This is a genomic window from Pseudomonas sp. gcc21, from assembly GCF_012844345.1.
Lineage (GTDB): Bacteria > Pseudomonadota > Gammaproteobacteria > Pseudomonadales > Pseudomonadaceae > Halopseudomonas.
Genome location: NZ_CP051625.1, coordinates 1 through 56,744, shown reverse-complemented (window position 1 = coordinate 56,744; position 56,744 = coordinate 1). Strand labels below are relative to the sequence as shown.

55 protein-coding genes, 4 pseudogenes and 1 other annotated feature (1 of these 60 running past the window's edge) are annotated in these 56,744 nt (G+C 60.3%); of the genes and pseudogenes, 33 read left to right on the top strand and 26 right to left on the bottom strand.

What is annotated here, in order from left to right; all coding sequences use genetic code 11:
* On the top strand, positions 1 to 353 hold the 3' portion of the coding sequence (locus HG264_RS00290) for an ABC transporter permease (RefSeq protein ID WP_169405790.1). 469 nt of this gene lie to the left of the window's left edge; the window shows 353 of its 822 coding nt (coding positions 470-822); the start codon falls outside the window, past its left edge; its stop codon occupies positions 351 to 353.
* A 114-nt stretch (positions 354 to 467) separates the two neighbouring features.
* Positions 468 to 701 carry a malate:quinone oxidoreductase gene (locus tag HG264_RS18735; protein WP_372240250.1) on the top strand — a complete coding sequence of 78 codons (234 nt, stop codon included), beginning with the start codon at positions 468 to 470 and terminating at the stop codon, positions 699 to 701.
* 174 nt (positions 702 to 875) lie between these two features.
* Here the strand turns inward: HG264_RS18735 and HG264_RS00280 are convergent, their stop codons facing one another.
* Complete coding sequence (locus HG264_RS00280; RefSeq protein WP_169405788.1) at positions 876 to 1,865, bottom strand: bile acid:sodium symporter family protein; 990 nt, start codon at positions 1,863 to 1,865, stop codon at positions 876 to 878.
* A 93-nt stretch (positions 1,866 to 1,958) separates the two neighbouring features.
* Between HG264_RS00280 and HG264_RS00275 the strand changes: the two genes are divergently transcribed.
* A complete protein-coding gene (locus tag HG264_RS00275) occupies positions 1,959 to 2,813 on the top strand; it encodes a helix-turn-helix transcriptional regulator (RefSeq protein ID WP_169405787.1) in 855 nt (284 codons plus the stop codon).
* 83 nt (positions 2,814 to 2,896) lie between these two features.
* Here the strand turns inward: HG264_RS00275 and HG264_RS00270 are convergent, their stop codons facing one another.
* The gene (locus HG264_RS00270; protein ID WP_169405786.1) at positions 2,897 to 4,468 is read right to left on the bottom strand and encodes a gamma-glutamyltransferase family protein; all 1,572 of its coding nucleotides are present in this window, start codon (positions 4,466 to 4,468) and stop codon (positions 2,897 to 2,899) included.
* A 137-nt stretch (positions 4,469 to 4,605) separates the two neighbouring features.
* Here HG264_RS00270 and HG264_RS00265 point away from each other — a divergent pair, with 137 nt between their 5' ends.
* The 14 genes from HG264_RS00265 (at position 4,606) to HG264_RS00200 (ending at position 17,301) form a co-directional block, all read left to right on the top strand.
* The gene (locus tag HG264_RS00265) at positions 4,606 to 5,511 is read left to right on the top strand and encodes a LysR family transcriptional regulator (protein WP_169405785.1); all 906 of its coding nucleotides are present in this window, start codon (positions 4,606 to 4,608) and stop codon (positions 5,509 to 5,511) included.
* A gap of 76 nt (positions 5,512 to 5,587) precedes the next feature.
* On the top strand, positions 5,588 to 6,730 hold the full coding sequence (locus tag HG264_RS00260; protein ID WP_169405784.1) for a ring-opening amidohydrolase: 1,143 nt from the start codon (positions 5,588 to 5,590) through the stop codon (positions 6,728 to 6,730).
* 95 nt (positions 6,731 to 6,825) lie between these two features.
* The gene (locus HG264_RS00255) at positions 6,826 to 8,121 is read left to right on the top strand and encodes an amidase (protein ID WP_218573024.1); all 1,296 of its coding nucleotides are present in this window, start codon (positions 6,826 to 6,828) and stop codon (positions 8,119 to 8,121) included.
* A 25-nt stretch (positions 8,122 to 8,146) separates the two neighbouring features.
* Complete coding sequence (locus HG264_RS00250; RefSeq protein WP_169405782.1) at positions 8,147 to 9,370, top strand: FAD-dependent monooxygenase; 1,224 nt, start codon at positions 8,147 to 8,149, stop codon at positions 9,368 to 9,370.
* On the top strand, positions 9,367 to 9,915 hold the full coding sequence (locus HG264_RS00245; RefSeq protein ID WP_169405781.1) for a VOC family protein: 549 nt from the start codon (positions 9,367 to 9,369) through the stop codon (positions 9,913 to 9,915). Before HG264_RS00250 ends, HG264_RS00245 begins: the two co-directional genes overlap by 4 nt.
* Entirely contained in the window at positions 9,912 to 10,904 is a 993-nt protein-coding gene (locus HG264_RS00240; RefSeq protein ID WP_169405780.1) for an ABC transporter substrate-binding protein, read from the top strand. Before HG264_RS00245 ends, HG264_RS00240 begins: the two co-directional genes overlap by 4 nt.
* A gap of 19 nt (positions 10,905 to 10,923) precedes the next feature.
* Positions 10,924 to 11,763 (top strand): ABC transporter ATP-binding protein, encoded by an 840-nt coding sequence (locus tag HG264_RS00235; RefSeq protein ID WP_178102796.1) that lies wholly within the window; start codon positions 10,924 to 10,926, stop codon positions 11,761 to 11,763.
* Positions 11,760 to 12,524: an ABC transporter permease gene (locus tag HG264_RS00230; RefSeq protein WP_169405779.1), complete on the top strand. Its 765-nt coding sequence runs from the start codon at positions 11,760 to 11,762 to the stop codon at positions 12,522 to 12,524. Before HG264_RS00235 ends, HG264_RS00230 begins: the two co-directional genes overlap by 4 nt.
* A gap of 25 nt (positions 12,525 to 12,549) precedes the next feature.
* Positions 12,550 to 12,924 (top strand): oxalurate catabolism protein HpxZ, encoded by a 375-nt coding sequence (gene hpxZ, locus HG264_RS00225; RefSeq protein ID WP_169405778.1) that lies wholly within the window; start codon positions 12,550 to 12,552, stop codon positions 12,922 to 12,924.
* A gap of 61 nt (positions 12,925 to 12,985) precedes the next feature.
* A complete protein-coding gene (locus HG264_RS00220; RefSeq protein ID WP_169405777.1) occupies positions 12,986 to 13,933 on the top strand; it encodes a DMT family transporter in 948 nt (315 codons plus the stop codon).
* 273 nt (positions 13,934 to 14,206) lie between these two features.
* Entirely contained in the window at positions 14,207 to 15,196 is a 990-nt protein-coding gene (locus HG264_RS00215; protein ID WP_169405776.1) for an ABC transporter substrate-binding protein, read from the top strand.
* 40 nt (positions 15,197 to 15,236) lie between these two features.
* Positions 15,237 to 15,989: an ABC transporter ATP-binding protein gene (locus tag HG264_RS00210; protein WP_306085237.1), complete on the top strand. Its 753-nt coding sequence runs from the start codon at positions 15,237 to 15,239 to the stop codon at positions 15,987 to 15,989.
* On the top strand, positions 15,970 to 16,761 hold the full coding sequence (locus tag HG264_RS00205; RefSeq protein WP_169405774.1) for an ABC transporter permease: 792 nt from the start codon (positions 15,970 to 15,972) through the stop codon (positions 16,759 to 16,761). The genes HG264_RS00210 and HG264_RS00205 overlap by 20 nt, the downstream gene beginning before the upstream one ends.
* Before the next feature lie 60 nt (positions 16,762 to 16,821).
* Positions 16,822 to 17,301, top strand: coding sequence for a nucleoside deaminase (locus HG264_RS00200; RefSeq protein ID WP_169405773.1), 480 nt, complete (start codon positions 16,822 to 16,824; stop codon positions 17,299 to 17,301).
* 72 nt (positions 17,302 to 17,373) lie between these two features.
* Here the strand turns inward: HG264_RS00200 and HG264_RS00195 are convergent, their stop codons facing one another.
* From HG264_RS00195 to HG264_RS00155, 9 genes are read right to left on the bottom strand one after another with little or no spacing between them, the layout of a single operon-like run.
* Complete coding sequence (locus tag HG264_RS00195) at positions 17,374 to 18,060, bottom strand: GntR family transcriptional regulator (protein WP_169408956.1); 687 nt, start codon at positions 18,058 to 18,060, stop codon at positions 17,374 to 17,376.
* 18 nt (positions 18,061 to 18,078) lie between these two features.
* A complete protein-coding gene (hpxZ, locus tag HG264_RS00190; RefSeq protein WP_169405772.1) occupies positions 18,079 to 18,474 on the bottom strand; it encodes an oxalurate catabolism protein HpxZ in 396 nt (131 codons plus the stop codon).
* Positions 18,471 to 19,145: a cysteine hydrolase family protein gene (locus tag HG264_RS00185; RefSeq protein ID WP_169405771.1), complete on the bottom strand. Its 675-nt coding sequence runs from the start codon at positions 19,143 to 19,145 to the stop codon at positions 18,471 to 18,473. Before HG264_RS00185 ends, hpxZ (HG264_RS00190) begins: the two co-directional genes overlap by 4 nt.
* Complete coding sequence (locus tag HG264_RS00180; protein WP_169405770.1) at positions 19,142 to 20,677, bottom strand: ABC transporter ATP-binding protein; 1,536 nt, start codon at positions 20,675 to 20,677, stop codon at positions 19,142 to 19,144. Before HG264_RS00180 ends, HG264_RS00185 begins: the two co-directional genes overlap by 4 nt.
* Positions 20,678 to 20,679: 2 nt before the next feature.
* A complete protein-coding gene (locus HG264_RS00175) occupies positions 20,680 to 21,369 on the bottom strand; it encodes a cysteine hydrolase family protein (RefSeq protein ID WP_169405769.1) in 690 nt (229 codons plus the stop codon).
* Positions 21,370 to 21,374: 5 nt separating this feature from the next.
* Complete coding sequence (locus tag HG264_RS00170) at positions 21,375 to 22,382, bottom strand: formamidase (protein ID WP_169405768.1); 1,008 nt, start codon at positions 22,380 to 22,382, stop codon at positions 21,375 to 21,377.
* An 11-nt stretch (positions 22,383 to 22,393) separates the two neighbouring features.
* Positions 22,394 to 23,314 (bottom strand): ABC transporter permease, encoded by a 921-nt coding sequence (locus HG264_RS00165; RefSeq protein ID WP_169405767.1) that lies wholly within the window; start codon positions 23,312 to 23,314, stop codon positions 22,394 to 22,396.
* The gene (locus tag HG264_RS00160; protein ID WP_169405766.1) at positions 23,307 to 24,419 is read right to left on the bottom strand and encodes an ABC transporter permease; all 1,113 of its coding nucleotides are present in this window, start codon (positions 24,417 to 24,419) and stop codon (positions 23,307 to 23,309) included. The genes HG264_RS00165 and HG264_RS00160 overlap by 8 nt, the downstream gene beginning before the upstream one ends.
* Positions 24,420 to 24,422: 3 nt before the next feature.
* Positions 24,423 to 25,532 (bottom strand): BMP family ABC transporter substrate-binding protein, encoded by a 1,110-nt coding sequence (locus tag HG264_RS00155; protein ID WP_169405765.1) that lies wholly within the window; start codon positions 25,530 to 25,532, stop codon positions 24,423 to 24,425.
* A gap of 511 nt (positions 25,533 to 26,043) precedes the next feature.
* On the opposite strand from HG264_RS00155, the gene HG264_RS00150 reads away from it, so the two are divergent.
* A complete protein-coding gene (locus tag HG264_RS00150) occupies positions 26,044 to 27,822 on the top strand; it encodes a mechanosensitive ion channel family protein (RefSeq protein WP_169405764.1) in 1,779 nt (592 codons plus the stop codon).
* A gap of 12 nt (positions 27,823 to 27,834) precedes the next feature.
* On the opposite strand, the pseudogene HG264_RS00145 reads toward HG264_RS00150, so the two are convergent.
* The 8 genes and pseudogenes from HG264_RS00145 to HG264_RS00110 all read right to left on the bottom strand — a co-directional run.
* Positions 27,835 to 28,800: pseudogene (locus tag HG264_RS00145) on the bottom strand (DUF4113 domain-containing protein); the annotation flags it as partial.
* A 301-nt stretch (positions 28,801 to 29,101) separates the two neighbouring features.
* On the bottom strand, positions 29,102 to 29,716 hold the full coding sequence (locus HG264_RS00140) for a tyrosine-type recombinase/integrase (protein WP_074779350.1): 615 nt from the start codon (positions 29,714 to 29,716) through the stop codon (positions 29,102 to 29,104).
* A gap of 62 nt (positions 29,717 to 29,778) precedes the next feature.
* Entirely contained in the window at positions 29,779 to 31,893 is a 2,115-nt protein-coding gene (locus HG264_RS00135; protein WP_372240186.1) for an LTA synthase family protein, read from the bottom strand.
* Between the two features lie 29 nt (positions 31,894 to 31,922).
* Positions 31,923 to 32,315: a diacylglycerol kinase gene (locus HG264_RS00130; RefSeq protein WP_074779346.1), complete on the bottom strand. Its 393-nt coding sequence runs from the start codon at positions 32,313 to 32,315 to the stop codon at positions 31,923 to 31,925.
* A complete protein-coding gene (locus HG264_RS00125) occupies positions 32,305 to 32,943 on the bottom strand; it encodes a lipopolysaccharide kinase InaA family protein (RefSeq protein WP_256663726.1) in 639 nt (212 codons plus the stop codon). Before HG264_RS00125 ends, HG264_RS00130 begins: the two co-directional genes overlap by 11 nt.
* Positions 32,940 to 33,632, bottom strand: a complete 693-nt coding sequence (locus HG264_RS00120; protein WP_169405761.1) for a class I SAM-dependent methyltransferase — start codon at positions 33,630 to 33,632, stop codon at positions 32,940 to 32,942. Before HG264_RS00120 ends, HG264_RS00125 begins: the two co-directional genes overlap by 4 nt.
* A gap of 92 nt (positions 33,633 to 33,724) precedes the next feature.
* Positions 33,725 to 34,987 carry a HAMP domain-containing sensor histidine kinase gene (locus HG264_RS00115; protein WP_169405760.1) on the bottom strand — a complete coding sequence of 421 codons (1,263 nt, stop codon included), beginning with the start codon at positions 34,985 to 34,987 and terminating at the stop codon, positions 33,725 to 33,727.
* The gene (locus tag HG264_RS00110; protein WP_036993156.1) at positions 34,977 to 35,660 is read right to left on the bottom strand and encodes a response regulator transcription factor; all 684 of its coding nucleotides are present in this window, start codon (positions 35,658 to 35,660) and stop codon (positions 34,977 to 34,979) included. Before HG264_RS00110 ends, HG264_RS00115 begins: the two co-directional genes overlap by 11 nt.
* Before the next feature lie 115 nt (positions 35,661 to 35,775).
* Between HG264_RS00110 and HG264_RS00105 the strand changes: the two genes are divergently transcribed.
* From HG264_RS00105 to HG264_RS00050, 13 genes and pseudogenes are all read left to right on the top strand, one after another.
* Positions 35,776 to 37,734 carry an LTA synthase family protein gene (locus HG264_RS00105; RefSeq protein WP_169405759.1) on the top strand — a complete coding sequence of 653 codons (1,959 nt, stop codon included), beginning with the start codon at positions 35,776 to 35,778 and terminating at the stop codon, positions 37,732 to 37,734.
* Entirely contained in the window at positions 37,731 to 38,471 is a 741-nt protein-coding gene (locus HG264_RS00100; RefSeq protein WP_256663725.1) for a phosphatase PAP2 family protein, read from the top strand. The genes HG264_RS00105 and HG264_RS00100 overlap by 4 nt, the downstream gene beginning before the upstream one ends.
* On the top strand, positions 38,459 to 39,142 hold the full coding sequence (locus HG264_RS00095; protein WP_169405758.1) for a dual specificity protein phosphatase family protein: 684 nt from the start codon (positions 38,459 to 38,461) through the stop codon (positions 39,140 to 39,142). The genes HG264_RS00100 and HG264_RS00095 overlap by 13 nt, the downstream gene beginning before the upstream one ends.
* A 174-nt stretch (positions 39,143 to 39,316) precedes the next feature.
* A complete protein-coding gene (locus tag HG264_RS00090; protein ID WP_169405757.1) occupies positions 39,317 to 40,660 on the top strand; it encodes a UDP-glucose/GDP-mannose dehydrogenase family protein in 1,344 nt (447 codons plus the stop codon).
* Positions 40,657 to 41,649 carry an NAD-dependent epimerase gene (locus HG264_RS00085; RefSeq protein WP_169405756.1) on the top strand — a complete coding sequence of 331 codons (993 nt, stop codon included), beginning with the start codon at positions 40,657 to 40,659 and terminating at the stop codon, positions 41,647 to 41,649. The genes HG264_RS00090 and HG264_RS00085 overlap by 4 nt, the downstream gene beginning before the upstream one ends.
* Positions 41,650 to 41,745: 96 nt before the next feature.
* Positions 41,746 to 42,408 (top strand): TVP38/TMEM64 family protein, encoded by a 663-nt coding sequence (locus HG264_RS00080; RefSeq protein ID WP_256663724.1) that lies wholly within the window; start codon positions 41,746 to 41,748, stop codon positions 42,406 to 42,408.
* A gap of 94 nt (positions 42,409 to 42,502) precedes the next feature.
* The gene (locus tag HG264_RS00075; RefSeq protein WP_169405755.1) at positions 42,503 to 43,243 is read left to right on the top strand and encodes a glycosyltransferase family 2 protein; all 741 of its coding nucleotides are present in this window, start codon (positions 42,503 to 42,505) and stop codon (positions 43,241 to 43,243) included.
* Positions 43,244 to 43,344: 101 nt separating this feature from the next.
* Positions 43,345 to 44,811 carry a glycosyltransferase family 39 protein gene (locus HG264_RS00070; protein ID WP_169408952.1) on the top strand — a complete coding sequence of 489 codons (1,467 nt, stop codon included), beginning with the start codon at positions 43,345 to 43,347 and terminating at the stop codon, positions 44,809 to 44,811.
* Positions 44,812 to 44,995: 184 nt separating this feature from the next.
* Entirely contained in the window at positions 44,996 to 45,232 is a 237-nt protein-coding gene (locus HG264_RS18730) for a YbfB/YjiJ family MFS transporter (RefSeq protein WP_218573022.1), read from the top strand.
* On the top strand, positions 45,211 to 45,411 hold the full coding sequence (locus HG264_RS18465) for a hypothetical protein (protein ID WP_218573021.1): 201 nt from the start codon (positions 45,211 to 45,213) through the stop codon (positions 45,409 to 45,411). The genes HG264_RS18730 and HG264_RS18465 overlap by 22 nt, the downstream gene beginning before the upstream one ends.
* Positions 45,412 to 45,652: 241 nt before the next feature.
* Positions 45,653 to 45,856, top strand: a pseudogene (locus HG264_RS00060) (integrase); the annotation flags it as partial.
* Positions 45,855 to 46,289: pseudogene (gene istB / locus HG264_RS00055) on the top strand (IS21-like element ISPst3 family helper ATPase IstB); the annotation flags it as partial. The pseudogenes HG264_RS00060 and istB (HG264_RS00055), both read left to right, overlap by 2 nt.
* A 35-nt stretch (positions 46,290 to 46,324) precedes the next feature.
* Entirely contained in the window at positions 46,325 to 47,209 is an 885-nt protein-coding gene (locus HG264_RS00050) for a hypothetical protein (protein ID WP_218573020.1), read from the top strand.
* A gap of 868 nt (positions 47,210 to 48,077) precedes the next feature.
* On the opposite strand, the gene HG264_RS00045 is transcribed toward HG264_RS00050, so the two are convergent.
* Both HG264_RS00045 and HG264_RS00040 read right to left on the bottom strand, forming a co-directional pair.
* A complete protein-coding gene (locus HG264_RS00045; RefSeq protein ID WP_045952930.1) occupies positions 48,078 to 48,947 on the bottom strand; it encodes a LysR family transcriptional regulator in 870 nt (289 codons plus the stop codon).
* A 4-nt stretch (positions 48,948 to 48,951) separates the two neighbouring features.
* Positions 48,952 to 49,953: a phosphonate dehydrogenase gene (locus HG264_RS00040; RefSeq protein WP_045952931.1), complete on the bottom strand. Its 1,002-nt coding sequence runs from the start codon at positions 49,951 to 49,953 to the stop codon at positions 48,952 to 48,954.
* Positions 49,954 to 50,075: 122 nt separating this feature from the next.
* Between HG264_RS00040 and HG264_RS00035 the strand changes: the two genes are divergently transcribed.
* Entirely contained in the window at positions 50,076 to 51,113 is a 1,038-nt protein-coding gene (locus HG264_RS00035) for an IS630 family transposase (RefSeq protein ID WP_169405754.1), read from the top strand.
* Between the two features lie 22 nt (positions 51,114 to 51,135).
* Here the strand turns inward: HG264_RS00035 and phnC are convergent, their stop codons facing one another.
* The 4 genes from phnC to HG264_RS00015 form a co-directional block, all read right to left on the bottom strand.
* On the bottom strand, positions 51,136 to 51,882 hold the full coding sequence (phnC, locus tag HG264_RS00030; protein WP_169405753.1) for a phosphonate ABC transporter ATP-binding protein: 747 nt from the start codon (positions 51,880 to 51,882) through the stop codon (positions 51,136 to 51,138).
* A 33-nt stretch (positions 51,883 to 51,915) separates the two neighbouring features.
* Complete coding sequence (gene phnE / locus HG264_RS00025; RefSeq protein WP_003118416.1) at positions 51,916 to 52,764, bottom strand: phosphonate ABC transporter, permease protein PhnE; 849 nt, start codon at positions 52,762 to 52,764, stop codon at positions 51,916 to 51,918.
* 123 nt (positions 52,765 to 52,887) lie between these two features.
* On the bottom strand, positions 52,888 to 53,784 hold the full coding sequence (locus HG264_RS00020; RefSeq protein WP_105028679.1) for a phosphate/phosphite/phosphonate ABC transporter substrate-binding protein: 897 nt from the start codon (positions 53,782 to 53,784) through the stop codon (positions 52,888 to 52,890).
* A gap of 24 nt (positions 53,785 to 53,808) precedes the next feature.
* The gene (locus HG264_RS00015) at positions 53,809 to 54,669 is read right to left on the bottom strand and encodes a phytanoyl-CoA dioxygenase family protein (RefSeq protein WP_045952932.1); all 861 of its coding nucleotides are present in this window, start codon (positions 54,667 to 54,669) and stop codon (positions 53,809 to 53,811) included.
* Between the two features lie 363 nt (positions 54,670 to 55,032).
* Between HG264_RS00015 and HG264_RS00010 the strand changes: the two are divergent.
* A pseudogene (locus tag HG264_RS00010) lies at positions 55,033 to 55,751 on the top strand (IS3 family transposase); the annotation flags it as partial.
* Positions 55,311 to 55,427: a sequence feature (AL1L pseudoknot), on the top strand. It overlaps the preceding pseudogene by 117 nt.
* A gap of 189 nt (positions 55,752 to 55,940) precedes the next feature.
* On the opposite strand, the gene istB (HG264_RS00005) reads toward HG264_RS00010, so the two are convergent.
* Positions 55,941 to 56,744 carry an IS21-like element ISPst3 family helper ATPase IstB gene (istB, locus tag HG264_RS00005; protein WP_169405752.1) on the bottom strand — a complete coding sequence of 268 codons (804 nt, stop codon included), beginning with the start codon at positions 56,742 to 56,744 and terminating at the stop codon, positions 55,941 to 55,943.

Below are 56,744 nucleotides of genomic sequence, written 5' to 3'. Positions count from 1 at the left end.
TCGATCCGAACCTGCTCAGCATGTTCCGCATGTACCGCACCAGCCGCTGGCAGGAACTGGTGAGGCTCCGCATACCGGGCGCGCTGCCCTACTTCTTCGGCGGCCTGCGGATCAGCAGCGGTCTGGCGCTGATCGGTGCGGTGGTGGCCGAATTCGTCGCCGGTACCGGCGGGGCCAAGGCAGGTCTGGCCTACATGATCCTGCAGTCCGGCTACAACCTGCAGATCCCGCGGATGTTCGCGGCACTGGTGCTGATTACCGTTACCGGGATCCTGCTGTTTGCCGTGATGGTCTGGCTATCGGACCAGGCGCTACGCAACTGGCATGAAAGTGCGCTGAAGGTCGAGCACTGAAGCGTTCCGGATCATTGCCCCGGCAGGGGTAGCGCCCAGCTACACCTGCCCTCCTGCCGCTCGCGCTATCAGTGCGGGAGCACATGCCCTGCCCCGTGGCCTTCTCGGGGCTAAATAGAACTCTTTTCTTCGAAGCACCGTAATTTCGTTCTCACTGGCGGCGGAACCATGAGCCTGACATTCGGCACCTGGCTTGCCGAACTGGAACCAGACTGGACAATTCGGCTGTACGAGTGCCTGGATACACAGTTGTCCATGTCGTATGCGGTGCAACTCAGAACGAATCGGTTTGCCCCGCAAGACAGGTTCTCAAGCGGTGCGCGTGATCTGAAAACTGAGACCTTTTAGTGAAGTGGCGCCCGGAGCACTGCCGATTGGCTGCAAGAAGCCGCGAAGCTGGCCTTGGAGTGAATATCGAAGAATACTGGTTCTTTGGTCAGTTTGTGTAAAGGATATCAAGAGGAGGCTGCCACGCTGCGCTGAAGCGCAGCGTGGCAATTTGAAGTAAAGGCAGTGGACGTTTCAGGGTTGCGCGACCAGCACGGAGTCTTCCGGCCGCTCAGCATAACGTTGCGCCAGCACGGCGCAGACCATCAGCTGGATCTGATGAAAGAGCATCAGCGGCAGGATCAGCGTGCCGATGGTGCCGCCGGTGAATAGCACCTGGGCCATGGGCACTCCCGTCGCCAGGCTCTTCTTCGAACCGGCAAACAGGATGGTGATGCGATCCTCCATGTTGAAACCCAGGCGTTGTCCCAGAAGATGGGTCATGCCCAGCACAAGCGCCAGCAACAGACAGCAGGCCACCACCAGACCCGCCAGCTGCGGCAGTGGCACCTGCTGCCAGATGCCCTCCACCACGGCATTGCTGAAGGCGCTGTAGACAACCAGCAGGATCGACCCCTGATCGACATACTTGAGCCAGCTCTTGTTGCGTCCTACCCAGTCGCCGATCCAGCGCCGCGCAATCTGCCCGGCGATGAAGGGCAACAATAGCTGCACGACGATCTTGCTGATCGAATCGAGGGTGCTCGACTCCTGCACCTGCGCGCCCATCAGCAGCATGACCAGCAGGGGCGTGAGAAAGATGCCCAGCAGGCTCGAGGTCGCGGCGCTGCATACCGCGGCAGGAATGTTGCCCCGCGCCAGGGAGGTAAAGGCGATCGCGGACTGAACCGTGGCGGGCAAGGCGCACAGAAACAGGATGCCCAGGTACAGCTCGGTACCGACCAGCGGGGACAGCACCGGTTTGAGCGCCAGTCCCAGCAGGGGGAACATCAGGAAGGTGCAGGCGAACACCAGCAGGTGCAGCCGCCAATGGGTGACCCCCGAGACGATGGCGCTGCTGGACAGCTTCGCGCCGTGAAGAAAGAACAGCAGGCCGATGGCCAGATTGGTGATCCAGCCGAAGGCCACGGCGGTCTGCCCTTCGGCAGGAAACAGGCTGGCGATCGCGACGACGGCAATCAGGCAGAGCGTCAGGTTATCAGGAAGAAAGCGGGGTCTGGCCATGGTGCGGTTCCAAGTGAATAAAGGGCTTGCGAACGAAGGTGGCGCCATTCTACTGTTTCGCTACCCTACGGACTAACGCGATAAGCCAGCATAATGTCGAGAAACGGACAATCCGGGTTGGCCCCCCGAGCCATTCCTGCCCTTACCACCCTGCCCAGGCCCCTGTTCGCCCGGGTCGAGTCCCTGAAAACGGGCACCACCACCGAGTGGCACAGCCATCCCTGGGCGCAGCTGACCTATGCCATCCGCGGGGTTCTGTCGGTGCATACCGAAACCGGGCGATTCCTCGCGCCGCCCCAGCGCGCAATACTCATACCGCCGGAGCTGCCCCACGCGGTCATAAGCTCGCCAGCCACCGAAATGCGCAGCCTGTACCTCGATGCCCTGGCGATCCCCTGGGCCCCGGCCCACTGCAAGGTGCTGGAGATCACGCCGCTTACCCGCGAACTGATCAGCCACTTCGGCCAGATTCCCGCCGAGTACGACGAGCAGGGCCCGCACGGGCGGATCGCCGGCGTGCTGCTCGATCAGCTCCAGGTCGCGCCCGAGACTCGGCTGTATCTGCCCTGGCCTGCGGACCGGCAGTTGCAGCGCGTATGTGAGGCGCTGTATGCAGCGCCCGATCTGCCGCATACGCTTGGGGAGTGGAGCGCAACCGTGGGGTTGTCGGAAAAGACGCTGACGCGGCGGTTCCTGCAGGAGACCGGCTTCAGCTTCAGAGCCTGGAGGCAACGGCTGCGCCTGCTTAGCGCCCTGCCCCTCCTTGAGCAGCGCCAGCGCATTACCGACGTCGCCCTGGCCTGTGGCTATGACTCGACCTCGGCGTTCATTGCCGCCTTTCGCAAGCAGACCGGCCTCACCCCCGGCGAGTTTCTCGGCACCGACCTTGCCAACCCGCCGCGCCCCGCCTTCGCGCTCGGCGCCGAAAAGGGATCTGCCTCTGACTGAGTGTCAGGGCCTGGCAATAACGGGCTCGAGAATCCATTCGGCGCTGTCGTTCCCACGTTGATGCCGCTGCCGTGCCCTCGCCGTCAGTCCGCTTGGCCCAGGCTGGTGCCCTGCCCCCGCGGATCATGCATGGCCCGACGGCTGCCATCCACCGCGATTTCAATGGCCCCGGCCTGCCCGGTAAAGGGACTGCGGGCGGGGATGGTTTCCACCTCGTGCCCCAGTCTGGCCAGTTCGGCGACCGTGTCCGGATCGATGTCCGCCTCCAACTTGAGATTATCGGTACTGTCGAAGAAGCTGCGTCCCAGCAGAAAGCGCGGCATGGCCAGCGCGCGGTCGATCGGCTGATTGAAATCCACCAGTTGCGTCGCCAGCACCATTTGCGTCTGGGGCTGGCCGTCACCGCCCTGGGTCCCGAAGAACAGCCGCCGCCCGTCATCTGCCAGATAGCAGGAGGGGTTCAAGGTGTGGGCCGGACGCTTGCCGGGCGCCCAGGCATTGGGATGGCGCGTGTCGGCGGCAAAACCTGCCGCCCGGTTCTGCCAGAGCACGCCGGTGTCTCCCATGATGCAGCCCGCGCCAAAGTCATGGAACAGGCTCTGGATCAGGCAGGCCGTACGTCCCTGGGCGTCGGTCGCCGCCATCCAGACCGTGTCGGCCGGCTGCCCGGGCTCCGCCCAGGGCGCAGCCCGGTCATCGTGGATGGCCGCCGCGTATGCTTCGCCCTGGGCGGGGGACAGCGTGGCCGCATACTGCCAGCCGCGAGCCCTGGGGTCGCACAGTTCAGCATTGCGGCGCAGCAGGCCCTGCTTGATCGCTTCGACAAGGTAATGGTAGTAGCGGGCGCTGCCGTTGCCGCAGGCCGCGACTGCCTTGTGTTCCAGCGCCAGCATGGCCTGCAGGGTATAGAGACCCTGGCAGGGCGGCGCGACGTTGAACAGGCGCCCCTGGCGATAGCGTATCGAAATCGGCTCCTGTTCCTCGGCGCGGGTGGCCTCGAGATCGGCCAGGGTCAGGCCGCAACCGAGCCTGTCAAAGGATTCGGCCAGCGCCCGGGCAAGCTCGCCCTGGTAGAAGTCAGCCATCCCATGTCTGGCCAGGTGCGACAGGGTATCGGCCAGCGCGGGCTGACGCAGTGTGTCGCCTACCTCAAGCCAGCGCTGATCGACCTTGCACAGGGCATGCAGGTCCGGCAGGCTGTCGATCATCGCCTCGCGCCGACCCTGCCAGAACAGCTGGGAAGCCGAGACCTCGACGCCGCGCTGAGCGGTCTGCGCTGCCTCGCCGAGCAGATCGCTCCAGCCCAGGCGGGAGCCCCACTGCTGCCGACTGATGTCGTGGGCGGTCTGCCAGCTGGCCAGGGCACCTGCGGTCGTCGCGACGGCTGCCGGGCCGCGCAAGGTGATGGCGCCACCTTCCGGAAGGCGCTGACCGGCCTGCCCGATCCCCATAATGGTGCGCACCCGGCCGTCGTGGATCAGCCATAGGGCATCGCCGCCCAACCCGGTCATGTGCGGGTAGACCGCGGCAAGCATGGCACTGGCCGCCAGCATGGCGTCAATCGCGCTGCCTCCGGCATCGAGAATGCGCATACCTGCAGCGCTTGCCTCGGAATGAGGCGTACAGATAACCCCCCGGCGGGATTCTGCCAACATGCTTTTACTCCCTTCTCTGCTAGCGATCGATCACGGTGTTGCTAACAAAGAGCAATATTCGTTCCGCCTGGCCCAGCCCACGCAGGTTGGCTGCAAACTTGCACCGTCTGCTCCCTCACGCCAACAAGGAGATTGAAGTGCTGCGACCTCCCAGAGCCTATGTTTACCTGGATGCCGTGGTCCGCGCCGGCTCCATCCGCAAGGCCGCGGAAAGCCTGAACGTGGCCTCGACAGCGGTGAACCGCAAGATTCTCGAGCTCGAGGAGCAGGTCGGCACGCCGCTGTTCGAGCGACTGCCGCGCGGGGTACGGCTGACTGCGGCGGGCGAGGTGCTGCTCGATACCGTGCGGCGCTCGCTCAGCGACCTGCGCTCGGCCACGTCGCAGATCGAGCAATTGCGCGGCCTGATCCGCGGCACCGTACGCTGGGGCTGCGCAGAATCTGTCGCCACCGACTTTGCCCCCACGCTGATCAACACCTATCAGCAAACCCACCCCGGCGTGCAGTTCCAGCTTGTGTCCGGTGTCACCAACATGCTGATCGAGGATCTGATGGACGACGCCGTCGATCTGGTTCTGGCCCATGATCCGCCCCACCTGGAGAATTTCAAGATCCTCACTGCTATCCCCCAGCCACTGTGCGCCATGCTCCGGCCGGACCATCCCCTGGCTGGAAAGACCAGCCTGCGGCTGTCGGACTGCCAGGCCTGGCCGCTCGCGCTGGGGCTGCCCTCCTTCGGCAGCCGGCGGCTGATCGATACGCTGGTGGCGCGCACACGCATGTCGCTCAAGGTGGTGCTCGAGGCCAGCACCATGCAGACCCTCAAGGAATTCACCCGTCAGACCGGCGCGATCAGCTTCCAATACCAGATCGGCACGCTCCAGGAGACCCGCCGCGGGGAACTGGTATCGATCCCGCTGACCGACCGCGAGCTTATCAACGGCCGGCTGGTGCTTGGCTGCCGGGAGGGCCGGATGCTGCCCATCGCGGCCATGTCGTTCATCGACATGCTGGTCGCCAAACTGCAGGAGGATCACGACTGAGCGCACACATTTTGTGCTCGCCTTGAGATAAATATTGAACTATTCGTGCTCGCTGGCTCTGGCAAATACTGAGCCCATGAAAAACGACATCCTTACCTACCAGACCCACCCCGAGCTGCGCGTATTCCGCCTGGACATGGCGCACCCCGGGGATCTATCACGGCTCGCCGCGCTACTCGATGCGGGCACCATCGAGGCGTCCGAGGTCGCCGCGGTCATCGGCAAGACCGAGGGCAATGGCGGCGTCAACGACTTCACCCGCGGCTACTTCACCCAGAGCCTGTTCCAGCTGCTTGCCAGGCATTCCGGGCAGTCCAGTCAGCAGTTGCAGGACAGCATTCCCTGCATCCTGTCTGGCGGTACCGAGGGCGTTCTGAGCCCCCATTACCTGGTGTTCGTACGCACCCGGGCCGCAGCCGGGGCCCCGGCGGGACCGGCGCTGGCACTCGGCAAGGCGCTGAGCCCGGTGGTCCCGGCGCAGGATATCGGGCGCTGGACGCACGTCAGATCGGTTGCCGCCGCCGTGCGTGCCGCGATGGACGATGCAATGATCGAGCATCCCGGTGATGTGGCCTTCGTGCAGGTCAAGTGCCCGTGCGTCACCTCGGCGCGGGCCGAATCCGCCGCCGCGTCAGGGCACACCGTGCTGACGGCGGATGCCAACCGATCCATGGCCTATGCCCGCGCCGCCGGCGCCTTCGGCGTGGCTCTGGCACTCGGCCAGATCGAGGATGATGCGCAGCAGGAAGCGCGCCTGCTGGCTGACTTTTCCCAGTTCTGTTCCCAAGCCAGCATTTCCTCGGGTGTTGAAGTCAGCGTCAACGAGGTCGTGGTGCTCGGCCACAGCCGCCACTGGCATGGCCCGCTGCGCATGGCCTGTGAACCCATGCGCGACGCCCTGGATCTCGGTGCGGTCATGACCGCCCTGCACCGTCTGGGACTCAACCCGGCGCCGCAGCTGTCGCCGGCGGCATGCGCCCGCGTAGCCGGCGTGCTGGTGAAATGCGAACCCGACCGGCGCGGGCATATCCGCGGCGTCCGCCACACCATGCTCGACGACATCGACATCAATGCCCAGCGTCACGTGCGTGGAGCGCTGGGCGGCATCGTCGCAAGCGTCATCGGCCACGGGCAGATTTTCGTCTCGGGCGGTGCCGAGCATCAGGGCCCGGACGGTGGCGGCCTTGTCGCCGTGATCGCCAGCGTGGAGAACTCCTGATGACCAGTTCGCAGCCGCTGTGGATGTACTCGGCAGGAGAGCTGCAGAGGCTGTTCGCCGCCGGCGAATGCGACCCCTGCGACGTGCTCGACAGCGTGCTCGCGCACATGGACCAGGTTCAGCCAGCGTGCAACATGATGTCCGCTGTGGATCGTGACGGGGCCATGCAGGCCGCCCGCGACAGCGCCGAACGCTGGAAGCTCAGGCAGACCCTGTCCGCGCTGGACGGCGTACCCGTTAGCGTAAAGGACAACATTCCCGCCGCGGGCCTGCCCTGCTGCTGGGGCAGTCATCTGTATGCGGACCATTGGCCACAGCGCGACGAGCTTCCCGTGGCCAGGCTCCGTGCCGCCGGGGCAGTCATTTTCGGGAAGACCAACGTTCCCGAGTTCACCCTGCACGGCTATACCAGCAACGCGCTGTTCGGCACCACCACCAACCCCTGGGACCAAAGCCTGACTCCGGGCGGTTCGAGCGGCGGAGCGGTCACCGCCGTGGCCAGCGGCGTAGGCCCGATCGCCCTCGGCACCGATGGCGGCGGCTCCATACGTCGACCGGCGGGCTTCACCGGCGTGGCCGGCATGAAGCCAGGCCGCGGGGTGGTCCCTCGTCAGTGGGGCTTGCCGGAGATCCTGCCCGAGCTCGAGGTCGTCGGTCCGATAGCCCGGACCGTGGCCGACCTGACCGCCACCCTGCGGGTCATAGGCGATGCGCCCACCGCCTACTGGGACGCTGCTCAGCGCAACAGTGGTGCACGACGCATTCTGTACTGGCGGGAGATCGGCCAGCGGCCCGTAGACTGCACCATTCTGGAGCACGTCGATGCGGTGGCAGACGTGCTCACCGGCCTCGGACACAGCGTCGAACTGCAGGCCGCGCCGCAGGTAGTCGACAGCTTCAACCAGCGCAGCTGGCCGGTGCTCAGCGCCGCCGGGCTGGCGGCGGTGCTGGAGGGCAAGGATGCTCAGGAGCATCTGCTGAGCCCGCCGATACGCAGCATCTTGGAGCGCGGCCGCGCAGCCACGGCAGTGGAGCTGTTCAATGCCCTGCACCAGGTTCGCGACATGCGCCGCCACCTGGCAGGGCTGCTGCAGGACTACGATCTCATCCTTACCCCCACCTCGGCGGCCATGCCCTGGCCCGCCGGGGATACCCACCCGACCCACATTGGCGGCCAGCCGGTGGACGGGCGCGGTCATGCCGTGTTCACCGCCTTCGCCAATGCCGCCGGCCTGCCCGCCCTGTCGCTGCCCGCAGCGCGGGGTCCCGCGGACCTGCCGGTCGGGTTTCAGCTGGTTGGCCCGAAAGGTGCAGATGCCCTGTTGTTGGCGATAGGTCAGGCGTACGAGTCCTGCTCGCCCTGGACCCAGCAATGGCCGCGAATTTCATGATGACCCAGATGAAAGGACATAAAGCATGAACAGACTCAAGGTCATGATCATCGGTTCAGGCGTAGCCGGATCCATTCTCGCCCGCCGACTTTCCAGGCTGCCAGCGCTCGAGGTGCACTGTCTCGAAAAGGTATTGCCGGACGATCATTCCGAAGCGGGTACCGGCCTGAACGTCGGGCCGAACGCCATCAAGGCACTGCAACTGACCGACCCCGAACTGGCCGCCCAAGTCCTCCAGGCCAGCCTGCCGTGGGACAGCTGGCGACTGTCGCTGGCCGACGGTCAGGTATTGTTCGACCTGCCGCTCAGCCAGGTAGCAGACAACCCGGGAATCCGTATTCGCTGGTCCGAGCTCTACCGCGTGCTGCGCCAGGGCGCAGGCGAGGTCATCCGCTACGGCGCCCATGTTTCCAGCATCGCGCCCAGCCCCACCAGCCCGGGCAAGACCTGCGTAAGCTGGACCCAGGAGGGTGTCGAACACAGCCTTGACGGCATCGACCTGCTGATCGGCGCCGACGGCCGTTATTCGCAGACCCGCGCCACCTTCTCCGGCGCACCCGAACCCGTCCATGTGGGTGTGGCCATCATCCGCACCCTGGTGGAAGACACCAGCAACGGCCTGATCGACGATTACGCCCAATGGTTCAACGGGCCGCACCGGCTGCTGGCCTTCCGCGTGCCGCCAGGGCACATCTACATCGCCGCGACCTTCCCGGTCGAAAAGGGCGCCGAGATTCCCGATGCCTGGCGAACCGCCGAAGTCATGCGCCAGACCTACACCCCTGCCACCGGACAACCCAGCCCCGAGATGCAATGGCTGCTGGATGCCATGTGCGACCACCTGAGCGACAGCCACTGGGCCCGCATGCAGGAGTCGCCGGTCCTGTTCGCCGAGCCTCTGCTACCGGTCATGTACATCGGCGACAGCGCACACGGCATGGCGCCCACCCTGGGCCAGGGTGCGACCCAGGCGATCGAGGACGCCTGCGTGGCGGCAACGCTGGTGGAACGGGCGGTAGCCGCCGGCAACCTGGACGTCCGCTCCTGGCTGACCGAGCTCAGCGATGCCCGCGAAGAGCGCATCCGTTTCGTCATGCAGCTGTCACTGGATGCGACGGACACCATGCTGGCAGGCGCGGACCCGGTTGCCGGAGCGCGCTGGAAGACCGAGGCACCCTTCCTGGAGAAGCTTTCCCGGTTGTTCCGCGACGTCCGCTTCGCCAGCGACGCCCAGCGGGAGGCGTCATGACCGCTCAGCCTTTGCCGCCCCAGGGCCTGATCGTGCATGGCCTGTTTCATGTCGCCATCAAGACCGCGAACCTGGACGCCACGCGCCGGTTCTGGCGCGACATTATCGGCCTGCGCGAGGTGCCCCGGCCGGACTTCGGTTATCCCGGTGCCTGGCTCGGCTGCGGCCAACCGGGCGGCCAGGCCATCATCCACATCTATGCAGGTGGCCCGGCACTCGGGCCTGCTGGCGTTGCCGAGTGCGGCAGCGCGGCAATCGACCACATTTCGCTCGCCTGCAGCGGTTATCACGCGACCCTGGCGCGCTTTCGCGCCGCCGGCCTGGACTGGCGCGAGTATCTGGTGCCCGGCACCAGCCTCTGGCAGCTCTTCGTCTACGACCCCAGCGGCGTGCAGCTGGAACTCACCTTCGAGGGCGCCATGGAAAGCGGCACCCCGCCGGACATGTCCGCGTCCCGCCGCTATGTAGCGGGACAGCCATTCTTCAACCCTGACCACTACGCAGACCTGTCTGCCCGTCACATCACTGAAAAGGAATCACCATGAAAAAGAATGTCATTACTGCGTCGCTTCTGAAGGGTCTTGCCGTGGCATCACTGGCGCTGGGACTGCTCCCCGCGGCTCAGGCGGCAGACCTCGAAAAGATCAAGCTGGCCGTGTTCCCCTCGGTAACCGCGCTGCCCTACTACATCGCCCAGAGCCACGGCCTGTTCAAGGAAGCCGGGCTGGAGGTCGAGGAGGTGCCGGTGACCAGCCACCCGCTGACCGTTCAGGCGATCGTATCGGGCAGCATCGATGGGGCCGCCAACCTGGTCACCCTGGAAGGCGCCAATATCGAATCTCGCCGGGCCGATACGCTTCGCTACATCTCCCTGAACGGCCAGAACGAAGAGTTTCGGGTAGAACAGTTCGTGGCGCGGTCCGGTAGCGGGATCGAGAAGCTTACCGATATCAAGGGCGGGCTGAAGCTGTTTTCCGCCCCTGGCCCGGCGAACATCGGCTCGGCCCGCGAAGTCCTGAAAAAGGCCGGCCTGAAGGAAGGTGAAGACTTCACCATCCAGGAACAGGCGGTGGGCATGCACCTGAGCGTACTGCAGGCCGGCACCTTCGACGGCGGTTACACCCTTGAGCCAGCCGCCACCATGATGGTTTCGCAGGATGTCGCCACCCGGGTCGAGGCCGGCGTCATCGCGACCTACCTGCTGGACAACAAGGACGGCAACGCCTTTGCCACCGGCACCGCGCTGTCCTCACGCTTCATGTCCGAGCGTCCCGAGGCGGCCAAACGCTTCGCCGAGGTCTGGGCCAAGGCCATAGCCATCGCCGAGACCGATGAAAACACCCGCACCGACCTTGCCGCCGGCATGCGCATTCCGATGGAGCTGGCCTCTGCGGTTCCTCTCTCCAACATGATCATGGTCGCCGACCTGAATGCGGAGCACCTGAGCGACTTCCAGAAGTTCATCAGCCTCGGCCAGCGCCTGGGCGTTCTCCGGGACACCATGGATGCCCAATCCCTCCTCCATGCCTACTGATACGAAGGAGCACCGGACTATGAAAATGATGCCCGACCATTACAGCATGGGCCCGCCTGCCAGCGAGGTGAAGGCACCAGGCTCCGCCTGGCCACACCTGCCGAAGGGCACCCACATCACCATTCGCGGCCTGACCAAGACCTTCGATGGCGCGCCGGTCTACGACAACTTCGACCTGAACATTCCGAAGGGCAAGATCGTGTCGATCTTCGGCCCGAACGGCTGCGGCAAGAGCACGCTGATCAACATGATCTCCGGCATCCTGCCCTACGACAGCGGGCAGATCCTGTTCGACGGCAAGGAAGCACGGGAAACCACGCTGGGTTACGTGTTCCAGAACTACCGCGAGGCGATCTTTCCGTGGATGCGGGCCATCGACAATATCCGCTATCCGCTGCAGTACCTGAAGCTGTCCAAGGGCGAGATTCAGGCACGCCTGGACCGCCTGGTGGAAAGCTTCGAGGTCCAGTTCGACCTGAACCTCTATCCCTATCAGCTCTCCGGCGGACAGCAGCAGCTGGTCTCGATCATGCGCGCGCTGGTGGTGGAGCCGGAGGTGCTGTTTCTCGACGAACCCTTCTCCGCGCTGGATTACGAGATGGTGATGTTTCTGCGAGGCCGTCTGCAGAAGGTGCTGACCGAGCGTCAGGTCACCACCCTGCTGGTCTCCCATGATCTGGACGAAGCGGTCCTGCTCGCCGATGAGGTACTGCTGCTGACCAAGCGGCCGACCAAGGTCGCCGAGCGCCTGATGTTCGATGCGCCCCGGCCCCGGACTGCCGATACATCGGTACAGCCGCAGTTCATTCAGGTGAAGTCCCGTGCGCTGGAAATCTTCCAGCAGGAGGTGCGCCGATGATTACCGTCGCCTCGTTCGGCCGGCTTCGCCCGCTCATTGGTGTCGTCGCGCTGATTGTCCTGTGGATACTGATCCACGCTACCCGGGCCGTGGACCCGGTGCTGCTGCCCTCTCCGGCTGAAACCTGGAACGCGCTGATCATCGGTCTGACCGAGGGCACTCTGGGCGCAGACTTCGCCAAGACCGTGGTACGGACGCTGTGGTCCTTCGGCATCGCAGTCGTCATCGCCGTACCCCTGGGGGTGGTGCTGGGCGCCTCACAGAAGTTCTACGAGTCCATCGAGTTCGCCATCGACTTCTTTCGCTCGACCCCTGCCTCGGCCATGTTTCCGCTGTTTCTGGTGATCTTCGGGGTCGGCGAAGCGACCAAGATTGCCGTCGCGGCATTCGGCGCGGCGCTGGTCATCATGTTCAACGTGGCCTACGGCGTCATGGGCGCTCGCAAGCAGCGACAGCTGGCGGCACGGGTGATGGGCGCGCCGCGCTGGCGGGTACTGACCGATGTGACCCTGCTCGAATCCATGCCGCAGGTCTTCGTGGGCATGCGCTCCGGGGTGTCCCTGGCACTGGTAATCATCATCGTCGCCGAGATGTTCATCGGCTCCACCGATGGCCTGGGCCAGCGGGTGATGAACGCGCAGATGATCTTCGACATGCCCGACATGTACGTCGCAATCATCGCCTCCGGCGCACTGGGCTATGCGATGAACCTGCTGTTCATCATCACCGAAAAACGCTTTGTTCACTGGGGCGGCAAGTAACGCCGCGCCACAACGGAGACACCGCATGCAGATCAATGATCCAGAGACTCTGGCAGAAGTCACCGAGGTGTTCGAGGAGTACGAACGCGCGCTGCTGAGCAACGATACCGCGGTACTGGACCGCCTGTTTTGGAACGACGAACGTACAGTGCGCTACGGCGCGGGGGAAAATCTGTATGGCTTTGCGGCAATCCAGCGCTTTCGGCAGGGACGCTCGGCAGGCAATCTCGAGCGCGAGGTGCCGCGCCGCGAAATCACCACCTTCGGCAGGGAATTTGCAGTGACCAACATCGAGTTCACCCGCGCGGGGTCACCCCGCGTCGGCCGTCAGAGCCAGACCTGGGCCCGCCTGCCGGACGGCTGGCGGGTGGTCTCGGCTCACGTGAGCCTGATGTCCTAGCCGCTTGCTGTCCGCAGCGCCCTGCGCCAGCCAACCGGCCCACCTCAAGGAAAGAACCAGCATGACCAATCCCTCCGGAACACCTGCCCCGCGTTATGCCTGGCGCACGGGCTATCTGCTGCTGGCCTTCGTTGCCCTGGCCTGGGGACTGAATTTCCCGATCCTGAAACTCGGGCTGGAAAACAGCCCGCCGCTGCTGTTCACCACCATCCGCATGCTGCTCGGCACCGTGACGATGTTCGTCATCGCCGCCGCCATGGGTATCCTGCGGCTACCTGACCGGCGGGACTGGGCGGTGCTCTTTTCGGTCGGGGTACTGCAGAACATGGCCTTCATCGCGCTGGTCACCCTGGGGCTGCAGTTCCTGCCAGCCGGCCGGGCGGCCATCCTGGCGTACACCACGCCGATCTGGGTGGTGCCGGCCGCCGCCCTGTTCCTCGGTGAACGCTTTACCCCGCCGCGCATGATCGGGGTGTTTCTCGGTCTCACCGGGCTGATCACCGTGTTCAACCCGGGAGCGCTGAGCTGGAGCCAGCCGGATGTGCTGATCGGTGGCGGCCTTATCATGCTCGGTACCCTGGTCTGGACGGCCGGCCTGGTGCATGTGCGACGGCATCGCTGGCACGGCGACGTCCTCTCGCTCATTCCCTGGCAGCTTCTGATCTCGGTACTGGTACTGGCGCCGATCGCGCTGGCCTTCGAGAGCCCCGCAGACATCGTCTGGGAGACGTCTTTCCTGTGGCCCCTGATCTTCAGCGGTACGGTCGCCTCCGGCCTGTGCGTTGCGGCGCAGGTGGCGGCAATCCGGTCACTGCCCGCAGTCAGCATGTCGCTCAGTTCCGCCGCGGTCCCGGCAGTCGGCCTGTGGTCCTCGGCGCTGTTTCTCGGGGAGCAGCCGTCGAACGCCGACCTGCTGGGCTTCGTGCTGATCGCCCTCGGCATTCTGACCGTGGGCCTGGCCGACCGCCGCCAGGCACTGCAGGCCAGCCAGACGCGCGCAATGCGCTAGCGGCTGGTCGACATGATCCGCTCACGGTCATCGCTGGCACGCTGCACGAACTCGGCGCACACCCAGGCGGGATGCACCGGTTTAGCGCAACCCGCCCAGGCATGCCTTGCCCATCTACCGGACAGAGGCGTCCATATCGCGAGCTACACCGGTGCAGCAAGCCGCCGCCACGGTTCCGCTGCCAACTCGGAAAAAGTGGCCCGCTATTTGCTCCTCCCTTAAAACCTGCCTTGTTGGTCAGGATTAAACGCACTGCCGCCCTTGGAGAGTCTTATGTTGAAGAACGTATCGAAAATGCTGGCACTGACCCTTACTCTTTCCGGGAGCGGTCTGGCTTTTGCCGTAGACAAAGTGCACTTTCAGCTGGACTGGCTACCGGGCGGTGACAAGGCGCCAGTCTATGTGGGTATCCAGCAGGGCTTTTTTGCGGATGAAGACCTGGAGGTAAAGATTTCCAGCAGCCGCGGCTCCACCGATGCCCTGACCAAGATCGCAACTGGGCAGGCAGAAATGGGGAGCGCTGATATCGGCGCACTTATGGCAGCCCGAGCCCAGGACACCCTGCCGATCAGTGCGGTCTACATGATCTTCAATCAGGCGCCACACGCCTTCTTCATGCTGGATAGCAGCGATATCACCAGCATGACTGATATTGCAGGGAAGAAAGTCGCCACCTCCCCTTTCACCTCGTCCAACGCGTTCATGCCGCTGGTGCTGCGCGCCAACAATATGCCCGCCGACGCCGTCACGCTGACCAAGTCAGATCCGGGCGCGCTGGGCCCGATGCTGATGACCGGTAATACCGACGCGATTATTGCCTGGGTCACCAACATCGCATTGTTCCAGGCTCAGGCAGCCAGTGCCGGCAAGAACATCAGGGTTCTGCCCTGGTCGTCTGCAGGTCTGGAGCTGTACAGCTCGGCGATCGTTGGCAGCGACAAGTTTCTGAAGGATCGCCCTGAGGTCGCAAAACGCTTCATGAAGGCCTACGTGAAATCACTGCATTTCACCAGGGATAACCCTGAACAAGCCGCCGCTGATCTCCATGCAATGGTGCCGGATATCGACCCTGCCGTGGCCACCGCCCAGATTCGCGACACCATGACGCTGGTGTTCAACGACCTGAGCGAAAAGGATGGATTGGGCGTCATGACACCTGAGCGCGTCGCCCAGACATGGACCTACGTCGCCGAAGCGAACGAGCTGGCCGAGTCATCGCTGGATCCAGAAACCGTCGTCAACCGTACCTTCATTCCCGAGTGAGACTGATATGAAGCAACACTCCGAGCGCGCGTTCGTTCGGATGGACGGTGTCGGGCATCGTTATGATCCGGCACCAGACGCTCCGATGGCAGTGCAGAACATCAACCTTGAAATCAACCGCCATGAATTCGTGGCGGTGGTCGGCCCGTCCGGATGCGGCAAATCAACGCTGCTGCGCATGGTCGCCGGGCTGCTGGTGCCCACCGACGGCCAGGTCAGCGTATTCGGCAAGCAAGTCAGCGGCCCGCGGGATGACGTCGGCATCGTTTTCCAGAAACCCACCCTGCTGCCCTGGTTGTCGGTGCGCAAGAATGTCCTTTTCCCGCTTAAACACAAGTTCGGCCGTTATGGTCGGGAAGATGAAAAGCGCGCCCAGGACCTGCTTGAAATGGCTGGCCTGCAAGCCTTCGCCGAGAAGATGCCGGATGAGCTTTCCGGCGGCATGCAGCAGCGGGTCGGGATCGTGCGGGCTTTGTTGCTGAATCCGGACATCCTGCTGATGGATGAGCCCTTTTCCGCGCTGGACGCCATGACCCGCGAGCAGATCGGTTTCGACCTGCTGAGGATCTGGGACGAGAACCCCAAGACCGTCCTGTTCATCACCCACTCCATATCCGAAGCGGTGCTGCTCGCCGACCGCGTACTGGTGATGAGCAAGCGCCCCGGATCGGTACTCGACCTCATCGACGTGGACCTGCCGCGCCCGCGGTCCCCGGAGACAATCAAGCAGCCGCGCTTTGGCGAGCTAACGGATCGCATAAGGAAGCATATCTATGAGCCAGAAGCAGCCTGACGGATCGCTGCGTAATACGCTGCTCAGTTGCGCCCCCTGGATTTTCTTTGTCGGCTTGCTGCTGGCCTGGGAAACGCTGTGCCGCGCTGCGGAGTTGCCGACCTACGTGTTGCCCGCACCTTCGGTCATCGTCGATGCCTTCTTCGAAGTTGAAATGAGCCGATGGCTTGACCATTTATGGGCCACGCTACGGGTCGCGCTCATGGGCTTCGGGCTGTCCATCGTGATCAGCATCCCACTGGCCATCTTCATGATGCGCTCCGAGCTGCTCTCCCGAACGCTCTACCCCGTACTGGTCGTTATCCAGTCCACCCCTGTGGTGGCCATTGCGCCGCTGATCATCGTGATGATGGGTTCCGGCGATACCTCAAGGGTACTGATTACCTGCCTGCTAACGTTCTTCCCGCTGGTTGTTTCAACCGCCACGGGAATCAACGAAACGCCCGCCGAACTGATCGAACTCAGCCGATCGCTGGATGCGCCCACCCGCCGTGAAACCTGGCAGATACGCATTCCCTACGCCGTCCCACATATTTTCAGCGGGCTCAAGGTGGCGATCACTCTGGCGATCATCGGCGCGGTGGTGGCTGAGTTTGTCGCCGCAGAGAAAGGGCTGGGTTACTTCATCCAGTTCTCCACCTCGTTCTTCAAGATTCCCCAGGCTTTTGCCGGGCTGTTCTTCCTCGCGGCGGTGAGCCTGCTGCTTTTCAAATGTGTGCAATGGACGCAGCAGATCTTCTTTGCCTGGAGCCTGCCGAAGAAAAAACCTTGAACTCCGGCCGGTCTTTCGCCGGCCATTACCAACCCTTTTCCATCCGTTGAAGGAACCTACGTGAGCCATACCGAACAAGACATCGCGCTGCTGCGCAAAACCTTTACGCTGGCGGAGAAAGCCGCAGCACAGGGCGTGCACCCCTTCGCTGCGATACTGGCTGACAGTCAGGGCCAGGTATTGATGGAACAGCTCAACGCCTATCTCCCGGACAAGGACATGACCGGCCACGCCGAACGCGTCCTCATGACCCGAGCGAGCCAGACCTATTCGCCCGAATTTCTCGCTCAGTGCACACTGTTCACTTCCGCCGAGCCCTGCGCTATGTGCGCCGGCGCGGCCTATTGGGCAGGCATCGGGCGCGTCGTCTACGGCGCCAGCGAAAAGCGCCTGAAAGCCCTCACCGGCAACCACCCCGAAAACCCCACACTTGACCTCCCCTGCCGCGACGTATTTGCCGCCGGGCAACGAGACGTCATCGTTGTCGGGCCGCTTCTGGAAGATGAAGCAGCTGAGGTGCATGAGGTGTTCTGGGGGTAATGAGATTAGTGGTGGTTTCCGGACCGCCAGACTGCCATCTGCTCAGTCCAGCCAGCCCCCTACGATTACCGCTCAGGCCTGTCGAACGCTGTGGCGCGCCTCGGACAGCATCGACAGGCTGATCTTGCGTACTTCGATCTTGCTCTGCTCGATATGTGAACGCAGCAGCAACTGCGCCTCATCCCGCCGGCGAGCGACCAGGGCCTGCAGGATCAGGGCATGCTCGTTGTAGGTTTCCTCGATCCGCGCGCTCTTGAGGAAATCCAGGCGCCGGACGATGCGGATGCGGTCACAGACCTCGGCATGCACCCGGGTCATTTCGCGATTGCCGGCTGCGGCGAGCAGCCCGCAGTGAAACGCCTCATCCAGGTCCGCGACCTGCTTCATGCCATGTTCACGCTGCGCGGCAGGTACCATCCAGACGCGATTGAGTTCGGCCAGCGCCGCCGGCAGGTCCGGCATGGCGCAGAGGCGGTCGATGGCGACGCATTCCAGCACCACGCGCAGGTCGTACAGCTCGTCGATCTGGCCGAAATCCAGCGGCTTGACCGTCCATCCGCGACGAAAGCCCACCTCAAGGTAGCCCTCCCGCTCCAGGCGATAGAGCGCATCACGCACCGGTGTACGTGACACCTGGTAGCGCGCGGCGAGCTCGGTCTCGCTGAAGCGGTCGTGCGGCAGCAGCTGGTAATCGAAAATTTCCTGCTTCAGTCTCTGGTAGATCTGCTCTGCGAGGGCGTTGGTCTGGGGTTTCAGGATGGGATCACCTGTTTTTTGTCAGAGCGTAGCAAGGTCGATGCTCACATGCGCCGAGACAACTTTCCAGCCAGCGGGAAAGCGCACCCAGGTCTGCATTTGCCGACCGGTACGGGATGTCTCACCGTCGCTGAACTCGGTGCTGACGGTGGCGTAGTGTTCATCGAATGTGGATATCACCGTATTGCGCAGCTGCCGGCCCGGTCCCACGGGGGTACAGACTCGCCGGTAGGCGGCGATGTTCCGGGCACCGTAGAGGTTCTCGGCAACGCCGTAGCGCACGGTATGGTCAGTGTTCCAGAAGTAGTCATCGAGTACATCCAGCTCGTTGGCCAGCAGGGCGCGCTCGTAGTCCTCGAAGGCCAGGCGCACGGCCTCGACCACGTGGGGCAGATTGATGCGTGGTTCCTTGTTCATGGTCGTTCCTCGTTCATGGCAGCGCGCAGCGCGGTCAACCTGGCGGTGTGCCCGACGATCCCGCCCTGGGCGATGATCATCTCCAGGGTCGACTGCTTGAAGGCGGGGAAGTAGCTCTCGGTCGCGTCTTCGATCAACAGGCAGCGATAGCCGCGGTCGCTGGCCTCACGCATGCTGGTCTGCACGCAGACCTCAGTGGTCACTCCCGCGAAGATGAGAGTCTCGATACCCTGCGCACGCAGCCTGTCCTCCAGACCGGTTGCGTAGAACATGCCCTTGCCCGGCTTGTCGATCACCCATTCCCCGTCGATGGGCGAAAGGGATGGGATGATCTGGTTACCCGGCTCGCCGCGTATCAGAATGCGCCCCATCGGCCCGGGATCGCCGATGCGCAGCCCGGGCTTGCCGCCTTCAAGCTTGGCCACTGGGCAGTCCGACAGATCGGGTAGATGCGATTCGCGGGTATGGATGACCAGCAGGCCCTGTTCCCGGGCCAGCGCCAGCAGTGAGTCCACCGCCGGGATGCTGGCTTGCAGCACACTCACATCGTTGCCCAGGGCGGCACCGAAGCCGCCGGGTTCGAGAAAGTCGCGCTGCATGTCGATGATCACCAGCGCGGTGCGCGCGGGATCGAAACTGAAGGCCGCAGGCTTGGCCTGCACGCTGATCATGCCGCACCTGCCGCGTGGTCGCCGCCGGCTATGTAGTGACCGAGCATGGCGCGGTCAGCCTGCTCGGCCGCCACGTCGAGATTGATTTCACCCTCGTGAATCACCAGGATGCGGTCGGACAGCTCCAGCAGTTCGTCCAGATCCTCGCTCAACAGCAGCACCGCAGCGCCCTGCGCCCGCGCATCGCGCAGCCGCTGATGGATGATCGCCACCGAGGCGAAGTCCAGGCCGAATACCGGGTTGGAGACGACCAGGGTTCGCACGTCGTGGGTCAGCTCCCGCGCCAGCACGGCGCGCTGCACGTTACCGCCGGACAGGGTCCCTATCGGTCGCAGCGGATCTGCCGGGCGCACGTTGAATTGCTGGATCAGCGCGGCGGCCTGGGCCTGGATCGCCCGCCGATTGATCAGCCAGCCCTGGCGGCAGATTGGCGGCTGGTCGAAATTGCGCAGCGCCAGGTTGTCCGCCACGCTCATGCCGGCGATGCAGGCATTGCGCAGCGGCTCTTCCGGCAGGCTGAAGACCTTTTCTTTCTGCATTTCCCGGCGGCTGGCCTTGTAGGGAGCGCCATTGATGCGAATCTCGCCGCTCACCGTCTGCCGCTGGCCCAGCAGTGCTTCGGTCAGTTCACGCTGGCCATTGCCGGAAATGCCGGCGATGCCGACGATTTCGCCGGGGCGCACGTCCAGCGACAGCCCCTTGACCGCCAGGGTGCCGCGGTCATTGGCGACGTTCAGTTCACGGACCTCGAGTCTGGGGGCGGCGTTGCGGTCGACCGGTCGCTGGCTGACCGGCTCGGCGACCGATTCGGCGGCGCCCATCATCCAGGTTGCCAGCTCTTCCTGCGAGGTGGCTTTGACCTGGGTGCTGCCAACCAGGGTGCCCTTGCGCAGCACGCTGACATCGTCGGCAAAGCGCGAGACCTCGCCGAACTTGTGGGTAATCATCAGCACCGAGATGTCGCCCCGATGGGCCATGTCGCGCATCAGGCCCAGCACCTCCTCCGCCTCCTGCGGTGTCAGCACCGAGGTCGGTTCGTCAAGGATGATCAGTTGCCGGTCCAGATACAGCTGCTTGAGGATCTCCAGTTTCTGCTTCTCGCCCGCCGCCAGCGAACTGACCGGGCGTTCGATATCCAGCCGAAACGGCATGCGCTGCATGAAGGCTTCGAGCCGCTGGCGTTCCAGCGGCCAGTCGATGCGCCACTTCAGGTCACCCCGCGAGAGCACCAGATTTTCCGCCACGCTCAGGCCTGGCGCGACAGTGAAATGCTGGTAGACCATGCCGATGCCCAGCGCATGGGATTCACGGGGCGTGCGGATCCGCTGTTGCCGGTTGTTGACCAGCAGCTCGCCGTCGTCCAGTGGGCCGTAGCCGACGATGCCCTTGACCAGCGTGCTCTTGCCGGCACCGTTCTCCCCCAGCAAGGCGTGCACCGTACCGGCGCGCACGGTCAGCGATACGTTGGACAACGCCTGAAAGCTGCCGAAGGACTTGCTCGCATTGATGATTTCCAGACTGATCGCACGCATATTCAGTGCTCGCTCAACAGCTCGACGAGTGACGTCGAGTCGGACACCGCGCCAAACACGCCACCCTGCATCTTGACCATGTGTATGGCGGCCAGGTGGTTGCCCGGGTCGGTGGCGCCGCAGCAGTCTTCCAGCAGCAGGCACTCGAACCCGTGATCGTTGGCCTCGCGCATGGTCGTATGCACGCAGACGTCAGTGGTGATGCCGCAGAGGATCAGGTTCTCGATGCCCCGCGTGCGCAGGATCAGCTCGAGATCGGTAGCGCAGAACGAGCCCTTGCCCGGCTTGTCGATGATCACTTCGCCGTCCAGCGGCTGCAGTTCCGGAATCAGTTCCCAGCCCGGCTCGCCACGCACCAGAATGCGCCCGCAGGGACCGACATCACCGATGCCGGCACCGATGCGCTGAGACCGCCAGCGCTTATTCGCCGGCAGATCGGAAAGATCCGGGCGGTGCCCTTCGCGGGTGTGGATGATATGAAAGCCCCGTTCGCGCATGACCTGAAGCACCCGGTTGATCGGCTCGATGGGCGCACGCACCGCCGCCAGATCGTAGCCCATGGTGTCCACATAACCGCCTTTGCCGCAGAAGTCCGTCTGCATGTCGATGATGATCAGCGCGGTGTTGGCCGGGTGCAGCTGGCCGTTGTACGGCCAGGGATAGGGGGCGGAAGCAACAAAACGTTCGCTCACGATAGTTACTCCTGGCTGTCCGGGTTGTAGAGTCGCTCGGGCGCGGCAAAGCCGCAGGCGCTGCCGTCGGTGTGGACGACTTCGTCCTCCCAGGGCAGGCGATACTGGCCAGCGGCGAGATCATGCATGTAGGTGTAGGGGCAGTCCTGCGCGCCACCCTTGACCGCCACGTAGCCGCGGTGCCCGAACTGATAGATGTTGTTCTCCACGCCCCAGTGCTTGCGCGCCTCGCGCACCAGGTCCGGGCGCAGCTCGCAGGAGACGATCTCGTCCGCCCGCCCGCCGCCCTCGGCCATGGGTGTGCCGTCGAAATCGACGAACATGGCCTCGCCCATGGAATCGAAGGTGCCGTCGGAGCCGCACATGCACACGCTGGCGGTCTGCATCAGGTTGGTGAAGGAGTTGACCTGATTGGTGATCTTCCAGGAATGGCGTATCGGTGCGGTGTAGCCCGCCGTCCGGATCATGATCTCGGCGCCCTTGTAAGCACACTCGCGGGCCATTTCCGGGAACATGCCGTCATGGCAGATGATCAGCGCCAGCTTGCAGCCGCGCGGGCCATCGCAGACCGGGATTCCGAGGTTGCCGGGCTCCCAGGGCTCGACCGGCACCCAGGGGTGCAGCTTGCGGTAATACAGGCGCACTTCGCCGGTATCGTCGACGATGATGCCGCTGTTGTAGGGATTGCCGTGCGGGTTGGCCTCCATGATCGAGAAGCAGCCCCAGATGCTGTGATCGATGCACGCCTGCTTCAGCGCCGCGACTTCCGGCCCATCCAGGGTGCACATGATGTCGGGAGAGGTATCCATCGACAGACCGTGCAGCGAGTATTCCGGAAAGACGATCAGGTCCATGCTCGGCATGCTGCGCCGTGCCTTGCCCACCATCGCCACCACTTTCTGCGTCTGGGTCCAGAGTTCCTCGCGGGTATGCGGGTCCGGCAGGGCCAGCTGCGCCAGCCCGATCACGACGCCATTGGGAGATTTGTTGAGCCCACCAAGTCCACTTGCCATGGTCTATACCTCTATCGATTGAGACTGAGCTCGCCAGGAGCTCCCGTCAGTGTGCGGTTGGGACGACAGGTCGCGAGCATCACTGCCATCGTCAGGATGTAGGGCGCTGCGCTGTACAGGTAGTAGCCGGAGCTGATGCCCACCGATTGCAGCGCGGGGCCAATGGCGCCGGCTGCGCCGAACACCAGCGAGGCCCACAGACAGTTCAGCGGTTGCCAGCGGGCGAAGATCACCAGCGCCACGGCCATCAGGCCCTGGCCGCTCGACAGCCCCTCGTTCCAGCTTCCGGGGTAGTACAGCGACAGGTAGGATCCGCCGATCCCGGCCAGGAAGCCGCCCACGGCGGTGGCCAGCACGCGTACCTGCAGTGGCCGGTAGCCGAGCGCCTGGGCCGATTCCGAATGGTCTCCGACCAGCCGCAGTACCAGGCCCCAGCGCGTGCTGCGCAGCCCCCAGTGCAGGAAGATCGCCAGCGCCACGCCAATGAAGAACAGCACGTTGATGTTCAGTGCCGAGCGGATTCGCCCGTCGTCGCTCCAGGCGCCGAGGGAAATCGACGGCAGCATCGGTGCCTGGGGCTGGATGAAGGCCTTGCCGAGAAAGAACGCTAGACCGGTACCCAGCAGCATCAGGGCGATACCGAAGGCAATGTCATTGACCCGCGGGAGCGAGCAGACGATACCGTGCAGCAGGCCGAGCAGCAGCCCTACTCCACCCGCCGCGAGCACGCCGGTCCAGGCCGAGCCGGACAGGTAGGCCACCGCGTAGCCGGTCATCGCGCCGGCCACCAGAATGCCTTCCAGACCCAGGTTGATACGGCCGCCTTTCTCGGTCAGGCATTCGCCCAGACTGACGAACAAAAAGGGCGTACCGACCCGAACTGCGCCAGCCAGAAGGGCCAGCAAAAAGGTCACGAAATCCAGATCACCCATGTTGCACCTCAGCGCCCCTTACCTTGTTGGCATGCTCTTCCAGTGCGATGCGCCACCGCGAAATGCGGCCAGCCAGCGCCTCCCAGGCGAGCAGATTGGTGAACAACAGGCCCTGCAGAATCAGAGTGGTGGCATCCGGCAGATCCAGCCGGCGTTGCAGCAGGCTGCCACTGGCTTCGATGCCGCCAACTAGCGTTGCACAGAGGATGATTGCCAGCGGGTTATGGCGTGCGGCGAAGGACACCAGGATGCCGCTGATGCCGTAGCCGACGATCAGCGAGGCGTTCGCGCTGCCCTGCACGGCACTGACTTCGTACATGCCGGCGAGCCCGGCAGCCGCCCCGCCCAGCACACAGGTGAGAATCACCAGCCGGTTGACCGGCAGTCCCAGCATGCGCGCGGTGCGTACGTTGCCGCCGACCACGTCCAGGGCGAACCCTTTGACGCTGTGCCGCACCAGTACCCAGGCCATCACGCAGGCAATGATGCCGGCGACCAGTCCCCAGTGAACGCGGAAGGAGTCCTCGCTGATCACACCGATCATTAACGAATAATCCAGCGGCACCGTGGACGGCTTGTTCAGGCTGGAGGGGTCACGCAGCGGCCCTTCCACCAGGTGGTTGAACAGCGCAATGGCGATGTAGGACAGCAGCAGACTGCCGATGGTCTCGTTCAGCCCGCGCTTCTGCCGCAGCCAGCCATTGAGGCCGATCCAGAATCCGCCGACCAGCATCGCGACCATGCCCATGGCGATCAGCGTTGCCAGCGGCGGCAGTCCGGTCAGCCAGAGCGGCAGGGTCGCCGCGGCCAGGCCGCCCAGCACCAGTGCCCCTTCGCCACCGATGATGATCAGACCGGCCCGCGCCGGCAGCGCCACGCAGAGCGCCGTCAGCATCAGCGGCGCGGCGCGTTGCAGGGTATTTTCCCAGGCGAAGGAGGATCCGAAAGCGCCTTCGAACACCAGCCCTACGGCTTCCACTGCCGGTTTGCCCTGAAATGCCAGAAACAGCATGAACAGCGCAAAGGAGCTGATGATCGACAGGAGTGTGGGCAGGCCGGGCAATGTGAGCCTGGCCAACCGACTTGCTAGGTAATGTGGATTCATGGATCAGATATCGCCGCGTACGCCTTCGACGAGGTAGTTCATCTGCTCCAGCACCACATCGGTCTGACCCAGCGACTCGCCTTCGGCCAGCACCACATTGCCCTTGTTGTCCTTCAGCGGACCTTTGAACAGAGTGAACTCGCCGGCGATCATCGCGGCCCGGATCTGGTCAGCCTGGGCGCGGGCAGCGGCGCTGACGCTGTCACCGTAGGCGGAGCTCTTGACGAAGCCTTGCGCCAGGCCGCCACGCAGGAAGTTGTCCAGGGACTGGCCCTGCTGAGCCGCCTCGACATGGGCGCGGTAGGGCGTTTCCCAGTTCCACTCGGCACCGGTCAGATAACCCTTGGGCGCCAGCGCAGCCTGGCTGGCGTGGTACCCACAGCTCATCACGCCGCGGCGCTCGGCGGTCTCGACGATGACCTTGGGGCCATCCACGTGGCAGGTCAGCACGTCGCAACCCTGGTCGATCAGGCCGTTGGCAGCTTCCGCTTCGCGTACCGGCAGCGACCAGTCACCGGTAAAGATCACGGTGGTGGTGATCTCCGGATCGACCGAGCGCGCGCCAAGGGTGAATGCGTTCACGTTGCGCAGCACCTGGGCGACCGGTTTGGCGGCGATGAATCCGATGCGCTTGGTCTTGCTCATGTGGCCGGCGACGACGCCATTGAGGTATTGGCCCTCATCGATATAACCGAAGAAGCTCCCCACGTTCTTGGAATGCTTGCTCGCGTCCCAGAGGCCGCCGCAATGCGCGAACCGCACATTCGGATAACGCTGGGCAACGCGCAGTACATGGGGATCGAAATAGCCGAAGGAGGTGGCAAAGATCAGCTCGGCGCCGTCCTGGCGGATCATCGCTTCCATCGCCTGCTGCACTGCCGAGGTTTCCGGTACGTTCTCCTCTTCAATGACCTTGACGTTCGGCATGCTGCGGATGATGCGCGCAGCCTGGGCGTGCGCCTGGTTGTAACCGAAGTCGTCCCGGGCACCGACATAGACGAAGCCGACGACCAGCGGCTTGTCGGCAGCCCGCGCAAAGCTGAACGGCATCGCAGCGGTAACGCCGATCAGCCCGGCAAGTTTGAGGAAATTACGGCGATCTAGACCTGACATGGCAAATTCCTTAGCTCAATGTATTCATGTGTTCAATCATGTATACATGGTGATAGCAATTCGTATGCCAGCCTCTACAGCCCCCGAAAAACGCTCCAGCCTCAGATTTTTCTGCTTAGTTTATGGGCACTTAGCGCATCGCACGCCCCATATCAGGGCATACCTGGCCGCGTTCGGATGGTTCTAACGGGACTCTTTGGGCCCATGTCCAATTTCAGTCACTGCGCCGGTGCAGGAGGAACGTTTCGTTGACCGTGATACGGCCGGGACCGGCAGACGCCTTAGCGAAATATTGGGACAATCGGCTCCACGCCGCGCCCGTCGGCAAGCCATACAGCGATAGCTTGAGATGAAGTGCAGCTATACTTGGCACCCAGTGGCGGCGGCAAGTCGAGCGGCATATGCGTCAAGCCGTGCCGTCCCGGGCCTCGCCCAACGTGTTGCGAGGCGCAGCAGCCACCCGTTTAGAAAGCCCGTTTCGTCCCTGCCATGCCTTACTCGAAGGACGACCATGCCTGTATACAGACCTCGTCAGTACCTGCTGGCCCTGCTGTTTTTCGGTATTGCCTTGATGACTGGCGTACCGGTCGCAGCCCAGACTACCGCCCCGGAGCCGGCCGCCGAAGCACCCGAGGCGCTGCCAACAGCGTCCGCGGACCCACTGGGACGAACCACCCCCCGCGGCGCCTTCGCCGGTTATATCCATGCGATGGCCGAGGAAAGCTACGACGAAGCAGCCGAGTATCTCGATCTATCCGGGCTGTCGCGGCGAGTTGCTCGACAGGGCGGCGCTGAGATTGCCCGTCGTTTGCGCATAGCACTTGATCAGGGCAGCGATGTGCAACCATCCGTCGCACTAAGCGACCAGCCCGAGGGCAAACAAAATGACGGGCTGGCCCCGCATATGGAAAGGATCGGTTCGGTCTCGCTACAGGACGAGGTCGTTCCGCTGTATCTCGAACGCACCGAGGAGACCGAGGAGCCGCTATGGCGAATCTCATCCGAGACGCTGAAATACTTGCCCGAAAGTCTCGATGAAAACCTGGGCACCACCGTGGATCAGTTGCTGCCGAGCGTATTGGTTCAACGCAAATGGCAAGGTGTGCCGATCGGCCACTGGCTGGCCATGGTGCTGCTGGCATTGCTTACCTACGTCGTTGCCCGCTTGTTCGTCGCGGCAGTAATCGGCACGGCGCGGCAAATTCTCAAGCGACGCTTCCCCAACTACCCCGCCGGCCTGGTTCAGGCGTTCGCCCAGCCGATCCGGATATACCTTGCCGTGATGCTGTTTGTGGCTGCGGCCCAGAATGCAGGGATCTCGATCATTGTCCGGCAATACTTCAGCCAGGTGACTGTATTGGTTGCCTGGTTTGCCATCCTGTTGCTGGCGTGGCGACTGGTTGACGTGGTCGCCGATGGTCTGCTTTCAAGGATGACGCGCAGGGCCAACTTCGGTGCATTGTCCGCCATCATGTTCTTTCGGCGCAGCCTCAAGGTATTGCTGCTGGCGTTGGGCACGATCAGCGTGCTGGATATCTTCGGTTTTGACGTGACTACGGGCCTGGCGGCGCTCGGCATTGGCGGTATCGCCATTGCGCTTGGCGCCCAGAAGACAGTCGAAAACCTGGTCGGCGGTCTGAGCCTGATCCTTGACCAACCGGTGCGGGTCGGCGACTTCTGCAAAGTGGGCGATACCGTCGGTACGATTGAACAGATTGGTATGCGCTCGACCCGTATCCGCACCCTGGATCGCACCATGGTGGTGATTCCCAACGGCGACCTGTCCGGACGCGTGATTGAAAACTACGCCCACCGCGACCGTTTCTGGTTTCACCCTACATTAGGCCTGCGATATGAGACGACTCCGGACCAGATCCGCTATCTGCTGGTCGAGATTCGTTCCTTGCTCTACGCGCATCCGCAGGTCGACCCGGATCCGGCGCGGATACGCTTTATCGGGTTCGGCGCCACCTCGGTCAATCTGGAAATATTCGCCTATGTGCTGGCGAAGGATTACGACGACTTTCTGGAGATCCAGGAAGACCTGTATCTGCGTATCGCCGACATCGTTCAGGAGAGCGGAACCGGCTTCGCCTTTCCGTCACAAAGGGTTTATCTGGCTGGCGATACCGGAATGTCCGAAGACAAGGCCCGCGCTGCCGAAGCAAAGGTCAACGAATGGAGGGACAACGGCGAACTGCCGCTGCCGCGCTTCGAGCCCGAGCGTGTCAATGAACTCAAGGGCAGCATTCCCTACCCGCCGCCGGGCTCCAGCACCACACGTCGATAATGCGACAGGCGCTCAACGGCAGCGCACTGTCCACAGCTCTTCCCAGCGCGTGGTGAAGCTCGGGCTTTTCATTTCGCGCCGCATCCCCCACTCCGGCGCGCGGGGTACGCTCGCGGGGCGCAATGTGCCCCGGCCCCAACGTTGATTGATCTGGTCAAGCACGCCCATGACGCGCTCGGCTGCCTCGGGCTGGACCTCGGCGAACAGGTCGTCGGTGAATTCACCGCGCTGGCGCAGGTCGAGCAACAGGATCTCGGCTTTGCTGTAGGCATACCCAGCCCGAAAAATCTGCCCGAGCCCCGCCACGGCATAGGCCGTGATCAGCCGGGTATCGTCCGACGGATAAGGCAATTCACACACGACGCCCTTGGCGTACTTGGCTTCATCAGGGTTGAACATGCCGGTGCGGATGCTCACCCGCACACGTTTGCACAGCGAGCCCTGTGAACGGAGCTTTTCACAGGCGCGGGCGACGTAGGTAGCCACCGACTCCCGGATAGGTTCGATGGCCGTCAGGCGTGTACCGAACATGCGGCTGCAGCAGATCTCCTGCCTGGGTGGCGCGGCCTCCTCCAATTCCAGACAAGGCGTCCCGCGCAGTTCCCGCGCCGTTTTCTCCACTACCACGCTGTACTGTTTGCGCAGCGTCCAGGCGTCCGCCTGAGCCAGATCCCAGGCAGTGGTGATATGGCTACCGGCCAGATGCGCGGTCATCTGCCGACCGATGCCCCACACCTCTTCCACCGGCATGGCCTTTAGTAACTTATCGCGGCGTTCCGGATCGCAGATATCCACCACACCGCCGGTCTGGCGCTGCCATTTCTTGGCTGCTGCGTTGGCCAGTTTGGCCAGCGTCTTGGTGGTCGCAATGCCTACGCCGGTGGGTATACCCGTGCGTTTCAGCACTTCGGCGCGCAGGTTTCGCCCGAGCTGCAAAGCATCCGCCACGCCGGTGAGATCGGCGAACGCCTCGTCGAGATAAAGGAAAGAAGAACAGCCATGGACATGACTTCAGCTCAGACATTCCGCTACTCAATCTCTGATGTCGGATGTCCATAGAAAGAACCTCTTTTCCAGGAAATTGGGGCTTGAAGTCCATACCTGCGCAATTGCACCCATTTGACCAGTCAATTGCATTGGTACTGACCACCGCGTGCATCCGACTTGGCCAGTGGGCAGCAGAGACGCAACAGGCAGAAACCGGCCAAAAGCAGCCGCTCCTCACCGGCGGCTTCTGGCGGGATAGCACCGGCCTGGCTTTAGCCGCCGCTATTGCTGATCAAACTTCAGTATGCTCTGCCATATCAAGAGCGTCTTCCACTTCGATTCCCAGATAGCGAACCGTGCTTTCCAGCTTGGTGTGGCCGAGTAAAAGCTGCACTGCCCTTAGGTTCTTGGTCCTACGGTAGATCAGTGACGCTTTGGTGCGTCGAAGCGTGTGGGTGCCGTACATGGCGGGATCAAGATCAATAGAAGTTACCCAAGCCTTGACGATCCGAGCATATTGTCTAGTGGAGAGATGATCTGACCTGTGCAGCCTGCTCGGAAACAGGAAATCCTCATTTCGCAGCTGGGCTTGATGTATCCAGGCCTCAAGCGCAGCCCGGGTTTGGTCAGTGATTTCAAACTGGACTGGCCGATGAGTTTTCTGCTGCATCACAATGGCCCGGGGCGTCACTTGCATACCATGGGCTATGTCGCGGACCCTGAGCTTCGTCAAATCACAAGCCCGCAACTTGCTGTCGATGGCCAGATTGAAAAGAGCTAGATCTCGGGTTTTCTCCGAAATCTGAAGCCTTACTCGAATGGACCAAATATCTCTGAGCCGAAGCGGTGCTTTCTGCCCGACTAGCTTGCCTTTATTCCAGGGTTCACGAGGAACATTGGTGTTCATGGCTTTTCCTGCACGTTATGGAGGATGACCGGTCTGCGGCAGATCCTGATAGAAGTCATTCGCTAGGGCACCGTCGCCTCGGTTGAGCTTCGGTTTTTCGATACCTCAACCCCAGCTTTATCATCTAACAGGGCCTGTGTTGCAGCTTGCACATAGGCCTCAAGCTCCTCTTGCAAGTGCTTTGGCTTTGGCACCGCTGGTTGCAGCATGGCCTTCGGCTCGGCGCCTAATTGATACTGGTAAAGCCTGGGTTCTTCGTCGCGCGGTTGAATCAGTACGTTATCTCCGCGGATGATGCCCACGGTCTGGCCGCCACCGGATGGCTTGATCACACCCATACCTTGATCGTCTGCTGGAAGGCTAAGTAGATCGCGGCCCCAGCATTGGTGTCGAACCTCGCCACCCAGTCGGCCCATGATGGTAGGTACGATATCTACTTGGGTGCCGACAACGTTGTTCTTTTCGCCAAAGCGCTCGACCATGCCCGGAGCAATCAGCAGCAAAGGTACGTGGAAGCGCAGCAGATCCAGTTCAGTCAGCTGCTGCGGGGTACCAAAACCGTGGTCGCCGACGATGACGAACAGTGTCTGGTCGTAGTACGGCTCATCCCTGATCTGTTCGAAGAAGCGGCCCAACGCCCAGTCGGAATAGCGCATAGCACTCAGGTGCTCGTTCGCATAGCTTCCCTGATCGGTGACCTCGTCCACGGGCAGAGTATCGGGCAGAGCATAGGGCGTGTGGTTCGACAGGGTCTGCAGCAATGCGTAAAAGGGGCGGTTGGGATCGAGCTGGCGCAGCTCTATGACGGCTCTATCAAACATGTCCTGGTCGGAAACGCCCCAGGTGGGGTCAGACACAATCGGGTCTACATAGTCATTACGGCCGATGAAGCGTGTCATGCCCTGATTGCCGAAAAATCCGCGCTGGTTGTCCCAGGCGAAGTCGCCATTGTAGACGTACAAATCGTTGAAACCCCGTGCGCCAAGAAGCTGAGGCAAGCCTGAAAACTGATTGCCGCCCTCCGGCTCCTGCATCAGATATTCGAACGCGGGTAGGTTGGGAAAGCACGCCATGGTGGCGAACATGCCCTGATGAGTATGGGTGCCACTGGAGAAGTGACGGGTGAACAACAACCCCTGCTTGCTGAGTTTGTCGAACTCGGGGGTTATCTGCAGCGAGGAGCCGAGCGCGCCAGTGTAGTAGCCCGCAAAGCTTTCCATCAGAATCACGACCACGTTGCGGATCGGCAGGGTAGCGTCCTCGGGCGGTTGATAGTCGCGGCGCACCGGAGCCAGCTCAGGTTCTACCAACTGGTCGTGGACCCCGAGCAGCATCTGTCGGGTGATTCCAGTCGCCTGCTCCGCAGGCATCAAGTCGACCCAGGCGTTGTCGCGGTGCTCCGAGTACTGAGCTTTGGCTGCGCCATAGAGGGTCAAGGAGGGCGTCAGTCCCAGCTGGTTGGCGAACATCGAGTCGGTAGTAAAGGCATCACCCCATCGCAGCGGCGGACCCTGGCGCAGCGTGCCTCGGGCCAATACGGTAGCGCTGAGCAGCAATAGAACCAGCACGCCCAGCTGGGCCGTCATCGCACCCCGTTGGGTCATTCTTATTCTGTTGGCATCTGCTGGCTGGCGGGTGTGACGGTCAAGCCAGCGGAAAAGCCGGTACATCAGTAGCGATACAATCGCCAGGGCCAGCATCAGCCGTACTACAGGAAAGCCGTACCAGAGCATGCGCAGCACGGTAGTGGGATCTTCCTGCAGGTATTGAAACACCAGTGCGTTCAGGCGCTGATGAAATTCTCGGTAGAAGTTCAGCTCTATCACACCCAACAAACTCAGCAACAGGGCTGCCAGTGTTAGCCAGATACACTGCAATGTCCGTAGTTGCATGAGCCTGGAGCTGAGGAAAGTCAGGATCAACGGTGCCCCTGCAATCATTACCACGCGCATGTCAAAGCGCAGGCCGTTGTAGAGGCCCTCGGCCAGATCCCTCCAGGAGGCGTCTGCGACCAGCACCCAGTTGAAGGCCAGCAATGCCACACGCAGGCATGTTAGTAACAGGGTGAGCGCAAACAGTGTCGAAAGCACAAAGAGTAATTGGCTACGCAGGCCGACGGTCGACCGAGGCAGCTCAGCGGTACCAAGAGAAGTACGCATGAGTTTGGGGATTTCCATTCAGGTGGAGTCGCAACAGGCGCTGTCGGCTAGATCAATATCACCAGCCAGACGGTAAGAATCATCAGTAGCGAGACAAGCTGCGCAGCGCTGCCCATATCCTTGGCCTGCTTGGATAGGGGATGCAGTTCCAATGAAATACGGTCAACTACAGCCTCTATAGCCGAGTTGAGCAGTTCGACGATCAGCGCCGCAAATACCACCAGCAGCAGTATCGCGCGCTCGATCGCGCTGACGTCCAATACCACGGCCAGCGGAACCAGTACCGCGCTCAGCGCCAGCAACTGGCGAAACGCCGCTTCTCCAGTGAAGGCCGCCCGCAGCCCGGCCACTGAATAACCTGTGGCTTTGAACACCCGACCGATACCTCCACGGCTTTTCAACGCCAGTGCGTTGCTGCTGGATACGGAATCAGGCTTCATGTGTAGCTACCTGACATTCCAGTTGCGGGTTGTGATAACACTCCAGCAGATAGTTCCAGTCAGCCTCAGGCATCTCACCACGGCGGCGGCGCAGCTGGGAAAGGTCATGGCTTTGTGCCTTGCTACGCAGGAGCCTGATACGGCTTTTTTCCAGATCCAGAAGAGCCACTTCCGGCACATTTGCAGTCAAACTGATGTAGATATGTTTGCCATACAAACTGCCGTGTTGTCTGCGGCTGCGATGCGGTCTTTGCAGCACCAGCGCGAGGCGGCGAAGCACGGCTTTACGACTAGTTTCGTCCAGCTTGGGCGCGTGCTCGGCATACCATTGGACCAGGCTGACAAAGCCACTCAGCTCTTCGGTGATCAGCAGTGCCTGCTGTTCACGTAATACAGTAGGCAGGCCAAATGGATGGCACCAGGAACGAAACAGGTGGCCGATCTGGCGCTTGCAGTAAAGCGGGCGTTGCCCGGGCTGTAGCGGTGGTAGCAGCTTGACGCCACTCTCACCGCCGCGACGATGGTTCGGCTCCTCGACCCATTCACCGTCCATGCTCCACCAATGCTCAAAGCCAAACTGACTGAAGCTGGAGTGCAGCCCGCTGGGCTGCCAGGATGCGCTACTCACGGGCGCACCTTACGCAGAACATAGACGCGCCACATGGCGTAACCGGGCAGAAAATCATGGTGGTTTAGAATGCTGAAGCCGGCCTGTTCAAACTCGCTCTCGATGGTGTCGCGGTTGACCAGAAAGCGATTCTGGTTCTCTGAACGATTGCCCCGAGCGGTGCGGCGTGCCTCCAGCCGCTTGCGCTTCCACGCCTTGTAGTTGCCATCGACCCAAAGGGAAATGATTAGCGTGTCGCGGGTGACGCGGCAAAGCTCATGCAGCATTGCCAGACGGTGTTCGGGGTCGGCAACGTGATGGATCAGGCGCATGCAGAAAATGCTGTCCACCGAATTATCACCCAGATCGATGTCAAAGGCTGAAGTCTGGAATGTTTTGACCCTTTCAACTGTTTCAGGCGGCTGGCCGGCTATCGCTGTTTGCAGCATGACGGCGGAGTTGTCGGCCGCCAGTATTACGCGATTGGGGGCTTCTGCCAGCAGCGGCCAGAATCGCCCCGCACCACAAGGCAGATCAAGTACGAGGTTAGGCTCGCCGGCATCTTTAAGTGCATGCCGCGCCAGCTGCATATCGCGCCAGTTCGAAAGGCGACGAGCCAGGTCGGCCTGGTGCTTCTGAAGATACTGATAGGCATGCTGCTGATCGTACTCCTCGGAAAACTCCAGCTTGATCGCTTTGGCTTTGGACATCGAAGGGCTCTCGGATAGGTTTATCCGGGCCAGAATATGCAAAGGTCGGTCAAGCGCTTGTCAAAAGAGTGTCAAAATTTCGTGAAAGCTGGCTAGCTCAGTGTTACCTCAAAGCAGCTTCCTTCGGTAGGCAAAGAATACATCCGCACTTCCCAGCCCTGGTGCGCGCAGATCCGTTTGACCAGTGACAAACCCAGGCCCAATCCTTCGCCTTGTGCTTCTGAGCCGCGCACGAAGGGTTTGAAGATATCGTCCTGCTGCGCGCTGGGTACCCCTTGGCCACTATCTTCCACCCGAAAGCCGTTGGCCGACAGCAGCAAGCGTATCTCGCCTTTTGCGGTGTAATGCAGGGCATTGCGGATCAGGTTGGACATGACGGTGCTGAGAAACCCTCCATGGAAGAGCATATCGTTGGGCTCTTCTACAATCAGGCGGAAATTCAGACCCTGGTCAGCAAAGCGCGGTGCCCAGCGCTTGGCTTGCTCGTGCGCGACCTCCTCAAGCGTGGCGTTGCCGCTTAATGGGTTCTGTTTGGTGTTGGCTCGGGCCAGCAACAGAAAGGTTTCGACCAGCTCGCTTATTTCTGCACTGGCGCGTTTAATACGATCCAGCTGACGGTGCTCACGTTCGTTCAGCTCAGCGGTTTCAAGCAATTCTGCAGAAGAAGCGATAATCATCAGCGGAGTGCGCAGCTCGTGGCTGACGTCGCTGGTGAAAAAGCGTTCCCGTTCCAGCGAGCTGCGGAGTTGTCCGAGCGTTTCATCAAAGGCGGTGGCAACATGACCTACCTCATCATCCGGATAGTCTGGTGCAAGATTGGGTGCCAAGGTATGCAGTTGACCGTGATGTCGAACCTGCTGAGCCAAGCGTGCCAAAGGCGCTATGACGGTACGTGCCATCATCCAGCCGAGCAGCCAGGCCACCAGACCGCTGAGAATGAAACCTGCAAAGACGACGTTGAAGAGTGCATTCTCGCGCGCCTCGAATTCAGCTTGTTCCTGCACCAGTATGAAACGTTGTTGGGGTGTATCAAGGATGAACAGGTAATAGTCACCGGTTTCATCGACGATCTCGACGAACCCTTCCTCCAGGCCTATAAAGTTCGCTGGGATTTCATAGCCAGGTATGTGCGACGCATACAGTCGGGTCTTGGCATCCAATCTGGGAGGCAGGCCCTGGGCCAGATCCTTCTGGAGAATACTGTCCAGCTCCTCCGCCATGTGCTGGGTAACCAGGTGTTCTTCAATAAAATGCACAATCCCCACAATACCCAGGGAGAAGCCGCCACTGACGATGAGTGTCATCAAGGTAAATGCGATAATGATGCGTCGAACCAGTGGTTGCTTAGTTTTCATTGCTGCGCTCGGCAAGACAGTAGCCCATGCCATGCAGGTTGTGCAGCAGGGGCCGGGCAAAGGGTTTGTCGATCACTTGCCGTAGCTGGTGCACATGACTGCGCAGGCTGTCGCTGTCGGGTAGCTCCTCGCCCCACAGGGCTTCCTCCAATACCGGGCGACGAACCACAGCCGGGCTTTTGCGCATCAATACCTCCAGTAGCTTCAGACCTACCGGGTTGAGTTTGAGTGCTTTGCCCTGACGGGTTACCTGCAAGGTATCCAGGTCGTAGCTGAGATCGGCTACCTGTAGTCGATGTCTGGCGCCGCCCTGGCTGCGCCGCAGTATGGCTTCCATGCGCGCTACCAGTTCGGACAGGGCAAAGGGCTTGACCAGGTAATCATCTGCGCCGCTTTTCAGGCCTTTGAGGCGGTCGTCCAGCTGGTCGCGTGCAGTCAGCATGATGATCGGCGTGTCGCGCTGGGCATCGTCGCGTAAGCGCTGACACAACTGATAACCGTCAATGCCTGGCAGCATGATATCCAGCACGATCAGATCGTAATGCTCGCTCACCGCCAGATGCAGACCTGACAAACCATCCTGGGCGCAGTCCACCGTGTAGCCCTTGCCCTGCAGATAATCCAGCACGTTGGCCAGAATGTCACGATTGTCTTCGATTACCAGAATACGCATCCATCGGCCTCATCAATTGGAACCTGTTAGCTAACACTTTTTTCACACCGCCTTAACGAGCTGCTGACAGCAGTATGCCCACACTTGCGCCAGTCTCATCAATGCGGATCATACAATGCACCTGTTCAAGTTTGCCCAAGCACGTTATCTCGCCATTATTTCTCTGGTCTGGCTGGCAATTTTCATCCTGACTCGCACCCTCTTGCTATCGACTCACCTCGATGAGGCGCAGTTAGGCCTGGTAAGCACCCTGGCACTTTACGGCCAGGGTGGCGTCTATGATCTGGTCTTTCTGCTGTATGCGCTGGCTCCAATGACCCTTTACCTGTTGCTGTGTCCGAGGCGGGTGTGGCAAAGCCGCTGGAATCAGCGACTGCTGCAGCTTTTACTTACCCTGAGCATTTTCATCATGCTGTTCACGGCGATATCCGAATGGCTGTTCTGGGATGAGTTCAGCGTGCGTTTCAACTTCATCGCGGTCGATTATCTGGTGTACTCGGATGAAGTGCTCAACAACATTCTCGAATCCTACCCGGTTTACCCACTGCTGGGGGTGTTGGCGTTGATTGCTGTTGCTATCACCCTGGGGCTGCGTGGTGCGATGCGCCGCGTTGCATTGGCGCCCCTGCTGTCGTGGCGCCAGCGAGCTATGGTCCTGGGCAGCTGGGCGTTGTTGGTAGCGCTGAGCTTCAGCATGGTGGGACAGGATTTTCCGCGTAACAGCGGTGGTAACGCCTACCAGCACGAATTATCAGCCAATGGGCCCTATCAGTTTTTTGCAGCCTTTCGTAACAATGAGCTGGATTACGAACAGTTCTACCCTGTGTTGCCACTGAAGCAGGTCGCCGAACGCATACGCGATGAAGTGCGTGAGTCTAATGCGGTGTTTGTGGACAGCAATCCCCTGAGCATTCGCCGCCTTATCGACAACCCTGGCCAACCGGTGCCCATGAACGTGATTCTTGTGACCATCGAAAGCCTGAGCGCTAAATACCTCGGTAGCGAAGGCGATACCCGTGGGCTAACTCCAGAGTTGGACGCGCTGCGCCAGCAGAGTCTGTATTTCAGTAACCTGTATGCCACCGGGACCCGCACCGATCGTGGGCTGGAGGCCATTACTCTGTCGATTCCGCCAACCCCCGGCCGCTCGATCGTCAAGCGCGTTGGCCGTGAAAGCGGTTTCGCCAGCCTCGGGCAGCAATTTACCGCGAAGGGCTATGACAGCGTCTTCATGTATGGCGGGCGTGGCTACTTCGACAACATGAACGCCTTCTTTCAGGGTAATGGTTACCGCACTGTCGATCAGGCCAGTGTGCCGGACAGTGAAGTGACCTTTACCAATGCCTGGGGTATGAGTGATGAAGACCTGTATACCCAGGCCCTTAAAGTAGCTGATGCCGACTTTGCCAAGGGCAGCCCGTTCATGTTGCAGTTGATGACGACCTCCAATCACCGACCCTACAGTTACCCGGAAGGCCGCATCGATATTGCATCAGGCAGCGGGCGCGAGGGAGCTGTGAAGTACACCGATTATGCTATCGGCGAGTTCCTGCGCGCAGCGCGGCAGAAGCCCTGGTTCGATAACACGGTATTTGTGTTTATTGCGGACCATACGGCGGGCAGTGCCGGCAAGGAAGATCTGCCTGTCAGCAGCTATCACATTCCGTTATTCATCTATGCGCCGCAGTTGGTAAAGCCAGCTGAGGTGACCACTCTGACCAGTCAGATTGACCTGGCTCCCACGCTGCTCGGTTTGTTGAACATGGATTACACATCGACCTTCTTTGGCCGCAATGTGCTGCGCGAGGATGCCGCGCCGGGGCGTGCCCTGATTGGCAATTATCAGCATCTGGGACTATTTGATGGCGAGAATCTGGCGATTCTCAGCCCGCGTCAATTGATGCGTCTGCACGACGATGCCCTGGGTGACAGTCTTGAAAGTACGGCCGACCAGAGCGATCCATTGATCGCGCGGAGCATTGCCTATTACGAGGGATCCAGCTATGCCTTCGGGCACGACTTGCTGGCCTGGCATGCCCTGATAGGACCCAAAGCACGGATCAGCCAGAGATGAAGGCGCTAATACTGGTTTCCAGACCATTCAATTTCCAACTTTGGCTGGCGCTACCGCTCAGCTTTATGGCTCTGATGCTGCTGGTTGATCCGGGCCCGCTGGATGTGGCCATCTCCAACCTGTTCTATCAGCCAGGAGAGGGCTTCATTGGCCGTCACAGTTTCTTTCTGGAGGATATTCTGCATGACCGCGCCAAGCAGGCGGTCATTGTGATCGGTGTGTTGGCCATAGCGGGGTTTCTGCTTAGCCTTTTACCGACGCGGCTGCGGGTCTACCGGCGGTCGCTTGGCTATCTGGTGTTAGCCATGGCGCTATGCACCAGTCTGGTGACGCCCCTCAAGGCGCTGACCAATGTGCACTGCCCCTGGAGCCTTCAGCAATACGGTGGTGATCAGGTGCATACACCAATGCTGAGCGAACGGCCTCCGAGCGATAGGGCTGGCCGTTGCTGGCCGGGTGGCCACGCTTCCTCAGGGTTTTCTCTGCTGGCGCTGTTTTTCATGCTCCGTGATCGGCATCCGCGCACCGCGCGTGGGGCGCTGATTCTGGCGCTGACCCTCGGGGTGATATTCTCGGTCGGGCGCACCATGCAGGGGGCGCATTTCTTGTCGCATAACCTTTGGACGCTGCTGTTTGACTGGTGCATCTGCGTAATCTGTTACCGACTGCTCCTGTACCGCTCACCCGGAGCTGCATCGGCTGCGACTACCGGCGTAGGCACCCCATGCATATCATGACCCGGCGGCGCCTTATACACCTGGCGTCCTGGCTGGCTTTGCCTCTGGTTATTCTGGCTATAGTCGCTCTATGGCGTCCGGACGTGTTGCGCAGCAGTCACGTGGAGATACCTCGGCCGACCATCACGGACCAGCAGGCGCGACCTGCTGCCTGGGCCCAGCCGCTGGCCCCAACTTTTCTTTTCCACGCGCTGAGTCCAACGCTTTACCGAAGTGCGTTGCCCAGCGGGGGCGATATCGTCGCGCTGCAGGAGAATGGCATTCGCACAGTGATCAACCTGCATCAGCAGAGCGATGACCCCTGGCTGGCGGTAAATGATATTCGCAGCGTGCATATGCCCTTGCGCGGGGATAGGGTTACGGATGCCCAGGTCATTGCTGTGCTGGGCGCCATTCGCGAAGGGGAAAAGCGGGGAGGCGTGCTGGTGCATTGCAAGCATGGCCAGAACCGAACCGGGCTGATAAGCGCCATGTATCGCATCGTGTATGACGGCTGGAGTCGGGAGCAAGCCATGGCGGAGATGGTGGAGGGCGGGTTCGGACCACCCCAGCGCATGACAGATGCAATAGGCTATCTCAACAGGGTCGACGTGGATGCGGTAAAACTGGCGATCAGCAAGGGTGAGTGCAGTACCCGTATTCTTGCCTGGTGCCGGCTCAAAGGCGAGTGAGGGATGCCCTGGGCAGTCGCGTGTCACCCGCATTAGACAAAAAAGGCATCTCAGAGCAATGTCTGGTTTACTAATGCTTTTTGCCATCATACATTCGTACTGCCATCGGGGTGGCGAGCTGCTCTGGGCCCCATTCTAGGCGGTCAAAGTTTGCAATGCGTAGACGGGTAATAGATGAAAATAAGCATTTTCGGTACGGGCTATGTGGGGCTGACCCAGGCGGCCTGTCTGGCAGAAGTGGGGCATAGGGTGTGCTGTATCGATACCGATGCGAGCCGAATAGCGCAGCTTGAGCGGGGAGTGTCTCCGATCTTCGAGAACGGTCTGGAAGCACTGCTGCAAAAGAATCTGGCCGCAGGCCGGCTGAGCTTCACTACCAACGCGCAGCAGGGCGTTGATTTTGCCAGGATCATCTTTATCGCCGTTGGCACGCCTGCCAGTGAGGACGGCAGTGCCGATATGCGCTTCGTGTTCTCCGTGGCCGACAGCATTGCCGCCCGGGCCCATGAGCAGAAACTGGTGATAAACAAATCCACCTCGCCTGTGGGAACGGCACAACGTATCCGGGATCGTATTCTCGAGGCGCTGGTGCAGCGCGGCTGCGATTTTGCCGTGCAGGTCATTTCCAATCCCGAGTTTCTCAAGGAAGGATCGGCGGTAGAGGACTGCATGCGGCCCGAACGGATAATCATCGGCAGCGATGGCGAGTGCGATGTCGAGCTGATCCGCGCACTCTACAAGCCCTTTGGGCGTCACCACGAGAAGCTGATCTTTATGGACAGCCGCAGTGCCGAGCTGACCAAGTACGCGGCCAACAGCATGCTCGCAGCGAAGATTTCCTTTATCAACGAGATAGCCAATCTGTCAGAGCGCCTGGGTGCCGATATCGAAATGGTACGCAAAGGGATAGGCTCGGACTCGCGTATCGGCTATGACTTCATCTATCCGGGCTGCGGCTACGGTGGGTCATGCTTTCCCAAGGATATCCAGGCGCTGCTGCACAGTGCTGGCCAGGTAGGCTATTCGGCACAGCTGCTTGAAGCCGTCGAAGACGTCAACCGCCGTCAGAAACACAAGTTGTTCGAGAATATTCAGCGCCATTACCAGGGACATCTCGCCGGCAAGACCTTTGCATTATGGGGGCTGGCATTCAAGCCAAACACCGATGATATGCGCGAGGCACCCAGCCGGGTGGTCCTGGAAGCACTGCTGGCGGCGGGCACCCGCGTATGTGCCTACGACCCTGAGGCGATGGACGAGGCTAGGCGCATTTATGCTGATGCTCAGCATCTGACGTTTGCCGACTCCAAGGAAGCCGCGCTGGAGGGCGCCCATGCTCTGGTGATCGTCACAGAATGGCTGAATTTTCGCATTGTCGATTTCAGTCTTCTGCGCCAGGCGCTGGCAGACCGGGTGATATTCGATGGACGCAACCTGCTGGATCCGGTCCAGGTGGTTGGCGAGGGGCTGGGTTATTATTCGATCGGTCGTGCCTCGGGCTCCGGGGGCAAGGTTTGAAGTTCCTGGTTACCGGAGCAGCCGGGTTTATCGGCTACCACTGCGCTGTGCGTCTGTGTCAGGCGGGCCATGACGTAGTCGGCATCGACAACCTGAATGATTATTACAGTGTCGAACTCAAGCAGGCACGCCTGCAGCGGTTACGGGACATGCCGGGCTTTGCGTTTGTTGCCCTGGATATAGCCGATCGCGAGGGTATGCAGACGCTGTTTCGCAGCCATCGCTTCGAGCGCGTTATCCACCTGGCGGCTCAGGCCGGTGTGCGCTATTCGTTGGATAATCCCTACGCCTACGCCGATGCCAACCTGGTTGGTTTTCTCAATGTGCTTGAAGGCTGTCGTCAGGAGGCGGTCGGCCATCTGGTCTACGCCTCCAGCAGTTCGGTATATGGCATGAATGCCAAGGTGCCCTTTGCTGTGGGGGATGCCGTGGATCAGCCGGTTTCGCTTTACGCTGCCAGCAAGCGCGCCAACGAGGTCATGGCCCACAGCTATGCCCACCTCTACAGGATTCCCACCACCGGCCTGCGTTTCTTCACGGTATATGGCCCCTGGGGCCGGCCTGACATGGCCCCTTTCAAGTTCACCAAGGCGATCCTCGAAGGTCGGCCGATAGACGTCTACAACGGCGGGAACATGTCGCGGGACTTTACCTATATAGATGATGTGGTCGAAGGGGTAATACGCATACAGGATTGTCCGCCGCCGTATGCCGACGAGCCAGAATCGGCTCGTCTGGATGCGCCGGCCAGGTTGTTCAATATCGGTCTGGGTGCACCGGTCAATCTGCTCGATTTTGTCGGCTGCATCGAAGCCGCTACCGGTATGCAGGCCATCAAGCAGATGAAGCCGATGCAGCCGGGGGATGTGCCGCGCACCTGGGCCGATGTGGAGGCGCTGGCACAGAGGACCGGCTTTCGTCCAGCCACCACGCTTGCACAGGGGGTTGCCAGTTTTGTCAGCTGGTACCGGGGTTTCTATGGCGTTTAGGATATATCCTGGGCTGTCCGGCGCATTGCGTCAGCCAGGCACCCTGCACCGGGCGCAAGCACGATGCTGAGGCTGCGTGTTGCCCTAAAGGGTCTGATGCTGATTCTGAGCCTGGCCCTGGTCGGGTATCTGTTTGACTCCACCGACCTGGGAACGGCCATCAACGAGGCCTGGATCGACGCGCATATCCGCGGCCAGGGAATCGCCGGTGCGGCGCTCTTTCTGGGTATGGGCGGGCTGTTCACCGCCATTGGCCTGCCGCGGCAGATCATTGCCTTTCTTGCCGGCTATGCCTTCGGCCTGCTCCCCGGGACCCTGCTGGGCGCCCTGGCTGCGCTGCTCGGTTGTCTGATCGCGTTTTTGTATGCGCGCCTGTTCGGTCGCAATATGCTGCGTCGCCGTCTTGGCCGTCGCGCGGCGCGACTCGACCACTTTGTCCACGAGCATCCTTTCTCGATGACGCTGTTGATTCGCCTGTTGCCGGTGGGCAGCAATATACTGACCAATCTTGCGGCGGGTGCATCGAGCGTCCTTCTGCTGCCTTTTCTGGCTGCCAGTTTCATCGGCTATCTGCCACAGACACTTGTGTTTGCGCTGGTTGGCAGCGGCATCAATGTTGCTCCCGTGGTGCGGATCGCCAGTGCCGCGGTGTTGTTTGTGGCCTCCGGCATGCTCGGCGCCTATCTGTATCATCGCTACCGCCGAGGCCTGAGCATTGACGAGGAGGTCGATATAGCCCTGGGCGAGAGTGAGCCGTAATGAGCGCCTGCCCAAAGCCCGCCCCGATGACGCACCCGATACTTTCGCCCGGCACCTGCGGTGCCGCCAATGAACATGCCTCCAAGGAAACCGCATGTTGACCCAGCCCGATCTTTCTGTCCTGATCCCGGCCAAGAATGAAGCCGGCAACCTGCCCGCCCTGCTTGAGGAAGTGCGCACTGCACTTGGTGACGAGCACTTCGAAGTCATTGTTGTGGATGATGGCAGCACCGATGATACGGCGGCCCGTCTGCTTGAGCTCAAGCGCGGCGGTTACCATCAGCTGCGCTTGCTCAGCCATGACCACTCCATGGGCCAGAGTACCTCCCTATACCACGCCGCTCTGGCGGCAAGGGGCAACTGGCTGGCTACCCTGGATGGCGATGGTCAGAACGACCCGGCGGATATTCCCGGCATGCTGGCCATTGTCCGCGCCGCGGAGCCCGCCGCGAATATCAAGCTGATTGCCGGTCACCGAGTCAATCGGCGTGACACGGCCAGCAAGCGCTGGGCCTCGCTGTTTGCCAACCGGCTGCGCGGTCGTCTGCTCAAGGACAATACGCCGGATACCGGCTGCGGCCTCAAGCTGGTGGAGCGTGACGCTTTTCTTCGCCTACCCTACTTTGATCATATGCACCGCTTTATCCCGGCGCTGATCCAGCGCCACCAGGGCGGTATGCTGGTGCATCCGGTCAACCACCGTGAGCGTGGTGCCGGCGTATCCAAATACGGCAATCTTGACCGGGCCCTGGTAGGAATCCTCGATCTGTTCGGCGTGTGGTGGTTGATCCGGCGCACGCGTCTGAGCGCACGCCCCCGCGAACTGGAGATCTGACAGTGAACAATCTCTCTGGCCTTCTGGAAAAAAGATGGTTATGGCGTCTGAGCCGCCTGCGGCGCGCCACCCTGCTATTGCTGGTGGTGTTTGCTGCGGTCATGGTCAGTGCCGGCCTTGGCTTGCGGGAGCCATCGAATGTCGATGAAGAGCGTTTTCTCGGTGTAGCGCTGGAGATGATCCAGGGCAATGACTGGTTGATTCCCCATCGCGCCGGGCAAATCTATCCCGACAAGCCGCCGCTGTTCATGTGGGCCATTGCCTCTCTGATCGAGATCGGCATACCGCCAATCATAGCGCTGTTCCTGCCGGCGCTGCTGGCGTGTGTGGTCGCGACGGCCTGTCTGTACGATCTGGGCTCACGCATGTGGAATCGGCGCATCGGCATCATTGCGGCCCTGTTGTTTCTTGCCACATATCAGACCTACAGCGTTCAGCGGGCGGGGCAGATCGACGGTTTCCTTTTGCTGTGGATTGTCATTGGCTTCTACGGCATGGTGCGGCATCTGTTGCTGGGGCCGGCATGGGGCTGGTTCTATCTGTCCTGTGCGGCGATGGGTTTCGGCATTATAAGCAAGGGCGTGGGTTTTCTGCCTGCCCTTATGCTCATCCCCTACGCCTACGCCGCTCGTCGGGGCTGGCAGGGCGTCGCGGTCATGCCCGGACGAGGGCGGGCGTGGGCGCTGGGGTTGTTGATAACACTCGCGGTCATTGCCACCTGGCTGGTGCCGCTGGCCATCAAGGTGGTATTTTTTGGTGACGCAGCCGAACACGATTATCTTTATGAAATTCTTCTGACGCAGACCGCCGAGCGTTACGTCGATGCCTGGCACCACCGTGAGCCGTTCTGGTATTTCTTCGCGGAGGTCATTCCCAAGAACTGGTTGCCCCTGGTGCTACTGCTGCCCTGGCTGGTTCCCGCCTGGCGCCGCGAGCTGAACAAGCGGGACGGCCGTTATCTGGTGCTGATCGGCTGGGTGGTACTGGTTCTGATCTTCTTCAGCCTGAGTTCGGGTAAGCGCAAACTCTATATCTATCCTGCGGTACCCGGTCTGGTGCTGGCCATGGCGCCCCTTCTGCCCTGGCTGCTGCGTCACTGGTTCGTAGGGCATCCACGCAGACGGAGGATTTTTGTCGGCCTTGCCCTTTTCTGGTTCTGTGCCTGGTTTGCCCGCGGGTTCGTCGAACCGGTGGTGGTGGGCGGCAACAAACGCCAGGAGCTGATGGCTGATGTGGCGGAAAGAACCGGCGATGCCGATCTGGTTCTGACCAACTGGCGCGAGGGCCACTGGCTCTATGCTCGTCAGCCGCTGGTCCATTTCGGCATGGCCGGCGCCAATCAGGCGGAGCGGGCTGTGGAATGGCTGCGGGGGCATCCGGACGACTATGCCATGATCAGACCCTATGATCTTTCCAGGTGCTTTCTGGAAGACAAGGCCGAGCACGTCAGCGATGGCGACGAAGAGGACTGGTATCTGGTCCAGGCAGCCGCGGATAATGGCGAGTGCCACCATGCCGTGATGACGGATCCGATTTATCGCTTCGCCTGGGATAGACCGCTTGAGTAGTAGCCGGCGCGAACGGTTGTTCGCGCCACAGTTCGCAGGCTTGCATACTCATGCCATGACACTTGCTGCCCAACGCCTGCAGGTGCTCAGCGCCGGAATTTTCAGCCTCATGCTGAATCTTGGTGTGGCGCGATTTGCCTACACACCGATGCTGCCGTAGGTGCAGGCCTAGGCCGGACTGAATGTGGCCGAGGCGGGTTGGCTGGCAGCAATTAATTACGTTGGCTATCTGAGCGGCGCCTTGCTGGCGTCGTTCATCAGTGCTCTGCGACTCAAGGACCTGTTATATCGTTGGGGTATCGTGCTTGTGGTCGCCAGCACGATCCTGATGGCGACGACCACCCATTTCTGGATCCGGGGCATATCCGTTATGTGGTCGGTCTTTCCAGCGCTGCAGGCGTGTTGCTGGGAAGTGCCCTGATTCTCAACTCGCTGATGCGACACGGTCAGCGCAGTGAACTGGGCATCCAGCTCTCCGGTATCGGCATCAGCATTGCCCTGGAGGCGGCGCTGATTGCGCTGCTCAATCAGTGGCTCGACTGGGGTCAGATAAAAATTTCTAACGAACCGGCAGCGGACATGGCACTTCCGGTAAGCTGATCAAAGCAGAAAAATTGTTAAACGCGGACGATCAGTCGAGTTATGTTCATCTGACACCAATTCCCATCCCCTGAGGTTCGCGGACGTGCTGTGTGAGTCGCCCGTAGTTTCGTAGACAACATGACTGTCCGCCTTTGGCGCAAGGGTTTTCGTCCTTGGGTGGCCGCTTCTGGCCGGTTAGCGACCACTGCTCTGGCTAGCCATGCTTGCCCTCCCACATGTGGAGGACTTGCCATGAAACATCATTGCTACCTGTAGCCGTCAGCCCTGGAACAAAGGTAAGTTGGTCGGGCAGAAAACCCCACTCCGACTGAGAGATATCTGGGCCATCCGAGTAAGGCTTCAAATTGCAGAAAGATCCCGGGATCTGGCTCTCTTCGATCTGGCCATCGACAGCAAGCTTCGAGCCTGCGACTTAACCAAACTCCGTGTGTGCGACGTTGCTCAGTAAGCGCGTGCGCTTCTACTCCACGGTCGATCTGGTCAATCTGCTGGAGCGCGAAAAACACGACGGCAAAGCCGGGCGGATCGCCCAGGCACTGCTGCGCATGGATCTGGTCATCCTCGACGAACTGGGTTATCTGCCGTTCAGCCAGGCTGGCGGTGCGTTGCTGTTTCACCTGCTGTCCAAGCTGTACGAACACACCAGCGTGGTGATCACCACCAACCTGAGCTTCGCCGAATGGTCGAGCGTGTTCGGCGACGCCAAGATGACCACCGCCCTGCTGGATCGGCTGACCCACCACTGCCACATCGTCGAAACCGGTAACGAGTCCTATCGCCTGCAACACAGTAGCTTGGCGGCCCAGGCCAAGATCAAATCACGGGAGCGAAAGCGTAAGGGCGGCCAAGAACCGGAGGACGATGAGCCGTTCTGATTTCATGGCGACGACGGCCTGCTACATGGCTGCGTGTGGCAGGTCTTAAACAACTGAACTGGGCTAGCGAAGGAGTGGGGGCAACAGCAGCTGCGCTGGTAGACTTATCCACAGTTGCTGGTAACAAAATCAGCAATCCGCCCTGGGTCAAATTTCAATCGGCAGGGTGGGTCAATTTTCCATCAGCGCCAACAGGTAGCCCGATCAAGGTTACGACACACCAGTTCCGGCACTATCTAAATACACTGGCACAAGCGGGGGGGTTGAGCCAGCTCGATGTTGCCAAATGGTCCGGACGGAAGGACATTCGCCAAAATGCGACGTATGACCATGTGTCCGCTGATGAGCTAGTATTAAAGATTCGTGGTGCATTAGGGGATGACAGCCAGATGTTTGGCCCGTTGGCCAATCTTCCCAAGCGCATCGTAATTCACCGAGATGAATTCGCTCGCCTTAAAGTTCCGACTGCTCATACTACCGAATTCGGTGTGTGTATCCATGATTACACGATGGCTCCCTGCCAGCTACATGCTGACTGCCTCAATTGTTCTGAGCAGGTCTGCGTAAAAGGCGATGAGGTTCGGTCAGCCAGGATTCGGGATGAGCTGGTGACTGCTAGAGAGAATCTAGAGGCAGCCAAGCAGGCTCATGCTGACGGTTACTTTGGAGCTAGTCGCTGGGTGGACCATCACGAGCTGACGGTAAAAAGGCTGGCTCAATTGTGTGCCCTTCTTGATGACACCAGTATTCCTCATGGTGCGGTCATCCAACTGTCAAACCTTCCTGTCCCGTCAAGAATCGAGCAAGCCAAAGTAGCTCGGGCCGCTTTAACGCACCGGCCGGAGCCGTCTGCTGATGCGAGTATATCGACTGAAACCATGCGCCGCCTGATGCTCGCGATGGAGGAAAATGGTGGCTAAGAACCGACCGAAAGCTCGAGCACGTAACTTGGGAGGCGAAGATATAGAAGCCATAGTTAGCATTCTGGATGGCTGGGATGGGAAGCTTACTTGGGAATTACTCATCGATGTCGTCGAGCAGCGACTTAGCGCCCGGTACACAAGACAGGCTCTAAATCAACGCGTCCGAATCAAACAAGCCTTCCAGCTAACAAAGGACCGCGTGGCCGGGCTCCCACATGCTAGGCGCAAAGGAGTCTTTGGCCTGGGAGCTACGGAAGCACAGGCGCTTTTAGAGCGTCTTGAGCGTATTGAGGCCGCAAACACCCGGCTTAAGGTCGAGAACGAAAGATTGTTGGAGCAGTTTGTTGTGTGGGCCTACAACGCTAGCAACCGGGGCCTGGATGCCCGGTTGCTGAGCCAACCGCTGCCAAGAGTTCACCGAGATCAAACTAAACTCGGAGCTGTCCAAAAGGCTGCCAAGTTGTAGTTGACCTTACTGCGAGATTACGAGTTATTAATAAGCTTGTATGGGGCGATGCGGGCGTCGGCCTATGGGCCGTGCACAATACCAGCTCAATACCGTCTAATCTGTACCTCCGCAACTGTGCCGTTAAGCATAAAGCTGCCATCCGGAAGACTTATGCTTTAGATCCCGATCGGCGACATGATGCTTTATCGGGATGAGAAGCTAGACTTCAAAGGTTTTGTCCTCAAAATTTCAAGAGCCAGTCGTTTGACTGGCTTTTTTGTTTGTTGTCCTAGCCCATATCTATCACTCCGCCGTAGCCGAAGCTGCCGTGGCAAGAATCGGCGTGGCGACGCGACAGCCCGAACTTCGGCGCCCAGGGTCGGCGGCGGCGTTACAAGCCGAGCTCCACAAGCCAATTCAGTGCGGACGGCTCAAAAGTATGTCGACGAAAGCAGCGATGGACGGATGCTTCAGCATGCCATTCCGAAACACGATGTAGATCTCCTTCCGGGGCGGATCGCCCTCAAAGGGAACCGTTGAAAACAAGACAAGTCGGGACTCGTTCGCGACGGACGCTTTCATCACGACTGATATCCCCAGTCCTGCCTGCACAGCGCTTTTTACAGCGGCGGTACTGCCCAGTTGCAAGGAAACCCCCAGCGTATTTGCCCGTGTACCAAGATACCGCCGAAGGACCCGTCCGGTGCCCGAGCCCGCCTCGCCTCCGATCAAGACTTGGTTTTCAAGCTGGTTCGGCCCAACACTCCGCATGCCCGCCCACGGATGCCCCAGCGGTACGATGAGTACCAGCTCTTCTCGTCGCCACAGCTTGGCAGCGAATCCCGGGCGCTCGTCCCATCTTTCGACGACAGCGATGTCCACGTCGTAATTCTCTATGGTCCGCGCTATCGCCTCGTTTCTATCGATGACCACCTTGACCGAAAATGGCGTTCGCTCTTTAAACTTTTTTATATATGGCTGAAGCAAGTATATGCCCGTGTTAGAACTCGCCCCAATCGTGATTTCATCTTTCTTTTCAAATAGAGTTCCGGCTTTACACGCCAGGTTGACAAGCTGTTGCGCATACGGCAAAAAAGTTTCACCCTCGGCTGTCAAACTGCAACCGGCATTGCTTCGCACGATTACTTCCGTCTTAAGCGACTCTTCAAGCTGCTTGATATGCTGCGTCACCGTCGACTGCGAAATGTCGAGTTGTTTTGCGGCGTCGCGGAAGCCTCCGGCTGCGACTACGGCCAGAAAACTCTCAACGTGATCGAGATTGATCACTCAGTCATCTCCCCGCTCCAACATGGTTGACCGCTCCGCGTGGAATGCGCCCTTGCAACGCTTCGAGGATACTGAGGGCGGCTTCACGCTCGATTTCCATCCGTACCGATTTGACCGCCGAACCCAGGTGAGGCGTAAAGAATGTGGGTAAAGCAGGATCAAGCAATTCGTCAGGAATAGAATGCGGCCTGTCGGGACGCGCCCATTCCTCCATCTCGAAGACGTCTGCGGCGTAACCGCCCAGATGCCCCGTCCGAAGCGCATGCACCACGGCCCGCTCATCTACGATGGAGCCGCGACAGGCATTGACGAGGTACGCACCGGGCTTCATGCGGTCTAATGCCCGAGCATTTATGGTGTGGTGGGTATCTGACGACATCGGCAGCATGGGAATGATGAAATCGCTTGTCGCCAATAGCTGGTCCAGCGATGTTCTGCTTGCATTCCACGCCCTTTCCGACTCTTGCGGCAAAGGCTGCGGATCCGTGTACTGAATTTGCATATCGAAGGCGGCCAGCCGCTTTGCGACCGCCCGCCCGACCGCTCCCATCCCAATGATGCCGGCGGTTTTACCCGTCAAACCTGTGCCATAAAACCGCGGGGTCCAACCATTGAACTGGCGTGATCGAATGTAATTATCACCTTGCAGCATATTCCGTGTGATGCTCAGCAACAGGCCAATCGTTAGTTCAGCTGTGGGAATCGTAAGCAAATCAGGAACAATCGTAAACCAAATCCCATGGCGGGTACATGCCTCGACATCAAAGTTGTCATATCCTTTAAGCGCGGCGCCGATGACCTTCAGATTGGGGCACGCGGATAGGAAATCCGCATCTATGCTATCCGGCATAAACACCATCATCGCGTCCGCATCATTGGTGCGCAACAGTACCTCTTCCCGCGACATGGTTGAATCGGACTGATTGGAAATTACTTCAGCGGCGGTCTCAAGGAGGGCCAGCGTGTCGGGGTGGATTCGATGCGTTGTTACGATTCTTGGTTTCATGGGACCTCTGAGGAACGAACTACGCGACATGCCGCTGCAACGGCTCGTCTCTGTCGCTGTGTACGGCACGCTGCTGATATTAACCTGGCAAATAAATAGGGCATATCGGATAATCTGTCTCCATGAAAACAGATGCCCGCAAACTCAGCCCCCAAGAACAGCGTGAAAAGCGCGCCACGGCCCTGCGCATGCGTGAGCAGGGTTACACCTACAAGGCTATTGGCGAAGCGGTTGGTGTTCACCCCCGCACCATCGCTCACTGGGCGCAGGTCGCAGAACACAAAGGCGAAAAGGCTGCCATTGCCGGCGGCCAGCGCGGTGTGCGCCAGGGTGATCGCCGCAGTTTGAGCCCCAGCCAGGAAGTGCTGGTGCGCACCTTGATGACCGATAAGATGCCCGACCAACTCAAGCTCGGCTTTGCACTCTGGACGCGTGATGCCGTGCGAGAACTGATCCGCCAGCGCTGTGGTTTTCTCATGCCGGTTCGAACGGTTGGTGAATACCTCAAGCGTTGGGGCTACACCCCGCAGCGACCACTGCATCGGGCTTATCAGCAGAAACCTGAAGTGGTTCAGCGCTGGCTGGATAATGAATATCCACGCATCGCACAGCGGGCCAAGGCCGAGAATGGTGAGATTCAGTGGGGCGACGAAACCGGTATGCGCAGTGACAGCCAGGCTGGCCGCAGCTACGCCCCTATTGGCGAAACGCCAGTGCGCCAGGTCAGCGGCAGTCGCTTTTCCACCAACATGATTTCCACTGTGACCAATCGGGGCAAACTGCGCTTCATGCTGTATCGGGAAACGCTGACAGCCCCAGTGCTGATTCGCTTCCTGAGTCGCCTGATTCGCGATGCGCAGGGCCGCAAAGTGTTCTTGATTCTCGACAACCTGCGCGTACACCACAGCAAAAAGGTGAGCGCCTGGGTCGCCGACCGCAAAGAGCAAATCGAACTGTTCTTCTTGCCGGCCTACGCCCCGGAGTTGAATCCTGACGAGTATTTGAATTGTGATTTGAAACATCAGGTCCGTACGGGCTTGCCAGCGCGTAATCAGGACGAACTGGAAGGGCGTGTTCGCTCGGTCATGAGACGATTGCAATTACGCCCTCAAAGAATCCGTTCTTATTTCCGGCATCCACGTATCGCCTACGCGGCATGATTTGGTGTATTTGATTGCCGGGTTAATAAATGGATCGTATCTTTTGCATCATGCCTTGATCATTCGGTTGGTTAGCCATATTCAAACTGATTCGCCCATCCCGCAATCCCACGACTCGATCAGACACTTCAAGTGCCAGGTCTACCTGGTGCAAGCTGCACAGGACCGCGACATTAAGATCTGTAGCCGCGGCTTTCAGCGTTTGCAGAACCGAGCGCGCCGTCAGCGGATCGAGGCTGGAGACGGGTTCGTCCGCAATAATAATCTTGGGCTTCTGCGCCAAGGCTCGCGCTATCGCAATACGCTGTTGCTGACCGCCTGACAGCAGTTGCGTAGGCGTGTTTGCATAATCGAGCATGCCGACCCGGTCCAGACATTCGAACGCGAGCACTTTGTCAGCCCGGCTGAAGCTTTTCAATGTGACGCGCCAAATGGGCATCTCTGCCAGACGCGCACCCAATACATTCTCGAGTGCTGAGAACCTTTTCACCAGGTGCAGTTGTTGGAACACGAACCCGATCTGGCCACGTACTGCCCGCAGACGCGCCGGAGACAGTTCATGTATGGATTCTCCGAGCGCCACGATAGAACCGGAGTCAATCGGCTCAAGGCCAGTGAGACATCGGAAAAGCGTCGACTTCCCTGCCCCGCTTGTGCCGAGCAAGGCAACCATTGAGCCGTGACGTACTTCGAAGTCAATCGATTCCAGGACAACTTTATTGCCGTATGACTTACCGACATTCTTTAACTGCAACGCTACATCTTTCATTGCGAACCGCCCTTCCAGTAATACGTGAAGCAATCAGTTATTCGCAGGGAGAGTTTCGAATCCCTCGCGTTTTGTGTCCAATATCAAGTACCTGAGCCGGTCACTGATGAAATCGATTGCCGACACCATCAGCAATACAACCGCCAGTACCGTAATCATCTTGTTGAATTCCAACAAGTCCACAGTATCTTTCAGGGTCTGCCCAATTCCACCTGCGCCTACGATGCCCAGTACTGTGGACGTTCTGACACTGAATTCCCAAATGTATAGAACGCTCGCGATCAGGTGCGGCATAACATCCGGGATCAGACCGTAGCGGATAATCTTTGCCCTGCTGGCACCGGTCAAGGCGAGCGCATCCAACGGCCCTTGGTCAACGGGCTCGATGGCTTCAGCAAACATTTTGCCGATTGCCCCTACCATGTGGAAAGTAATGGCCAGTACGCCGGAGAACGGACCGAAGCCCACTGCTGCTACAAATACAAGTGCATAGACAAATGTCTCCGTGCCGCGGCTGGCGTTCAGGATGGCGCGGGATACCCGATAGGTCCACTTGTTCGGACAGGTATTACGCGCAGCCATGAGTGCCAGCGGAAATGCAATGATTGTGGCGAATATCGTGCCAATCGTCGCCATGGCGAGCGTCTCGCCAGCCCCTTTTAGAATGACGTCCAGGTCGCTCAGGTCGGGTGGAAACATCTGCACGACGAATGACCATAGTCTCGGTAAACCGGCGCCTAGCTTCTGGAATTCTATCTGACACACGTACCAGGCCACTGCCAGCAAACTGAGTACTACGACCGACGTTGCAAAATGCCGCTTTCTCCTGGCTACGTCCCTCTTGACATTAGCCAGCATGACTTCTTCGATTCGCTGATTCATTGGTTCATCCTCTGTGGTATTGCGATGCGCGCCCGTATGTTCGTGCAGCGGAGACAAGGAGCTGGCGTGCGTCAGTCCACCTTGTCGTCCGCTGCCCTCATCCAAGAACGGACCCCTCGTGCTTTACAGTTTTCCCAGGATGCGGCCGGCGTCTTCGATTACCTTGTAATCGCTGTGCTTTGCCTTCACGAAGCCGTTATAGCCCGAGCCCATCAGCGACTGTGCTTTCTCTTCGGACAAGGACGTCAGTATTTCCGTGATGCGCGCTTTCAGAGCAGGATCAAAATCCTTCGGCACGGATATCGCGTCGTTCGGCAGCTTGCTGGATTCCCACACGATCTTGGACTTCGAAGGATCGATTTGACCCGCTTCGATCATCCCGTTCCGGCCCCGATCCATATCGGATCCGAGGTCGATCAGTCCGTGCTGAATCTGTGATTCGTTCTGGCCAAACGTGGCACCTTCACGATATTCAAAATAGCTCGCAGGGTCGATGCCGATGCTCTTGAAGTACGCCATCGGGATGAGCCAGCCAGAAGTGTTGCCCTGATCACTGAGTGACAGCTTCAAACCCTTCGCGTCCTCGGGCCATTTTTTGATCGGCAGATCGGCGCGACCGACAATGAGGGCTTTGTAGAACGGCTCCCCGCGGTACTTGACCGTTGCAAGCACTTCGGTGCCGGCCTTTTTATTCGACAAGACATAGCCCCAGGGTCCGAGCCAGCCCACATCGACATGGCCATTTGTCATTGCCACAGATATTGCCGCCCAGCTTTCCGGGGAGACGATTTCATAGGTCGCGCCGAGCTGGTCGGCGAGATACTTGAATATCGGCTCAAACTCTTTGATGGTCTGGCTAGGCGTTGGACGCACCGGCGCAATTGCAAAACGCAGGTGAAGTTTCCCATTGACAACCTCAGCTGCCTGCGCGGGTGTGCACACTATGATTGTGGCGATAAAGGCAAGAATGGCGCGCGTTAACGCCTTCTTGAATTTCGAAAACAGAGTAAAAACTTGCATTATGACCTCAGTGAGTTAAAGACTTCAGTAGTACTTTTGAGTCAAAGCTCGTTGACTTTCAAAGATGCGATCACCGTACATCGACAACGGATACGGGATAGTCAAAGGGAGTTCCACCATGCGCGGGAATACGGTGGATCGGCCAGAGACCATGAGGCTTTCATAATCCCCATAGTTGCCACAGCCCAGAAGTGGCCAAGCATCAGCCGCGGCATAGCCGATGAGCAGAAAACGCCGCCTGATCGTTGAGTGGTTTGGGCCTGAACCATGAAGGGTCCGGACGTGATGCAACGTGACAGTTCCTACGGGTCCCGTTAGTAACTCCCCTTCTGTCGGGTCGAGCGCTTCGTCCCAGTTGGAGCGAGAGATCGCGTGGCAAAACTTGCCCGTCTCGACGTTCCGGTGGTCGTACACTTTTCCTTTGTGGGAGCCTGGCAAGCATGCCATCGCGCCATTCTTCTCACTTGTCTCGTCGAGGAAAATTCCGAGAGTAAGAAAATCATCGTTTGTGTGGGGATAGAATGCCCAGTCCTGATGCCACTGGACTGGCGCGCCTGATGGCGGCTTGAAGTTGATTTTGCTATTGTGCAAACGGATGTTTTCGCCCAGGAAATGCCGAAGCAAATCGACGACTTTTTCCGACCTGACCAAAGAATCTATTGCATCGAAATAAAGGTGAGGATTCTCGACGCGACGCAGTAGCTTCGTCGTCTCGCCATTCTTCTTTTCGAACTGGTAAGTCTCATTGTCCGAAGCTACGCCAATAGCTCCCAATTCAATTTGCTTGACGTCTTCAAGAATCTTCGCTACTTCCTCCGCGGAGAAAAAGCTTTCAATCTTCGTATATCCCTTGTCGAGATATTCGCGTTGCTGCTCTGCAAACATGGTGATGCTCCGAGGTCTTCCAACGAATAATCGGGAGGGCAAACTGCGGCTCCTTCCGGCATGTTTGATTCGACTATGCAATCAATAAGTTACTTTGATCTACAGATCGATCATGAAAGGATGGTAGATCGTCGGTATGACATAGGCATGACAGCGGGACGCGGAATGCAACACAGAAGGATGGTCGCAGCGCCTGGTAAGCGCCGCCCGTGTCGCTTTCTGCCTACGTCACAATAGGCCTTTGCACGGTAATATCTGCAGTTCACCCCGCAAATGGCAGTGAACAACCCGCTGCCACCAAACTGGAGAGAGCTGAACCGCCCCGGCTTTCCCGGAGGCTCCAACTCTTGAGAGGATGGAGCCATGAAGACGACGACGAAGTACTCCCCGGAAGTCCGCGAGCGAGCGGTTCGACTGGTATTGGAGCATCAAGGCAACCACGAGTCGGAATGGGCAGCGATTTGCTCGATTTCTGCCAAGATCGGTTGTACCGCCGAAACACTGCGCCGTTGGGTACGCCAGGCCGAGCGCGATACTGGCAAACGTGAAGGCCAGACCAGCAGCGAACGCGAGCGGATCAAGGCGCTGGAACGTGAGGTGCGTGAGTTGCGCCAGGCCAACGAGATCCTGCGCAAGGCGTCCGCGTATTTTGCCCAGGCGGAGCTCGACCGCCGCTTCAAGCCATGAAGGCGTTCGTCGATGAGCATCGTGCGGTTTATGGAGTCGAGCCGATCTGCCGGGTACTGCCGATCGCTCCATCGACCTACTACGCCCATGCACATTGCCAGGCCGCTCCCGAGCGGCGTTCTCCGCGAACACGGCGTGACGAGGCACTGAGCGGGCATATCCAGCGGGTCTGGGAGGAGAACTTCCAGGTCTACGGCGTGCGCAAGGTCTGGCGGCAACTCAAGCGCGAAGGCGTAGTTGTGGCCCGCTGCACGGTGGAGCGACTGATGCGGCGACTGGGTCTACAAGGTGTCGTACGCGGCAAACCGGTCAAGACTACGATCAGCGACAAGGCCACCCCGTGCCCGCTGGACAAGGTCAATCGCCAGTTCCGCGCCGAGCGGCCAAACGTGTTGGCGCTGATGGAAAATTGACCCACCCTGCCGATTGAAATTTGACCCAGGGCGGATTGCTGATTTTGTTACCAGCAACTGTGGATAAGTCTACCAGCGCAGCTGCTGTTGCCCCCACTCCTTCGCTAGCCCAGTTCAGCTGTTGAAGACCTGCCACATGCAGCCATGCAGCAGGCCGTCGTCGCCATGAAATCAGAACGGCTCATCGTCCTCCGGTTCCTGGCCGCCCTTACGCTTTCGCTCCCGTGATTTGATCTTGGCCTGGGCCGCCAAGCTACTGTGTTGCAGGCGATAGGACTCGTTACCGGTTTCGACGATGTGGCAGTGGTGGGTCAGCCGATCCAGCAGGGCGGTGGTCATCTTGGCGTCGCCGAACACGCTCGACCATTCGGCGAAGCTCAGGTTGGTGGTGATCACCACGCTGGTGTGTTCGTACAGCTTGGACAGCAGGTGAAACAGCAACGCACCGCCAGTCTGGCTGAACGGCAGATAACCCAGTTCGTCGAGGATGACCAGATCCATGCGCAGCAGTGTCTGGGCGATCCGCCCGGCTTTGCCGTCGTGTTTTTCGCGCTCCAGCAGATTGACCAGATCGACCGTGGAGTAGAAGCGCACGCGCTTGCCATGCCGGGTGATGCCGGACACGGCCAGCGCGGTGGCTAGGTGGGTTTTACCGGTGCCTGGCCCACCGATCAGCACCACGTTCTGCGCGGTGTCGGTAAAGCTCAGGTTGGCCAGCTCGCTGATCAAGCGAGCGTCGGCGCTGGAGGCGCTGAAGTCGAAGCCGGCCAGATCGCGGTGCATCGGCAGCTTGGCCATGTTCATCTGGTGGCTCACCGAGCGCATGGCGCGATCTGTGTGCTCTTGTTCCAGCAGGTGTTCGAGCAGCCACTTGGACGAGGCTGTGTTCGACTCACCCTGTGCAGTTAACTCCGCCCAGGCCGTGGCCATGCCGTGCAGGCGCAGCTCCTTGAGTTCCGCCATCAAATCACGCAT

Bases quoted from the DNA above. Each gene is read 5' to 3' on its own strand.
- HG264_RS00280 (WP_169405788.1), bottom strand. From the start codon at position 1,865: ATGGCCAGACCCCGCTTTCTTCCTGATAACCTGACGCTCTGCCTGATT.
- HG264_RS00275 (WP_169405787.1), top strand. From the start codon at position 1,959: ATGTCGAGAAACGGACAATCCGGGTTGGCCCCCCGAGCCATTCCTGCC.
- HG264_RS00270 (WP_169405786.1), bottom strand. From the start codon at position 4,468: ATGTTGGCAGAATCCCGCCGGGGGGTTATCTGTACGCCTCATTCCGAG.
- HG264_RS00260 (WP_169405784.1), top strand. From the start codon at position 5,588: ATGAAAAACGACATCCTTACCTACCAGACCCACCCCGAGCTGCGCGTA.
- HG264_RS00250 (WP_169405782.1), top strand. From the start codon at position 8,147: ATGAACAGACTCAAGGTCATGATCATCGGTTCAGGCGTAGCCGGATCC.
- HG264_RS00245 (WP_169405781.1), top strand. From the start codon at position 9,367: ATGACCGCTCAGCCTTTGCCGCCCCAGGGCCTGATCGTGCATGGCCTG.
- HG264_RS00240 (WP_169405780.1), top strand. From the start codon at position 9,912: ATGAAAAAGAATGTCATTACTGCGTCGCTTCTGAAGGGTCTTGCCGTG.
- HG264_RS00235 (WP_178102796.1), top strand. From the start codon at position 10,924: ATGAAAATGATGCCCGACCATTACAGCATGGGCCCGCCTGCCAGCGAG.
- HG264_RS00230 (WP_169405779.1), top strand. From the start codon at position 11,760: ATGATTACCGTCGCCTCGTTCGGCCGGCTTCGCCCGCTCATTGGTGTC.
- hpxZ (WP_169405778.1), top strand. From the start codon at position 12,550: ATGCAGATCAATGATCCAGAGACTCTGGCAGAAGTCACCGAGGTGTTC.
- HG264_RS00220 (WP_169405777.1), top strand. From the start codon at position 12,986: ATGACCAATCCCTCCGGAACACCTGCCCCGCGTTATGCCTGGCGCACG.
- HG264_RS00215 (WP_169405776.1), top strand. From the start codon at position 14,207: ATGTTGAAGAACGTATCGAAAATGCTGGCACTGACCCTTACTCTTTCC.
- HG264_RS00210 (WP_306085237.1), top strand. From the start codon at position 15,237: ATGGACGGTGTCGGGCATCGTTATGATCCGGCACCAGACGCTCCGATG.
- HG264_RS00205 (WP_169405774.1), top strand. From the start codon at position 15,970: ATGAGCCAGAAGCAGCCTGACGGATCGCTGCGTAATACGCTGCTCAGT.
- hpxZ (WP_169405772.1), bottom strand. From the start codon at position 18,474: ATGAACAAGGAACCACGCATCAATCTGCCCCACGTGGTCGAGGCCGTG.
- HG264_RS00185 (WP_169405771.1), bottom strand. From the start codon at position 19,145: ATGATCAGCGTGCAGGCCAAGCCTGCGGCCTTCAGTTTCGATCCCGCG.
- HG264_RS00180 (WP_169405770.1), bottom strand. From the start codon at position 20,677: ATGCGTGCGATCAGTCTGGAAATCATCAATGCGAGCAAGTCCTTCGGC.
- HG264_RS00170 (WP_169405768.1), bottom strand. From the start codon at position 22,382: ATGGCAAGTGGACTTGGTGGGCTCAACAAATCTCCCAATGGCGTCGTG.
- HG264_RS00165 (WP_169405767.1), bottom strand. From the start codon at position 23,314: ATGGGTGATCTGGATTTCGTGACCTTTTTGCTGGCCCTTCTGGCTGGC.
- HG264_RS00160 (WP_169405766.1), bottom strand. From the start codon at position 24,419: ATGAATCCACATTACCTAGCAAGTCGGTTGGCCAGGCTCACATTGCCC.
- HG264_RS00155 (WP_169405765.1), bottom strand. From the start codon at position 25,532: ATGTCAGGTCTAGATCGCCGTAATTTCCTCAAACTTGCCGGGCTGATC.
- HG264_RS00150 (WP_169405764.1), top strand. From the start codon at position 26,044: ATGCCTGTATACAGACCTCGTCAGTACCTGCTGGCCCTGCTGTTTTTC.
- HG264_RS00140 (WP_074779350.1), bottom strand. From the start codon at position 29,716: ATGAACACCAATGTTCCTCGTGAACCCTGGAATAAAGGCAAGCTAGTC.
- HG264_RS00135 (WP_372240186.1), bottom strand. From the start codon at position 31,893: ATGGAAATCCCCAAACTCATGCGTACTTCTCTTGGTACCGCTGAGCTG.
- HG264_RS00130 (WP_074779346.1), bottom strand. From the start codon at position 32,315: ATGAAGCCTGATTCCGTATCCAGCAGCAACGCACTGGCGTTGAAAAGC.
- HG264_RS00120 (WP_169405761.1), bottom strand. From the start codon at position 33,632: ATGTCCAAAGCCAAAGCGATCAAGCTGGAGTTTTCCGAGGAGTACGAT.
- HG264_RS00115 (WP_169405760.1), bottom strand. From the start codon at position 34,987: ATGAAAACTAAGCAACCACTGGTTCGACGCATCATTATCGCATTTACC.
- HG264_RS00110 (WP_036993156.1), bottom strand. From the start codon at position 35,660: ATGCGTATTCTGGTAATCGAAGACAATCGTGACATTCTGGCCAACGTG.
- HG264_RS00105 (WP_169405759.1), top strand. From the start codon at position 35,776: ATGCACCTGTTCAAGTTTGCCCAAGCACGTTATCTCGCCATTATTTCT.
- HG264_RS00100 (WP_256663725.1), top strand. From the start codon at position 37,731: ATGAAGGCGCTAATACTGGTTTCCAGACCATTCAATTTCCAACTTTGG.
- HG264_RS00095 (WP_169405758.1), top strand. From the start codon at position 38,459: ATGCATATCATGACCCGGCGGCGCCTTATACACCTGGCGTCCTGGCTG.
- HG264_RS00090 (WP_169405757.1), top strand. From the start codon at position 39,317: ATGAAAATAAGCATTTTCGGTACGGGCTATGTGGGGCTGACCCAGGCG.
- HG264_RS00080 (WP_256663724.1), top strand. From the start codon at position 41,746: ATGCTGATTCTGAGCCTGGCCCTGGTCGGGTATCTGTTTGACTCCACC.
- HG264_RS00075 (WP_169405755.1), top strand. From the start codon at position 42,503: ATGTTGACCCAGCCCGATCTTTCTGTCCTGATCCCGGCCAAGAATGAA.
- HG264_RS00070 (WP_169408952.1), top strand. From the start codon at position 43,345: ATGGTCAGTGCCGGCCTTGGCTTGCGGGAGCCATCGAATGTCGATGAA.
- HG264_RS00040 (WP_045952931.1), bottom strand. From the start codon at position 49,953: ATGAAACCAAGAATCGTAACAACGCATCGAATCCACCCCGACACGCTG.
- HG264_RS00035 (WP_169405754.1), top strand. From the start codon at position 50,076: ATGAAAACAGATGCCCGCAAACTCAGCCCCCAAGAACAGCGTGAAAAG.
- phnC (WP_169405753.1), bottom strand. From the start codon at position 51,882: ATGAAAGATGTAGCGTTGCAGTTAAAGAATGTCGGTAAGTCATACGGC.
- phnE (WP_003118416.1), bottom strand. From the start codon at position 52,764: ATGAATCAGCGAATCGAAGAAGTCATGCTGGCTAATGTCAAGAGGGAC.
- HG264_RS00020 (WP_105028679.1), bottom strand. From the start codon at position 53,784: ATGCAAGTTTTTACTCTGTTTTCGAAATTCAAGAAGGCGTTAACGCGC.
- HG264_RS00015 (WP_045952932.1), bottom strand. From the start codon at position 54,669: ATGTTTGCAGAGCAGCAACGCGAATATCTCGACAAGGGATATACGAAG.
- istB (WP_169405752.1), bottom strand. From the start codon at position 56,744: ATGCGTGATTTGATGGCGGAACTCAAGGAGCTGCGCCTGCACGGCATG.